General features: G+C 33.7%; 57 protein-coding genes, 1 CRISPR repeat array and 1 other annotated feature (1 of these 59 running past the window's edge). Of the genes, 3 read left to right on the forward strand and 54 right to left on the reverse strand.

Annotated features, from left to right (window positions below; translation table 11 throughout):
* Window positions 1-253: 253 nt before the first annotated feature.
* The 39 genes from EXD82_RS08735 to purR all read right to left on the reverse strand — a co-directional run bounded on the left by EXD82_RS08735 (window position 254) and on the right by purR (window position 40,949).
* The gene (locus EXD82_RS08735; RefSeq protein WP_142536537.1) at window positions 254-727 is read right to left on the reverse strand and encodes a CBS domain-containing protein; all 474 of its coding nucleotides are present in this window, start codon (window positions 725-727) and stop codon (window positions 254-256) included.
* 5 nt (window positions 728-732) lie between these two features.
* Entirely contained in the window at window positions 733-1,110 is a 378-nt protein-coding gene (acpS, locus tag EXD82_RS08740) for a holo-ACP synthase (protein WP_142536538.1), read from the reverse strand.
* A gap of 101 nt (window positions 1,111-1,211) precedes the next feature.
* A complete protein-coding gene (locus EXD82_RS08745) occupies window positions 1,212-1,484 on the reverse strand; it encodes a FoF1 ATP synthase subunit delta/epsilon (protein WP_174919213.1) in 273 nt (90 codons plus the stop codon).
* Window positions 1,485-1,512: 28 nt separating this feature from the next.
* Window positions 1,513-2,910 (reverse strand): F0F1 ATP synthase subunit beta, encoded by a 1,398-nt coding sequence (atpD, locus tag EXD82_RS08750; protein WP_142536540.1) that lies wholly within the window; start codon window positions 2,908-2,910, stop codon window positions 1,513-1,515.
* A gap of 15 nt (window positions 2,911-2,925) precedes the next feature.
* Window positions 2,926-3,804 carry an ATP synthase F1 subunit gamma gene (gene atpG, locus EXD82_RS08755; RefSeq protein ID WP_142536541.1) on the reverse strand — a complete coding sequence of 293 codons (879 nt, stop codon included), beginning with the start codon at window positions 3,802-3,804 and terminating at the stop codon, window positions 2,926-2,928.
* Window positions 3,805-5,298 carry a F0F1 ATP synthase subunit alpha gene (atpA, locus tag EXD82_RS08760; RefSeq protein ID WP_142536542.1) on the reverse strand — a complete coding sequence of 498 codons (1,494 nt, stop codon included), beginning with the start codon at window positions 5,296-5,298 and terminating at the stop codon, window positions 3,805-3,807.
* Window positions 5,299-5,316: 18 nt separating this feature from the next.
* Window positions 5,317-5,856 carry an ATP synthase F1 subunit delta gene (gene atpH / locus EXD82_RS08765; RefSeq protein WP_142536543.1) on the reverse strand — a complete coding sequence of 180 codons (540 nt, stop codon included), beginning with the start codon at window positions 5,854-5,856 and terminating at the stop codon, window positions 5,317-5,319.
* The gene (atpF, locus tag EXD82_RS08770; RefSeq protein ID WP_142536544.1) at window positions 5,853-6,353 is read right to left on the reverse strand and encodes a F0F1 ATP synthase subunit B; all 501 of its coding nucleotides are present in this window, start codon (window positions 6,351-6,353) and stop codon (window positions 5,853-5,855) included. Before atpF ends, atpH begins: the two co-directional genes overlap by 4 nt.
* Window positions 6,354-6,400: 47 nt before the next feature.
* Window positions 6,401-6,646, reverse strand: a complete 246-nt coding sequence (gene atpE, locus EXD82_RS08775; RefSeq protein WP_174919215.1) for an ATP synthase F0 subunit C — start codon at window positions 6,644-6,646, stop codon at window positions 6,401-6,403.
* A gap of 49 nt (window positions 6,647-6,695) precedes the next feature.
* Window positions 6,696-7,424 (reverse strand): F0F1 ATP synthase subunit A, encoded by a 729-nt coding sequence (gene atpB / locus EXD82_RS08780; RefSeq protein WP_142536546.1) that lies wholly within the window; start codon window positions 7,422-7,424, stop codon window positions 6,696-6,698.
* Window positions 7,425-7,427: 3 nt separating this feature from the next.
* Window positions 7,428-7,865, reverse strand: coding sequence for an ATP synthase subunit I (locus EXD82_RS08785; RefSeq protein ID WP_142536547.1), 438 nt, complete (start codon window positions 7,863-7,865; stop codon window positions 7,428-7,430).
* A 248-nt stretch (window positions 7,866-8,113) separates the two neighbouring features.
* Window positions 8,114-8,575 carry a deoxycytidylate deaminase gene (locus EXD82_RS08790; protein WP_142536548.1) on the reverse strand — a complete coding sequence of 154 codons (462 nt, stop codon included), beginning with the start codon at window positions 8,573-8,575 and terminating at the stop codon, window positions 8,114-8,116.
* A gap of 251 nt (window positions 8,576-8,826) precedes the next feature.
* Window positions 8,827-9,279 (reverse strand): ribose 5-phosphate isomerase B, encoded by a 453-nt coding sequence (gene rpiB, locus EXD82_RS08795; RefSeq protein ID WP_142536549.1) that lies wholly within the window; start codon window positions 9,277-9,279, stop codon window positions 8,827-8,829.
* A gap of 87 nt (window positions 9,280-9,366) precedes the next feature.
* Complete coding sequence (locus EXD82_RS08800) at window positions 9,367-10,413, reverse strand: L-threonylcarbamoyladenylate synthase (protein ID WP_142536550.1); 1,047 nt, start codon at window positions 10,411-10,413, stop codon at window positions 9,367-9,369.
* A 15-nt stretch (window positions 10,414-10,428) separates the two neighbouring features.
* Window positions 10,429-11,109 (reverse strand): ZIP family metal transporter, encoded by a 681-nt coding sequence (locus EXD82_RS08805; protein WP_142536551.1) that lies wholly within the window; start codon window positions 11,107-11,109, stop codon window positions 10,429-10,431.
* Window positions 11,110-11,187: 78 nt separating this feature from the next.
* On the reverse strand, window positions 11,188-12,252 hold the full coding sequence (gene prfA, locus EXD82_RS08810; RefSeq protein WP_142536552.1) for a peptide chain release factor 1: 1,065 nt from the start codon (window positions 12,250-12,252) through the stop codon (window positions 11,188-11,190).
* Window positions 12,253-12,305: 53 nt separating this feature from the next.
* Window positions 12,306-13,169 carry a peptide chain release factor N(5)-glutamine methyltransferase gene (gene prmC, locus EXD82_RS08815; RefSeq protein ID WP_142536553.1) on the reverse strand — a complete coding sequence of 288 codons (864 nt, stop codon included), beginning with the start codon at window positions 13,167-13,169 and terminating at the stop codon, window positions 12,306-12,308.
* 21 nt (window positions 13,170-13,190) lie between these two features.
* Window positions 13,191-14,087: a DUF1385 domain-containing protein gene (locus EXD82_RS08820; RefSeq protein WP_142536554.1), complete on the reverse strand. Its 897-nt coding sequence runs from the start codon at window positions 14,085-14,087 to the stop codon at window positions 13,191-13,193.
* Between the two features lie 176 nt (window positions 14,088-14,263).
* Window positions 14,264-14,464: a 50S ribosomal protein L31 gene (rpmE, locus tag EXD82_RS08825; protein WP_142536555.1), complete on the reverse strand. Its 201-nt coding sequence runs from the start codon at window positions 14,462-14,464 to the stop codon at window positions 14,264-14,266.
* A gap of 109 nt (window positions 14,465-14,573) precedes the next feature.
* Window positions 14,574-15,902 (reverse strand): transcription termination factor Rho, encoded by a 1,329-nt coding sequence (gene rho, locus EXD82_RS08830; RefSeq protein WP_246082040.1) that lies wholly within the window; start codon window positions 15,900-15,902, stop codon window positions 14,574-14,576.
* A 368-nt stretch (window positions 15,903-16,270) separates the two neighbouring features.
* Window positions 16,271-17,194: a UTP--glucose-1-phosphate uridylyltransferase GalU gene (gene galU, locus EXD82_RS08835; protein WP_142536556.1), complete on the reverse strand. Its 924-nt coding sequence runs from the start codon at window positions 17,192-17,194 to the stop codon at window positions 16,271-16,273.
* A 342-nt stretch (window positions 17,195-17,536) separates the two neighbouring features.
* On the reverse strand, window positions 17,537-18,451 hold the full coding sequence (locus EXD82_RS08840) for a Ppx/GppA phosphatase family protein (RefSeq protein ID WP_142536557.1): 915 nt from the start codon (window positions 18,449-18,451) through the stop codon (window positions 17,537-17,539).
* 168 nt (window positions 18,452-18,619) lie between these two features.
* Entirely contained in the window at window positions 18,620-18,859 is a 240-nt protein-coding gene (locus EXD82_RS08845) for an RNA-binding S4 domain-containing protein (protein WP_142536558.1), read from the reverse strand.
* A gap of 82 nt (window positions 18,860-18,941) precedes the next feature.
* On the reverse strand, window positions 18,942-19,220 hold the full coding sequence (locus EXD82_RS08850) for an HU family DNA-binding protein (protein ID WP_142536559.1): 279 nt from the start codon (window positions 19,218-19,220) through the stop codon (window positions 18,942-18,944).
* Between the two features lie 54 nt (window positions 19,221-19,274).
* The gene (gene yabN, locus EXD82_RS08855) at window positions 19,275-20,732 is read right to left on the reverse strand and encodes a bifunctional methyltransferase/pyrophosphohydrolase YabN (protein ID WP_142536560.1); all 1,458 of its coding nucleotides are present in this window, start codon (window positions 20,730-20,732) and stop codon (window positions 19,275-19,277) included.
* 104 nt (window positions 20,733-20,836) lie between these two features.
* Window positions 20,837-22,450 (reverse strand): putative polysaccharide biosynthesis protein, encoded by a 1,614-nt coding sequence (locus tag EXD82_RS08860; RefSeq protein WP_142536561.1) that lies wholly within the window; start codon window positions 22,448-22,450, stop codon window positions 20,837-20,839.
* Between the two features lie 144 nt (window positions 22,451-22,594).
* Window positions 22,595-23,819: direct repeats of the CRISPR family, unit length 36 nt; unit sequence GTTTTACACACATCTTAAATTACATCAATCTCAAAC.
* An 83-nt stretch (window positions 23,820-23,902) separates the two neighbouring features.
* The gene (gene csn2 / locus EXD82_RS08865) at window positions 23,903-24,586 is read right to left on the reverse strand and encodes a type II-A CRISPR-associated protein Csn2 (protein WP_142536562.1); all 684 of its coding nucleotides are present in this window, start codon (window positions 24,584-24,586) and stop codon (window positions 23,903-23,905) included.
* Window positions 24,583-24,888: a CRISPR-associated endonuclease Cas2 gene (gene cas2 / locus EXD82_RS08870; protein WP_142536563.1), complete on the reverse strand. Its 306-nt coding sequence runs from the start codon at window positions 24,886-24,888 to the stop codon at window positions 24,583-24,585. Before cas2 ends, csn2 begins: the two co-directional genes overlap by 4 nt.
* Window positions 24,889-24,892: 4 nt before the next feature.
* Window positions 24,893-25,765, reverse strand: coding sequence for a type II CRISPR-associated endonuclease Cas1 (cas1, locus tag EXD82_RS08875; RefSeq protein WP_142536564.1), 873 nt, complete (start codon window positions 25,763-25,765; stop codon window positions 24,893-24,895).
* Window positions 25,734-29,852 (reverse strand): type II CRISPR RNA-guided endonuclease Cas9, encoded by a 4,119-nt coding sequence (cas9, locus tag EXD82_RS08880; RefSeq protein ID WP_174919214.1) that lies wholly within the window; start codon window positions 29,850-29,852, stop codon window positions 25,734-25,736. Before cas9 ends, cas1 begins: the two co-directional genes overlap by 32 nt.
* A gap of 346 nt (window positions 29,853-30,198) precedes the next feature.
* On the reverse strand, window positions 30,199-31,209 hold the full coding sequence (locus EXD82_RS08885; protein WP_142536566.1) for a peptidylprolyl isomerase: 1,011 nt from the start codon (window positions 31,207-31,209) through the stop codon (window positions 30,199-30,201).
* A gap of 10 nt (window positions 31,210-31,219) precedes the next feature.
* Window positions 31,220-34,636: a transcription-repair coupling factor gene (gene mfd / locus EXD82_RS08890; RefSeq protein ID WP_142536567.1), complete on the reverse strand. Its 3,417-nt coding sequence runs from the start codon at window positions 34,634-34,636 to the stop codon at window positions 31,220-31,222.
* Between the two features lie 19 nt (window positions 34,637-34,655).
* A complete protein-coding gene (pth, locus tag EXD82_RS08895; protein WP_142536568.1) occupies window positions 34,656-35,216 on the reverse strand; it encodes an aminoacyl-tRNA hydrolase in 561 nt (186 codons plus the stop codon).
* A gap of 10 nt (window positions 35,217-35,226) precedes the next feature.
* The gene (locus EXD82_RS08900) at window positions 35,227-35,850 is read right to left on the reverse strand and encodes an A24 family peptidase (protein WP_142536569.1); all 624 of its coding nucleotides are present in this window, start codon (window positions 35,848-35,850) and stop codon (window positions 35,227-35,229) included.
* A complete protein-coding gene (locus EXD82_RS08905) occupies window positions 35,847-36,851 on the reverse strand; it encodes a type IV pilus twitching motility protein PilT (RefSeq protein ID WP_142536570.1) in 1,005 nt (334 codons plus the stop codon). Before EXD82_RS08905 ends, EXD82_RS08900 begins: the two co-directional genes overlap by 4 nt.
* Window positions 36,852-36,952: 101 nt before the next feature.
* Window positions 36,953-37,903: a ribose-phosphate diphosphokinase gene (locus tag EXD82_RS08910; protein WP_142536571.1), complete on the reverse strand. Its 951-nt coding sequence runs from the start codon at window positions 37,901-37,903 to the stop codon at window positions 36,953-36,955.
* Window positions 37,904-37,990: 87 nt separating this feature from the next.
* On the reverse strand, window positions 37,991-39,385 hold the full coding sequence (gene glmU / locus EXD82_RS08915; protein WP_142536572.1) for a bifunctional UDP-N-acetylglucosamine diphosphorylase/glucosamine-1-phosphate N-acetyltransferase GlmU: 1,395 nt from the start codon (window positions 39,383-39,385) through the stop codon (window positions 37,991-37,993).
* Window positions 39,386-39,604: 219 nt separating this feature from the next.
* Entirely contained in the window at window positions 39,605-39,904 is a 300-nt protein-coding gene (gene spoVG, locus EXD82_RS08920) for a septation regulator SpoVG (protein ID WP_142536573.1), read from the reverse strand.
* Between the two features lie 223 nt (window positions 39,905-40,127).
* Window positions 40,128-40,949, reverse strand: a complete 822-nt coding sequence (purR, locus tag EXD82_RS08925) for a pur operon repressor (protein ID WP_142536574.1) — start codon at window positions 40,947-40,949, stop codon at window positions 40,128-40,130.
* A 211-nt stretch (window positions 40,950-41,160) separates the two neighbouring features.
* On the opposite strand from purR, the gene murC reads away from it, so the two are divergent.
* Complete coding sequence (murC, locus tag EXD82_RS08930; RefSeq protein WP_142536575.1) at window positions 41,161-42,522, forward strand: UDP-N-acetylmuramate--L-alanine ligase; 1,362 nt, start codon at window positions 41,161-41,163, stop codon at window positions 42,520-42,522.
* Between the two features lie 53 nt (window positions 42,523-42,575).
* Here the strand turns inward: murC and EXD82_RS08935 are convergent, their stop codons facing one another.
* From EXD82_RS08935 to rnmV, 3 genes are read right to left on the reverse strand one after another with little or no spacing between them, the layout of a single operon-like run.
* Complete coding sequence (locus tag EXD82_RS08935; protein ID WP_142536576.1) at window positions 42,576-43,376, reverse strand: hypothetical protein; 801 nt, start codon at window positions 43,374-43,376, stop codon at window positions 42,576-42,578.
* A gap of 30 nt (window positions 43,377-43,406) precedes the next feature.
* Window positions 43,407-44,276: a 16S rRNA (adenine(1518)-N(6)/adenine(1519)-N(6))-dimethyltransferase RsmA gene (rsmA, locus tag EXD82_RS08940; protein WP_142536577.1), complete on the reverse strand. Its 870-nt coding sequence runs from the start codon at window positions 44,274-44,276 to the stop codon at window positions 43,407-43,409.
* Window positions 44,277-44,289: 13 nt separating this feature from the next.
* The gene (gene rnmV, locus EXD82_RS08945; RefSeq protein ID WP_142536578.1) at window positions 44,290-44,826 is read right to left on the reverse strand and encodes a ribonuclease M5; all 537 of its coding nucleotides are present in this window, start codon (window positions 44,824-44,826) and stop codon (window positions 44,290-44,292) included.
* Between the two features lie 156 nt (window positions 44,827-44,982).
* On the opposite strand from rnmV, the gene EXD82_RS08950 reads away from it, so the two are divergent.
* Complete coding sequence (locus EXD82_RS08950) at window positions 44,983-45,312, forward strand: hypothetical protein (RefSeq protein ID WP_142536579.1); 330 nt, start codon at window positions 44,983-44,985, stop codon at window positions 45,310-45,312.
* A gap of 57 nt (window positions 45,313-45,369) precedes the next feature.
* Here EXD82_RS08950 and EXD82_RS08955 read toward each other — a convergent pair whose 3' ends face one another.
* The 5 genes from EXD82_RS08955 to metG form a co-directional block, all read right to left on the reverse strand.
* Window positions 45,370-46,389 carry a Gfo/Idh/MocA family protein gene (locus EXD82_RS08955; protein ID WP_142536580.1) on the reverse strand — a complete coding sequence of 340 codons (1,020 nt, stop codon included), beginning with the start codon at window positions 46,387-46,389 and terminating at the stop codon, window positions 45,370-45,372.
* An 89-nt stretch (window positions 46,390-46,478) separates the two neighbouring features.
* Window positions 46,479-47,165 (reverse strand): HAD family hydrolase, encoded by a 687-nt coding sequence (locus tag EXD82_RS08960; protein WP_142536581.1) that lies wholly within the window; start codon window positions 47,163-47,165, stop codon window positions 46,479-46,481.
* A gap of 12 nt (window positions 47,166-47,177) precedes the next feature.
* Entirely contained in the window at window positions 47,178-48,143 is a 966-nt protein-coding gene (locus tag EXD82_RS08965; RefSeq protein WP_142536582.1) for a type I phosphomannose isomerase catalytic subunit, read from the reverse strand.
* 136 nt (window positions 48,144-48,279) lie between these two features.
* Window positions 48,280-49,050: a TatD family hydrolase gene (locus EXD82_RS08970; RefSeq protein WP_142536583.1), complete on the reverse strand. Its 771-nt coding sequence runs from the start codon at window positions 49,048-49,050 to the stop codon at window positions 48,280-48,282.
* Between the two features lie 16 nt (window positions 49,051-49,066).
* A complete protein-coding gene (gene metG, locus EXD82_RS08975) occupies window positions 49,067-50,998 on the reverse strand; it encodes a methionine--tRNA ligase (protein WP_142536584.1) in 1,932 nt (643 codons plus the stop codon).
* 85 nt (window positions 50,999-51,083) lie between these two features.
* Window positions 51,084-51,292: a binding site (T-box leader), on the reverse strand.
* A 565-nt stretch (window positions 51,293-51,857) separates the two neighbouring features.
* On the opposite strand from metG, the gene EXD82_RS08980 reads away from it, so the two are divergent.
* Window positions 51,858-52,310 (forward strand): Lrp/AsnC family transcriptional regulator, encoded by a 453-nt coding sequence (locus EXD82_RS08980; protein WP_142536585.1) that lies wholly within the window; start codon window positions 51,858-51,860, stop codon window positions 52,308-52,310.
* Between the two features lie 41 nt (window positions 52,311-52,351).
* Here EXD82_RS08980 and EXD82_RS08985 read toward each other — a convergent pair whose 3' ends face one another.
* From EXD82_RS08985 to EXD82_RS09015, 7 genes are all read right to left on the reverse strand, one after another.
* Window positions 52,352-53,053, reverse strand: a complete 702-nt coding sequence (locus EXD82_RS08985) for an HD domain-containing protein (RefSeq protein WP_142536586.1) — start codon at window positions 53,051-53,053, stop codon at window positions 52,352-52,354.
* 65 nt (window positions 53,054-53,118) lie between these two features.
* Window positions 53,119-53,952, reverse strand: coding sequence for a 16S rRNA (cytidine(1402)-2'-O)-methyltransferase (gene rsmI / locus EXD82_RS08990; protein ID WP_142536587.1), 834 nt, complete (start codon window positions 53,950-53,952; stop codon window positions 53,119-53,121).
* 17 nt (window positions 53,953-53,969) lie between these two features.
* Window positions 53,970-54,719, reverse strand: a complete 750-nt coding sequence (locus tag EXD82_RS08995; RefSeq protein ID WP_142536588.1) for a tRNA1(Val) (adenine(37)-N6)-methyltransferase — start codon at window positions 54,717-54,719, stop codon at window positions 53,970-53,972.
* A 117-nt stretch (window positions 54,720-54,836) separates the two neighbouring features.
* The gene (locus tag EXD82_RS09000) at window positions 54,837-55,712 is read right to left on the reverse strand and encodes a PSP1 domain-containing protein (protein ID WP_142536589.1); all 876 of its coding nucleotides are present in this window, start codon (window positions 55,710-55,712) and stop codon (window positions 54,837-54,839) included.
* A complete protein-coding gene (locus EXD82_RS09005; RefSeq protein WP_142536590.1) occupies window positions 55,709-56,650 on the reverse strand; it encodes a DNA polymerase III subunit in 942 nt (313 codons plus the stop codon). The genes EXD82_RS09000 and EXD82_RS09005 overlap by 4 nt, the downstream gene beginning before the upstream one ends.
* A 9-nt stretch (window positions 56,651-56,659) precedes the next feature.
* Window positions 56,660-57,334: a dTMP kinase gene (locus EXD82_RS09010; RefSeq protein ID WP_142536591.1), complete on the reverse strand. Its 675-nt coding sequence runs from the start codon at window positions 57,332-57,334 to the stop codon at window positions 56,660-56,662.
* A gap of 28 nt (window positions 57,335-57,362) precedes the next feature.
* Window positions 57,363-57,671, reverse strand: the 3' portion of a protein-coding gene (locus tag EXD82_RS09015) for an aminotransferase class I/II-fold pyridoxal phosphate-dependent enzyme (protein ID WP_142536592.1). It continues 1,173 nt past the right edge of the window; the window shows 309 of its 1,482 coding nt (coding positions 1,174-1,482); its start codon lies off the right edge, out of view; it ends in the stop codon at window positions 57,363-57,365.

Here is a 57,671-nt window from a genome sequence, read left to right on the forward strand (position 1 = left end):
TGTCTGTCTGTCTGTCTGTCTGTCTGTCTGTCTGTCTGTCTGTCTGTCTGTCTGTCTGTCTGTCTGTCTGTCTGTCTAGACATTATCACATTTTCATACATATCAGTCAACACCCTTTCAAAACTTAAAATCCTTATATATTTTGTATTTTATCATAAAAACCTAACTATTTCTATATTTTATTTTAATTTAAATTGTTTTTACTGTTTTAACACACAAAAGCCAGTATAAAAACTATACTGGCTTTTATCTATTATTCATTTTTATCATCATAAAGAGCTCTGATTATATCATATCTACATATAATACCCTTTATCACATCGTTCTCATCCACAACAGGAACCCTGTTTATAGACTTTTTAATCATAATATTAGCAACATCATCGAAGCTGTCTTCCTCATTTACCTTTACAATCTTTGTTGTCATCATATCTTCAACCTTGTATGCTGCAATATTTTTCAGATCCTTTTCAAGTCTCTTCATATCATCAAGAAGTATTATTCCCTGAAGAAGATTTATAGCAAGAGGAGGCTCGACGTACTTCTCTTTTTTAAGAATATCCGTTTCTGAGATGATTCCTATAACTCTGTTGTCGTCATCCACTACCGGAAGACCACCTATTTTGTCATGAATAAGCATTTTTGCTACATCTGCTATTGTCGCATCTTTTTTTACAACTTTGACATCTGTTGTCATTATATCTTTTGCTTTTAGACTGTTTTTCATATATATCACTCCCTGGTCAAGGCCATCGCATTTGCAACGGCATATTCTCTACTGTGAGATATGGAAACCTTGATTTCACAGATATTCATTTTTTCACAGAAATCCTTCAATCCTTTTTTCGGATTTACAAAAGGTCTTCCATTTTCATCTCTCAGAATTTCTATATCACAGAACGAAAACTCTCTTATTCCTGTACCTACAGATTTGCTTACAGCTTCCTTTGCTGCAAATGTACCTGCTATACTTTCTGCTTTCATATTTCTTTTTCTGAAATATTCTCTCTCCGCCTCTGTAAATATTTTTTCGAGAAATCTACCTTTTTCCGCTGCCTTTTTTATTCTGTCTATCTCTATTATATCTGTTCCTATTCCAAATATTTCCATACTATCTCCATTTCATACTGTTACAAAATAAGGGAATCGAAACTCCCATATTATATTATTCTATAATGGTGATTCGATTCCCTTTTTATATCTTAATTTTGCTATGCCTGTTCTGTTTCCCATGTAGCATAGTGAGTTACTATAGTTACACTTTTATATTCAGTGTTTATAAATCCGCCTGCAGTTGCAAGCTTCTTTTCTTTCCCGTCTATTTTTAATTTTACTATTCCGGGATTTATTTTTGAAGAGAAAGGTCTTCTGTTAAGAAGTATCTGTCTATCTCCTCCACCGGTTTTGACTGTTACAGACTCAGATTCTCCTTCAAAGAATATCCGATCCGGTGTCATTATTTTTACGTGCAGTGAATCCCGCATTATTTCACCGCCTTTCATAATCTATATGTTACTGTTCGTTTTTTACTCTTTCTACTACGTCATCTATTGTTCCGGCAAAAAGGAATGCAGATTCAGGTATATCGTCGTGTTTTCCGTCAAGTATTTCCTTGAATCCTCTTACTGTTTCTTTTACTGGAACGTATTTACCAGGTTTTCCTGTAAACTGCTCAGCAACTGTAAACGGCTGAGATAGGAATCTCTGTATTTTTCTTGCTCTTGATACTATAAGTTTATCCTCGTCTGATAACTCGTCCATACCAAGTATTGCTATTATATCCTGAAGTTCTCTATATCTCTGAAGTATAGACTGAACTCTTCTTGCTGTTTCGTAGTGTTCTTTTCCAACTATATCCGGGCTAAGTACTCTTGATGTAGATTCAAGAGGATCGACAGCAGGATATATACCAAGTGATGATATCTGTCTTGATAGGACAGTTTTTGCATCAAGGTGTGAGAATGTTGTAGCCGGAGCCGGGTCAGTAAGGTCGTCTGCCGGTACATATACTGCCTGAACAGATGTTATTGATCCGTTCTTTGTAGATGTTATTCTTTCCTGAAGTGTACCCATTTCAGTTGCAAGTGTAGGCTGGTAACCAACTGCTGAAGGCATACGTCCAAGAAGTGCTGAAACCTCTGAACCAGCCTGTGTAAATCTGAATATGTTATCTATGAAAAGAAGAACGTCCTGATGTTTTTCATCTCTGAAGTATTCAGCCATTGTAAGTCCTGTAAGAGCAACTCTCATTCTTGCTCCCGGCGGCTCGTTCATCTGTCCGAATACCATGGCAGTTTTTTCTATAACTCCTGACTCAGTCATCTCAGTATAAAGGTCGTTACCTTCTCTTGTTCTCTCTCCAACTCCTGAGAATACTGATATACCACCATGCTGTTTTGCTATATTGTTTATAAGTTCCTGTATAAGAACTGTCTTACCTACACCGGCACCTCCGAATAGACCGATTTTTCCACCTTTTAGATATGGTGCAAGAAGGTCTACTACTTTTATACCTGTTTCAAGTATTTCAGATTTTGTCTCAAGTTCATCAAAATCCGGAGACTGTCTATGTATTGGCATTTTCTGTACGTCTTTTATCTCTTCTTTTTTATCTACTGTATCTCCAAGTACATTGAATACTCTTCCAAGAGTTTCCTCACCTACAGGAACACTTATAGGAGCCCCTGTATCTATTGCTTCCATTCCTCTTACCATACCGTCTGTGGCATTCATAGAGATACATCTTACTGTATCATCTCCCATATGCTGAGTTACTTCTGCCACGACTCTTTTTCCGTCCGGCATATTTATCTCAACGGCGTTAAGAAGGTTTGGAAGTTCTTTTCCACTATTGAATTTTATGTCTATTACAGCACCTATTATCTGTACTACTTTTCCTTTATTTGACATTTATCAAAAACCTCCCTATTTCAGAGCCTCTGCTCCACCAGCAATTTCTGTTATTTCCCGGGTGATTGAAGCCTGTCTTGCTCTATTGAATTCAGAATCAAGTTTTGCAAGCATATCATCCGCACTGTCTGTTGCAGACTGCATTGCATTTCTTCTGGATGCCTGCTCTGATGCAAATGATTCCTTTATTCCATTGTATATCTGAGACGCTGTATACTCTGATATAAGTTCTCTGAAAACCTCTTCTGCTGACGGATAATACTGTCTTCTTGGAGATACCTTTTTCTCATCTCCTGACTTTTCCTTTCCGTAAGGTTTCATCATTTCAAGAGCTACAGGGAAGAGTGTTTTTACTCTTACCGTCTGTATTATAGCCGATCTGAACTTTGTATATATAAAAGTTACATCGTCGACCTCTTTGTTTTTATATTTTTCTGTTATAAGTTTGGTTATTCTGTCGATTTCATCATACTTGCATGTCTCGACGCTGTTTATTTCATCGACAACGTTGTATCCTCTTTTTCTGAAGAATTCGCATGATTTTTTACCTATTGGAATAACCATGTCGGTATCTTTGTTCATTAGAGATTCAGCTTCTCTGAATATGTTCATATTGTATCCACCGGCAAGACCTCTGTCACCTGCAACTACTATGAAACATCTTCTCTTTACTTCTCTCTTTTCGACAAATTCTCTGCACGCCTTTTTTACATCGGCAGCTGTTTCAAGAACCATGTCATATAGGAAATATGCATATGGTTTTGAAAGTTCTGCTGCTTCTCTCGCTCTTATAAGCTTTGAAGATGATACAAGGTTCATGGCGTTTGTTATCTGTCTTGTACTTTCGATACCGGCTTTTCTTCTTTTTATTTCCTTAACTCCTACGCCGGACATTTATCTCACCTCTTTTTTGAAGACTTCAGCTGCCTCTGTGAGTTCTTTTCCGTAATCCTCTCCTGCAAGAATCTTGTCGTATATTTCTGGTCTGTTCTTTTCTATATATCTGCAGAACTCTTTTTCAAATGAGTCTATTTCATTAAGTTCTACATCATCCAGAATTCCGTTAAGTACAGAGTAGATTATTACAACCTGCTCTTTTACATCCATAGGTTTATGTTCACCTTGCTTAAGAACCTCAACTATTCTTTCTCCCTGTGCAAGTCTTGCTTTTGTATCTGCATCAAGGTCTGAACCGAACTGAGCAAATGAAGCAAGCTCTCTGTACTGAGAGTATGCAAGTTTAAGGTCTGATGCAAGTCTCTTCATTGATTTTATCTGAGCTGAACCACCAACCCTTGATACTGATATACCAGGGTCTACTGCAGGTCTTATACCTGAGTGGAAAAGTTCAGGCTGAAGATATATCTGACCATCTGTTATAGATATTACGTTTGTAGGTATATATGAAGAAACGTCACCTTCCTGAGTTTCTATTACCGGTATTGCAGTCATAGATCCTCCGCCAAGCTCATCTGAAAGTTTTGCAGATCTTTCAAGAAGTCTTGAATGAAGATAGAATACGTCTCCAGGATATGCCTCACGTCCTGGCGGTCTTCTAAGTAATAGAGACATTTCTCTGTATGCAACCGCATGTTTACTTAAGTCATCGTATATTATAAGTACATCTTTACCCTGATACATGAACTCTTCACCCATTGCAGTACCGGCATATGGTGCTATGTACTGAAGTGGTGCAGTTTCAGATGCTGTAGCTGATACTACTATTGTGTAGTCCATTGCACCGTAATCCTGAAGTGTTCTTACAAGCTGTGCAACAGTAGATCTTTTCTGACCTATTGCAACATATATACATATTATATCCTTGCCCTTCTGGTTTATTATTGTATCGGCAAGTATTGATGTTTTACCTGTCTGTTTATCACCTATTACAAGCTCTCTCTGCCCTTTACCGATTGGAACCATTGCGTCTATAGCCTTTATTCCAGTCTGTAGAGGCTGATATACAGATCTTCTGTCCATTATTCCAGGAGCTTCTGTTTCTATAGGTCTTGTTTTTTCTGTTTCTATTTTTCCTCTTCCATCTATAGGATTTCCAAGAGCATCTACAACTCTTCCTATAAGGGCGTCCCCAACAGGAACCTCAACTATTTTTCCTGTTCTTTTTACTGTGTCGTCCTCTTTTATTCCTTCTTCATCTCCAAGCAGAACAGCACCTACTGTTTCCTTTTCAAGATTCAGAGCTATACCGTATACTTCACCAGGGAATTCAAGAAGTTCTCCGGCCATTACATTGTCTAGTCCATATATACTGGCTATATTGTCACCGACATTAAGTATAGTTCCTGTATCTGAAAGTTCTATTCTGTTTTCGTAGTCCTTTATCTGCTGTCTGATTATGGAGCTTATTTCTTCAGGTTTTAAACTCATAATCTCACCGCCGTTTCCTTATATCATTTTTGACAGTTCTTTTTTAAGACCTTTCATTCTGCCTTTTACTGTACCGTCAATTTCTCTGTTTCCAACTTTTACGAAGATTCCTCCTATTATGGATTCATCGACTTTGTTTTCTAGTTCAACTTTTCTGCTGAATTTCTTTGACAGTTTCTCTTCAAGGTTTCTTACCTCTTCATCTGTCAGTTTTACTGCACTTATTACTATTCCCTTTTCTATAATATTCTTTTCATCAACCATTTTTGCAAATCTGTTGTATATATCTCTAAGGGATCTTGTTTTCTTCTTATCTATAAGCAGTTTTATAAAATTTAAAAGGTATCGGTCTGATGTTTCTGAAAAAATCTTTTCGATTATTTCCTTCTTGTCAACATCCTTTATAAACGGTGTATACATTACTCCAGAAAGTTCTCTGTTTTTTTCTATTGTTTCCACAATTTCAGAAAACTGCTTTAGTACCTCGTTTGTTCTGCCCATCTCCTCTGAGACATCGAACATCGCCTTTGCATATACCGCTGCTGTTTCGTCTATCATACTGCGTCTCCTGTTCTATCTATGAAGTCTTTTATAAGCTCTCTGTGTTTTTCTTCATCGATTTCATCTTCAAGCACTTTTGATGCTGCAAGTATTACAAGATTTGACATTTCGCCTTTCATCTCGTTCATAGACCGTATCTTTTCTTCTTCTATTTCTCTCATAGCTCTCTGTGAAATAAGCTCTGCATCTTTTTTTGCATCGTCTATTATCATATCTGATTTTTCTTTTGCCCGGGCTACTGCTGTTTCAATAATTTTTCTTCCTTCTTCTTCAGCACCGCCGATTTTTTCTTCATATTCGGCTTTATAGGCAGCACCTTCTGCCTTCATTCTTTCACCTTCCCGGATTTCATTTGCTATATCTTCTTCTCTTTCCTTTATTATTTTTAATACAGGTTTGAATAGAAGGTATTTCAGTATCAGAAAGATGACTATTGTATTTACTATCTGAAAGAAGTATTCCCAGGTCAAACCTACAAGCGGTTTAAGTTCCATATTTATACCTCCATTCCGATAAACACCGTGATATTTTAAAATCTATTCTATAACCAAGGGTTTACGAATATAAGGATTATAGCTATTATAAGCCCGTATATAGCTGTTGATTCTGCTATGGCAGCACCAACTATAAATGAAGACATTATATCACTTTTTGCTTCAGGCTGGTTTGCTACGGCTTCTGCAAGCTTACCTGCTGCATAACCCTGTCCAAGACCTGCTCCACATCCTGTAAATACTGCTATTCCTGCTCCTATTGCTGTTCCTGCAACTGCTATTGCTGTAGACATATCCATAATTATTTCCTCCTCCACGTCAAACGTGTTTTACCAACTTATTTTATTTCTTTATTTTTTCTTCTTTGAATTCAACTGAATTTCCAATAAATACCATAGTAAGCATTATAAATATAAATGCCTGAATTAGACCGTCAAATATATCAAAGTACATATGAAGCGGTATTGGTATTATAAACTGTAAAAACGGTATACCTACTCCAGGTATAAGCTCTGAAATATAGGCCATCAGCTGATAGAATAATGTCATTATCAGCGTACCACCCATTATATTACCAAATGGACGGAATGCCATTGAAACCGGTCTTGCTATTTCTCCAACCAGATGTATTGGAAGAAGAAACGGAGTCGGTTCTGTCATTTCCTTGAAATAGTGTGCTCCACTGAATCTTATTGATATTGAATATATAAGCACCGCTGTTATTGTAGACAGTGCAAGCGTAGTATCAAGATCCACTGTAGGTGATCTAAGCCCTAATAATGGGGCAAGGTTTGAACATGCAAAGAAAACAAACAGACTCCCTATATATGGGACAATATTTGGAACTCTTTTTACAAGTTCTTTTCCCATTGTATCTTCTACAAGTCCATAAAGCTTAAGTACTATATACTCAAGAAATATCTGTCTCTTTGTTTCAGGCACTTTTTTCAGATTTCTTGTAAGAAGATATGATGCCACAGCAAGTACCGCCATTATAATCCAGCTTACTATTACTGTTTCACTAAGTTTGAAGTCTCCGATATACAGAAGCCATCTTGCCTGTGTATTCATAGCTTATTCCTCCTTTCCTGCGAAAATCGTAGCTGCTGCTTTCTGTACCATAAGAACTATCTGAGTACTCAGAAGTCCTAGTGCCGCAGTTAACATACTTACAGAGTCCACCTTCGCACCGATTAAAAGTACAACTGCACATAGGGCAAATCTCAGAAAATATCCTCCTGCAAACTGTACCCCGCTGCCTCCTGTTCTACTGTTAACCAGGTTCTCCGTTGCTGATGTAAGCATATAAAAATTAAATATCGCAACTATACTGCCCAGAAGTATTCCGGACACCGATGCAATATCAAATTTACCAAGTTCTGATATAAGTGGATTTGACCGCTGATCTGATACGACCTTTGATACTGCAAAAATCACTGCCATCACAACAATATCAAATACCGCTATTCCCTTTGCTACGGATTTTATCTGTTTTTTTAAACAGTTATCCATACTTATCTCCCTTTCCAAATTAAATTTAGTATTATTTTTCTTATATACTAATTTGTTACAAATGTATCAAATTTCCTTTTTTAAAACTCATTCAGTATATACCATTTATCCCAATCATTCAACAATAAAAATTTCTTTTTTTGATAAATTTTAATTATCTGTTATCCTCTGTATCCCATTTATTCCAATGGTTTCGTTTTCCTACAACTTCTTTTAAAAAAAGAGTTGTTTTCTATTTTTAGATAATATTATACAGTTGAATTTTTACCGCTCTCAAATTTCACCATTTTCACATTAGCTTCATTTAAAAGCTGTGTCGACATCTCATCCGGATAGTCTCCGCTATATACAATTTTTGTTATTCCCGCGTTTATGCACATCTTTGCACATAGTACACAAGGTCTTGTTGTTACATAAAGAGTCGCTCCTTTTATACTGACACCGTTATATGCCGCCTGTATTATTGCGTTCTGTTCCGCATGAAGAGCCCTGCAGAGTTCATGTCTTTCGCCTGATGGAACATTCATCTGCTCTCTTTTACAGCCTATATTCTGGCAGTGTTCAAGGTTTTTGGGAGCTCCATTATATCCTGTTGTAAGTATCTGCTTATCTTTTACTATTATCGCCCCTACCTGTCTTCTCACACAAGTTGATCTTTTTTTAACAACCTCTGCTATTTCCATGAAATATTCATCCCAAGATGGTCTCATATCAAAATCTCCTTTCAAAATCACATTCTTATTATACATCGTTTCTATCGACTTTAAATATTCGTATTTTTAATGGCTTTTATTTTTATTTTTAATGGTTAATATGAATAGAATTTTATATTTTATTCATATTCTACAATAATGAATAATCGATGTTTGAATTATTCATTTATACAATTTTTCTCCTGTATTTTAAAAAAATATCGCCCAAAAGGGCGATATCTTTCCTGGTCCTTAAATTTATCTCGACATTACTTTGAATGTTTCTTTTCTATTTCTGTAAGAAGGTCTATTCTCTTCTGATGTCTTCCACCTTCAAATTCTGTGTCAAGGTATGCATCAACTATGTCAAGTGCAAGTCCTTTTCCTACAACTCTTCCACCAAGAGCTATCATATTTGAGTTGTTATGTGCTTTTGTCATTCTAGCTGAGAATGTATCAGTAAGTACTGCACATCTTATTCCAGGTACTTTATTTGCAGCATATGATATTCCTATACCAGTTCCACATACTACTATTCCGCAGTCTGCTTCTCCTGAAACTACAGCATTTGCAGCTGCTTCTCCGTATTTTGGATAATCAACTGAATCAGTTCCGTTGTTAGTTCCAAGGTCAAGAACCTCTATTCCTCTCTCTTTAAGATGAGCTATTATATCCATCTTTAATTCGTATCCGCCGTGGTCACATGCTAATACTATTTTCATTATAAGTATCCTCCTGTATATTTTATTTATTCATACACTATAATTATATCACATTTTTCTATATTTAAATTCTATAATTTTGTATATTTATTCAGCCTCTATTACCTTGTATCCCGCTGATTTCATGAGTCTGTTCATTATTGCCTGACCTACTCCCTCTGTGGAAAATGCTTCCGCATAGACAATGTCTGCTCCCTTTTCATCCATCTGTATAAGAGAATCAAAAAGATTTGCAGCTACTTTTTCATATGTATCTCCAAGATCTATTATTTCATCAGTTTTTATTTTCCGAGCAATATCCGACATGCATATTACGCCTATTTTCTGATTTTCGTCGGATTTTTCTTCATATAGTTCATTTATTTTTCTGATTATACTTTCCTTTTCTCCTCTTATTATAAATACATCCGCTTTTGGAGAATAGTGAGTATATTTCATTCCAGGCGCCTTTGCCTTTATATTGTCTTCTTTTTTAAGAAGTGATGAATCCATATCCACATTTCCTACGATTTCTTCCATCATTTCCTTTGTTATACTTCCCGGTCTAAGTATCATAGGAGTTTCCCCTGTCAAGTCTACAACAGTGGATTCAAGACCAAAACAGCAGTCTCCACCCATTATTATTCCAGATACTCTTCCTGTCATTTCTTTTTTTACATGTTCCGCTCTTGTTGGAGACGGCCTTCCTGATATATTTGCAGATGGTGCAGCTATCGGTATTCCTGCAGCCTTTATAAGTGCATTTGCAATTTTATTTGACGGCATTCTTACCGCTACTGTTTCAAGTCCTCCACTTGTAACATCCGGAATTATATCCTTTTTAGGAAGTATTACTGTAAGAGGTCCCGGCCAGAATTCATTTATAAGTTTTTCCGCTTTTTCATTTACCGATTCAACAAGAGAATAAATTTCCTTCTTTTCTGCTATATGTACTATAAGAGGATTGTCACTTGGGCGTCCCTTTGCTTCATATATTTTCTTTGCAGCTTCTTCATCAAGTGCATTTGCTCCAAGTCCATAGACAGTTTCTGTCGGAAATATTACAGTTTTACCATCTCTCAGAAGTTTTGCCATCTCTTCTATTATTTCTGAATCTATGTTGTTTTCATCTATTTTTTTTATAAGTGTCTCCATATACACACTTCCTTTTTATATAAATTTTACTATAATCGTTCCTATAAGAATTCCAAATATGCTGTACATGCTTTTAGATGCAGGAAACAGTTCCTCTATTACAACATAAAGCATTGTTCCTGCTGCAATTGCAAGAAATATTCCTATAAGCGGTGTAAATGCAGCTCCGAAACAAGCTCCAAAAAAACTACCTATACCCATTGGAACTCCGGCTATCATTGTAAGAAAAAGTACTTTTCTCATACTCATTTTGTTACATACCATTCCCAATGCCATTGCAAGTCCCTCTGGTACATTGTGTATTCCTATTATTATTGCTATTGCTACCCCAAGTTCCTTTGCCGACATAAAAGATGAACCTATGGCAAGTCCCTCTGGAAGATTATGAAACAGTATACTTACAAATATAAGATATCCTGATGCCATGTTTCCTCTGAAATCGAGTTTATTTTTCATAAGCATGGTTATAAGTGCCCCCGCAAATGCGGCTATTACTGTTTCTATTGTTCCTATTTTTTCCATTGCTTCAGGCATAAGATCAAATACCACAACAGCAAGCATTACTCCTCCTGAAAGTCCCATAAAAAAGCTTATATATCTTTCAACACCTTTTTTGAATATAGAAGCCAGTAATCCTCCAAGTCCGGTACCTACAACACCTGCAAGCAATCCTATAAGTGTTATTTCCCAAATCATTTCTTATTACCTTTCATTAAAAAGTGCCCTATAAATGATAATTCATATATAAGGCACCTGTTTTTTGATTTTACTCTATTATATAGCTGTCATTTTTTCTGTCTGATCAACTGTAATCAGAGCATCTATCATTTCGTCTATATCTCCATCAAGGAATGAATCAAGTTTATAAAGAGTAAGGTTTATTCTGTGATCACTTATTCTTCCCTGTGGGAAATTGTATGTTCTTATTCTCTCAGATCTGTCCCCTGTACCTACCTGACTCTTTCTCTCTGCAGATATTTCTTTCTGCTGTTCAGCCAGTGCTCTGTCATAAAGTCTTGCCTTAAGTACCTTCATAGCTTTTTCCTTGTTCTTAAGCTGTGACTTTTCGTCCTGACATGATACCACTTCTCCTGTTGGTATATGAGTTATTCTTACCGCAGAGTCAGTAGTATTGACACACTGTCCACCGTTTCCAGAAGCTCTGAAAACGTCTATTCTTAAATCATTGTCATTTATTTCTACTTCAACATCCTCTACCTCTGGTAAAACCGCAACAGTTGCAGTAGATGTGTGTATTCTTCCGCCTGATTCAGTTGCAGGTATTCTCTGAACTCTGTGAACACCTGATTCATATTTAAGTCTTGAGTATGCACCCTTACCTTTTATCATGAAAGAAACTTCCTTGTATCCTCCAACACCAGTTTCGTTTGCACTAAGTATTGATACTTTCCATTTCATTCTTTCTGCATATCTTGAATACATTCTTAGAAGGTCTCCTGCAAATAGAGCTGCTTCGTCTCCACCTGCTCCACCTCTTATCTCTACTATAACGTTCTTATCATCGTTAGGGTCCTTTGGAACAAGAAGTAACTTAAGCTCTGTTTCAAGAGGCTCCACTTTTGCCTCCATATCAGAAAGTTCCATTTTTGCAAGCTCTCTAAGCTCTTCATCTGACTCTTCCTGAAGTATAGCTTTTGATTCTTCTATACTATCCATTACATTTTTATATTCTCTGTATTTCATTATTATAGGCTCAAGTTCAGCATGCTCTTTTACATACTTCTGCCATGTTTTCTGATCATTTATTATTTCTGGATCAGATATTTTTTCCGTTAAATCCTTGTATGTATCTTCTAATACACCCAGTTTCTTTAGCATATATTTCACCTCATTATTATTCTCGTTTCACATCAATTCAATTTATCATTATATCACAGTTTTGTTCCTATAACAACTCTATCAATGCCCTGTATATCCTTCTTTGTATATATTTTTCCGTATCCGTATCCCTTCATTATTTCCGATACATCCTCCGCCTGGTCATGTCCTACTTCATAGGCAAGTATTCCGCCGTCTTTTATGTAATCGATTGAATCCGCTGTTATTCTTCTATAGAAATCCAATCCATCCTCTCCACCTTCAAGCGCATTATAAGGCTCATAGTCCTTTACCTGTGTGTGAAGTGTTTCTATTACATCTTTTCTTATATATGGAGGATTTGAAACTATTATATCGAATTTTTTTCCGTCTTCTACAGATGAAAACAGATCAGATACAAGAAATTCCGTATTTTCAGATACTCCATTTGAATCCGCATTTTTCTTTCCTATTTCAGATGCATATTCAGATATATCACATGATGTTACAAAGCTGTTTTTTATATAGTAGGCAAGGCTGACTGTTATAGCCCCTGATCCGGTTCCTATATCTATTATATCTATAGTTTCTTTTTTTCTGTATTCATCGGCTGAGCATATATCTATTATCTCCTCTACAAGAGGCTCTGTATCCGGTCTTGGTATAAGTACACCTTCATGTACATAAAAATCAAGTCCCATAAATTCCCTGTTGCCAACTATATATGCAATCGGTCTTCCATTCAGTCTTTCCTCAGCCATTTTTTCAAATTTATTTATTGTCTCTTCATCGATTTCCTTATTCAGATTTATATGAAGATACAATCTGTTTTCTTCTCCAAGTGCAGATAAAAGCATTACTTCCGTATCAAGTCTTGGAGTGTCACTTATTTCAGCAAGTTTTTCAGTGTATTTTATTATAATATCTCTTATAGTCATACAATCATCCTTTTTCAAGTTTTATATAACAGCCTTTATTGAAGCTATTGCGACTTCCAGCTGATCATCATCAGGCTCTCTTGTTGTAAGATACTGAAGCATCATTCCCGGATATGCAACAGCTCTTGTAACAAAGTTATCGTATTTACCAAGAATTCTTATTATCTCATATGCAACTCCTGCCACAACCGGTATACATACTATTCTCATAAGTATTCTCATCACAGGATTCGGCCACCCCAAAAATGCAAACAGTATTATAGACGTGAACATAACTATAAAAAGAAAGTTTGTTCCACATCTTGGATGAAGTCTTGTATGTTTTCTCGCATTTTCAACTGTAAGTTCTTCACCACTTTCGTAACAGTGTATACTTTTGTGCTCTGCTCCATGATACTGATATACCCTATGTATATCCTTGTTTTTTGATATCAGAAGTATATATACAAACAGTATTGCTATTCTTATTAAGCCTTCTATAAGGTTCAGAATAACATTGTTTTCTGTAACCGCTGCAAAAAGACCTCCTGCATATGTAGGTATAAGTATAAAAAGACCTACAGACATTACAACCGCTATTATCATAGATACGGCAATCAGTGCTTCATTTGCCTTATCTCCGAAAATTCTTTTTATGAATCTGTCTATTGCATCCTCTTCCTCGTCTGCAGCATCCATAAACCGCTCAGATGAGTAATTAAGACATTTCATTCCCTCTATCATGGTTTCTATAAGTATGAACATTCCTCTAAGAAAAGGAACTTTGTCTATATGCTTATCTTTTACCCAGCTTTTTATATTTTTTACCTTTACATCTATATCTCCGTCTGTTTTTCTTATCGCAACTGCTCTTTTTTTATCAGACTGCATCATTACGCCTTCTATTACGGCCTGTCCGCCAACTGCTTTATATGACATGTCATCCCCCTTTTTATATTCAATATTTGTTTAATTATATATTATACCACACAATAATTAAAGGTGATGAACTTCATCATTTTTTCCAAAAACAAAGGCAGATGTATATATACTCTCAATTATAAATCGAAAATATATATACACCTGCCTTATAAACCTCTCGTACGATCGGCATCTTATTCCATGTTGAATCTTTTCTTGAATTTGTCGATTCTTCCACCTTTTTCTATGTTCTTCTGTTTTCCAGTGTAGAATGGGTGGCACTCTGAACATATCTCAACTCTTATTTCGTCCTTAGTTGATCCAGCTACGAAAGTGTTTCCGCATGCGCAACGAACTTCTACTGGAGCGTAGTTTGGCTGTATATCCTTTTTCATTTAATTCACCTCTTTCTTTATTTTATAAGTATGTAAACTAATCTTTTACAATATCAACTACATCATTATATCACAATATATGATACTGTTCAAGAAGTTTTTCAGCTAATTAAATCTGTTTTAATCTGTCTATAAATTCCCGGTTGTTCTTTGTTCTCTTAAGCAGTTCAAGCACTCTATCTGTCACTTCTGCAACAGATTCATTGCTCATCTGTCTTCTAAGTTTCCATAGCGCTGATTTTTCTTCATCGCTTAAAAGAAGATCCTCTCTTCTTGTTCCTGACTTGTATATATCAACTGCCGGGAATATTCTCTTTTCAGCAAGTTTTCTATCCAGATGAAGTTCCATATTTCCAGTTCCCTTAAACTCTTCATATATAACATCATCCATTCTTGAACCGGTTTCCACAAGCGCAGTTCCAAGGATAGTAAGCGAACCGCCCTGTCTTATATTTCTGGCCGCACCAAAGAATTTCTTCGGTCCGTGAAGAGCTCCTGGATCAAGACCTCCAGAAAGAGTTCTTCCCGTTGGGGAAATCGTCATATTATATGCTCTTGCAAGACGGGTTATACTATCTAATAATATCACAACATCCCTGCCCTGTTCAACAAGTCTTTGTGCTCTGCTTAAAACCATTTCTGCAACCTTTACATGATGCGATGAAACCTGATCAAATGTAGAGTATATTACATCTCCCTGAATTGATTCTTTTATATCTGTTACCTCTTCCGGTCTTTCATCTATAAGAAGTACTATAAGCTCGACTTCCGGATGATTGCCCTTTATACTGTTTGCTATATTTTTAAGAAGCATTGTTTTACCTGCCTTTGGCGGTGCAACTATAAGCCCTCTCTGACCTTTTCCTATAGGAGATATAAGATCTATCAGTCTCATTGCTATATTTGACTGCCTATTTTCAAGTGTAAGCCTTTCTTCCGGATATATAGGAGTAAGTGTTTCAAAACTGCTTCTCTTCTTTGACTCCATAGGATTTTCGTCATTTATTGCGCTTACATATTTAAGCGCTCTGAATCTTTCTCCGCTGTTTGGAAGTCTTGTTATTCCTGTTATTTTGTCTCCGGTCTTCATATTGAAAAGTCTTATCTGAGATGGCGCTACATATACGTCCTGTTCTGTCGAAAGATAGTTTTCTCCTCTCAGGAACCCGAATCCATCCGGAAGTATTTCAAGTATTCCATACCGCTTTTCTCCGGTTTTTATATCTACAGGATTCTTATCTGTCTGTTTCTGTGAATAGGTTCTTTCCGGTTTTTTATCTTCAGATTGCCTATTATTCTTTTGAGTTTCTTCTTTATTTAAATCTGATTTTTCATCATTTGAATTATTATTTTCTTCTATAGTATTTTCCTGCTCTGATTTTATTATAACTTCTATCAGTTCGCTTTTTTTATACTTTGTTATAGATTTTATATTCATGGATTTTGCAATTTCTCGAAGCTCGCTTAAATTTTTCGCTTCGAGTTTTTCCGTTGTATACAAAAAAATCCCCCCATTTATAAGCTTATTCAATAACTATCTGCAATCAGCTTATTTTTAATAGTACTTTATATAATATCATCAGCTTTATCTGTGGTCAACCACTGACACCGTAATTTATAAAGATATATTTTTCAACTCAAAATAAAGAGGGAGAATATCCCCCTCTTTTACATACTCGCTATAAGTGATAGAACTATTGTTATACTGGTAAGCACCATGACACCTGCAGCACCTATGGCTATAATTTTATTCATCATCTTTGTCTTTTTTCCTGCCAATCTGTTCACCTCACATTTTCGCGGAATCTATTTTTCTTTGTTTTCCGGATTTGCTTTTATCCCTGTCTTACATACATTTTCTCTTTCGCATACTTTTTTAAGATAGTCAAGGAATCCTTCTTTAAGATCATCTCTCTTAAGTGCAAAATCAACTGTAGCTTCAAGGAATCCAAGCTTGTCACCTACATCATATCTTCTTCCTTCAAACTCATATGCATACATTGCTTCTTTCTGAGAAAGAATTTTCAGTGCATCTGTAAGCTGTATTTCATTTCCTTTTCCTGGAGGAAGATCTGAAAGTACATCAAATATTTCCGGAGTTATTATATATCTTCCAAGTATAGCTATATTTGATGGAGCTTTATCGGCATCAGGTTTTTCAACAAGGTCTTTTACCTTATATACTCTGTCCTCTATGAATTTTCCATCAATTATACCGTATTTATCAGTATTTTCTCTTTCTACCTTCTGAACTCCAAGTATTGTTGTTCTGTATTCTTCATAGGCATCCATAAGCTGAAGAAGACATGGCTTTTTGTTTTCCACTATATCGTCTCCAAGCATAACCGCAAACGGCTCATCTCCTATGAAGTGTCTTGCACAGTATATTGCGTCGCCAAGTCCTCTTGGCTCTTTCTGTCTTATATAGTGTATGTTTATCATATTTGATATGTTCTGAACTATTTCAAGAAGCTCTGTTTTTCCCTTCTGCTCAAGTTCAAGTTCAAGCTCAACAGATTTGTCAAAGTGATCCTCTATTGATTTTTTATTTCTTCCTGTTATTATAAGTATCTCCTCTATACCAGACGCAACAGCCTCTTCTATTATGTACTGTAGAGTCGGTTTATCAACTATAGGAAGCATCTCCTTTGGCTGAGCTTTTGTTGCGGGAAGGAATCTTGTTCCAAGTCCCGCTGCAGGTATTACAGCTTTTCTTACTTTTCTCTGCATATCCTTACCTCCATAAAATTTATTTGAACATTACAATTTCCCCTGTTATCATATATATTCTACCATTTATGAATATGTTTTTCTATCCTAATTGAGTTATTTCAATTATTACAAATACTTATCCACATATTCGTCAACATATCCACACTATATATGCTATATTTTTATATTTTTTTCAAAAATAAACACTATATATAGTTTTACGGTCGTACATTCAATTTTATTATCAACATTTATTTTTACAGTATTAACAAACTATCAACATATTTATACACATATATGTTGATAAATAGTTGTATATCCACTATTTTTTACACTTTATTAACATATTATCAACAATAATTAATCGACATAAATCATTTCAGATACAAGACCTTCAAGATTGTCATATTCACTTACAACTACTCTATCTATATCAAGCGATTTTATTATCGTATCAAGTATTACTGCACCTGCAGTTATTATATCTGCTCTTTTCGGCTGAAGTCCTTTCATGGATTTTCTGTCTTCTTCTGTTGAATGTCTAAGCATTTCAGATATACTATCCGCATCCTCTGCTGTTATTACACTCTGATGCACTTTTTCCATTGAATATACTTCCAGTTTCTGATTTATTGCAGACATTGAAGTTATAGTTCCACCTATACCACACACTGTGGAAATTTCACACTCCCTAAGATATTCTATTATATCGTTTGTTTTTTCTTTTATAAAATTTATCATTTCTGAATAAAGTTCTGCATCTTTTTCAAATCCCCTGAACTTTTCTGTAAGTCTAAGCGCTCCAATATCTATACTTACACTTTTTATTATTCCATTGTTGTTTCCAAATATAAATTCAGTAGATCCTCCTCCTATATCCAGAATAAGAAGATTTCCTTCAGCAGATGCTCCCATAAGAACTCCTCTGAACCCAAGTTCAGCCTCCTTCTCTCCAGCTATTACCTCAACTTTTATACCTGATTTTTCTCTTGCCTTTTCTATAAATACATCTCTGTTTACAGCATCTCTCAGTGCTGATGTTCCCATACATCTTACTTTTTCACAACCTTTTTCTTTACACATCTGTGAAAATTCATACAGTGCAGTTATGTTTCTCTCCATAGCCTCATCTGTTATATATCCGTTTTCATCTACACCCTGACCTATTCTTGTAGTATTTATATACTTTTCCCTTGAAACCAGCTTTTTATCCTGCACATCTGCTACAAGAAGTCTCATGGAATTTGTTCCTATATCGATTGCTCCTAATTTCATAACTCTCTCCTTTTTATTAACATTTTATAAACATATATACACATATTATACACCGTTTATACAACGCTTATCGACAACTTTTCCACATTTTATCAACATATACACATTTTGGGAATTTTCTATAAATTATTTTTTATACAAAAGAAGACAGCTCTCAGGCTGTCTTTTTTAAAGCATTTCATAAAGTTCTTTTGCATCATTTTTAAGAACATGTTCTCTTATCTCTGTAACTTTGAACTTCATCAGCTTCTCACCAAACTGTATTTCTATTATATCTCCCGGTTTTACTTCTGCTGATGATTTTACAACTTTTCCATTTATTTTAACTATACCTTTGTCGCATGCATCCTTTGCTACGGTTCTTCTTTTTATTATTCTTGATACCTTAAGATATTTGTCTATTCTCATATTTTCACCCCCGGATAAAAAGAAAAAGTGCAGCAGGCGCTGCACTTTTCACTATTCAAAAATTATGCCTACGCTTTTTTAATTAAGCGTTAACTTTATCTTTTAGTCCTTTTCCTGCTTTGAATACAGGTGCTTTTGAAGCTGGTATATCTATTACCTGCTCAGGATCTCTTGGGTTTCTTCCCTGTCTTGCAGCTCTTGCTCTAGTTTCGAAAGTTCCGAATCCTACTAGCTGTACTTTTTCTCCTGATACTAAAGCTTCTTCAACAGACTCCATGAAAGAGTTTAACGCTAATTCAGCTTCCTTTTTAGTTAATCCACTTTTTTCTGCCATTTTTGATACTAATTCAGCCTTGTTCACAGTATCTACCTCCTAATATTTTTATCATGCCGGTTTTCCGGAAATTATGATATTTTAATTTTTTTCTTTATCTTTAGCCTGATTCCATAGTTTATCCATCTCTTCAAGATTGGATTCATTAAACGTCTTTCCTGACTTCACAAGTTCGTCTTCTACGAAACTGAACCTTCTTACGAATTTTTCTGTAGTCATATTCAATGCTTCTGTGGTATCAGCTTCAAGGAATCTTGCAAGATTGACTATTGAAAACAACAGGTCTCCCAGTTCTTCCTTTATGTATTGTATATTCCCTTTGCGGTATTCGTCAAGCAGTTCCGAGTATTCTTCCTCAACTTTTTTAAATACATCGTCTATATTATCCCAATCGAAACCAACAAGGGCTGCTTTATGCTGTACTTTTTCAGCTTTCATAAGTGCAGGAAGATAAACAGGTATTCTTCTTAGACCCTCTGATACGGTACTTTCACCTTTTTCCTTTTTCTTTATATCTTCCCATGTTTTTTCAAAATTTTCTCTGTCTATTTCAGCATCTCCGAATATATGCGGATGTCTTGTTATAAGCTTTTTACATATACCCTCAGACACCTCACCAATGTCAAACATACCCTCTTCTTTTCCTATCTGACACTGGAAAACAACCTGTAAAAGTACATCGCCAAGCTCTTCTATCATCTCGTCTATATCGTTATTTTCTATAGCATTGTATAACTCATATGCTTCTTCTATTATAGAATTTTTCAGAGATTCATGAGTCTGTTTTTTGTCCCAGTCACAACCGTCCTCTGATCTTAGTTTAGCCATTATAAGTTCAAGATCGTGAACCTTGTTGTAGCGCTTTTTATCGCTTCTTGGTATATAAAGACTTGTCAGATAATCAAAGCTGTTATCCTTCCAATCAAGCTCATAAAGCTTTATTTTCTTTTTGAACTCCTGTCCTTTTATACCCGCACTTCTGACAATATAAACATCCTGCTCATCTCCGTATACTTCCATAAGCTGAAGCTTTACATTTGATGCGATAAACTCATCATACACCTGAGTAACTATAAGAGCTGTATCTGAATCTATATATGATTCTTCAAGCTCAAACGCATCTATAAGTCTGAATCCTTCAGAAGGATCAAATCCCAGATAATCAAACATAGCATCCACAAAACTCATAGAAGGTGTTGTAACAACGTCTATGCCTTTTTCTGATGCAATTGACTCTATTATACCGACAGTTTTTTCAGCGACTCTAGGATGACCGGGAACAGCGTATACAAGGTCTCCCTCCTCTGCTTTTTCGACTACAAATTCCGCAATATTTCTATATACATGTTCGAAATCTTCATTTTCATCGTAAAATCTGTCCAGAGATTCAAATTTGATTGTCTTTCTAAGTTCATCAACCATCGGGTGCTTTTCGGTTCTTAGAAATATTCTATCTGATTTTTTTAGTTCATCCATAGCTCCCCGGCTTATAAGCGACATATCGCCTGGTCCAAGGCCTATAATATTAATTCTACTCATATTACCACCCTTGTCAACATTTTCATTAATATATTAACATTCATCAAACTTTTCAAAATAGATATTTTTTATTATGTACCTATTCTAATTAGTCCCTGTGTCTTTTATTTTACAAGTCTTAGCTTCTTTAGTAAAGAGTATATTTTTGATCCTTTAGGCATTGTAAGTATTTCCTCTTTTGTTATACCTCCAATTCCAAGAAGAACAACCGCATATACGAATGCTCCTGCAGCTATCGAAATTATAGTTGATATACTGTTACCTGTAACTGAAGATACAAGCATATATACAATCTTAACAGCTACAAACATTGATATAACTGTTACAAGAGGTTTTATTATAAAGTCTCTTATTGAGAATTTAACACCCATATATTTTTTAACACAGTATATATTTATAAGGGCTGCAACTGTATACGCCGTAACAGTACCAAGAGCCGATCCAAGTACATTTATTGAAGGTACTGCTGTTAGAGTATAACTTATTATTATTTTAAATGCCATACCTATCACAAGCGCAATTACAGGTATCATAGGTTTTCCCATACCCTGAAGTATTCCTGTAAGAGTCTGTATAAGACCAAGGAATATTACACAAGGAGTAAGTGTAAACAGTATTATACCTATAGATTCAGGCTGAGTAGGATATAAAAGTTTCATTATTGGAACTGCAAGTGATGCCATACCGAATGCACATGGAAGCACTATAAGAAGTGTTACCTTTACAGCATTAAGCGTATCTTTTCTTGCTTTGTCCCTGTCTCCTACAGCATATGCCTGAGAAATAGATGGCACAAGACTCATACTAAGCGCTGTTGTAATTACTGAAGGAAGATTTATTATCGGCATAGCCATACCTGTAAGCTGACCAAACATTGAGTTCGCCTCAGAATGAGTAAATCCAGCAACCATAAGTCTTCTTATAACTATACCATTGTCCACCATGTTTACAAGAGGCATTACAGATGCTCCTATTGTTATAGGAATTGCAACTACCAATAAGCTTTTTATTATTTTTGAAACGCCTTCTTCTTCAAATCCTTTACTCTTTGCTATTTTAGCTTTTCTGTCTTTTGCTGTTCTAAGATATGCAAATATAAGATATAAGATAGATGCAAAAGAACCTATTGCAGCTCCTGATATAGCTCCTGCTGCACCAAATTCAGGCCCTGAAGCCTTCATAAGAGCATATGCAAGTCCTAGTCCAAGAACAACTCTGAAAAGCTGTTCAACAACCTGTGATACTGCTATCTGAGTCATATCCTTCTGCCCCTGGAAATATCCTCTGTATGCAGACATAAGAGGAACTATTATAAGAGCCGGTGCTATTGCTTTCATACTATATATAGCTTCCGGATTTTTTATAAATACTGTTACTATCCATTCAGCACCAAAGAAGAATATACAGAATGAAACTATCCCAGTAAAGAAAAGAACTCTACTGGATACAGTAAATACTTTGTGAGCTCCCTTATCATCACCTATAGCTATTTTTTCCGATACAAGTTTTGCAACAGCTGTTGGAAATCCTGCTGTGGCAAGTGTAAGGAATAATGTATATACCGGGTATGCAGACTGATAATATCCCATACCTGTTGATCCTATTATGTTTCCTAGAGGTATTCTGAAGAATGCCCCGATTATTTTTACAGCAACCCCTGCTATACCAAGGATCAAGGCCCCTTTTAAAAAGGAGTCTTTGCTTTTATCTTTGCCCATGATTTTACCTCCGTTTATTTGATTAACAGAGTTTAATATATCACAGTTTCTGTGTGTTGTTCAAGTTTATGGGGTAAATTTCTTTGAAACTTCAATATCGGAGCGAAAAAGTTACAAAAAAAATAAACCTGTTTTACAGGTTTATTTTTACACGCAATTTAAATTACATCAATTTCAAACACTTTACTTGTATCAAAATTAGTTAAATCTGTTTTACAAATATCTTAAATTACATCAATCTCAAACTCTTTTTATACTGTGGCTTTTCCTGTTTTTGTTTTACACACATCTTAAATTACATCAATCTCAAACCGGAGATGGAGAGAATAATAACAGAGGCTTGTTTTACACACATCTTAAATTACATCAATCTCAAACATATGACAGATAATACTCGTTCAAGATATAGTTTTACACACATCTTAAATTACATCAATCTCAAACAAGAAAATATGGTTGATGGAATAGAGATTGGTTTTACACACATCTTAAATTACATCAATCTCAAACAAGTGCTTTCTTATCAAATATCCATACCTTGTTTTACACACATCTTAAATTACATCAATCTCAAACATAGGGCTAAAGATGAAACTTCATATAAAAGTTTTACACACATCTTAAATTACATCAATCTCAAACAAATCTTTTAAAATAGTTATCGCATCTTCTAGTTTTACACACATCTTAAATTACATCAATCTCAAACCACCCCAATCTTCATTCATTTCATCATACTGTTTTACACACATCTTAAATTACATCAATCTCAAACTCCATTGCAGATGTTGACTCTTTAGTGTATGTTTTACACACATCTTAAATTACATCAATCTCAAACTTAGTCTTTGATTTATCTATTTTTGTCGAAGTTTTACACACATCTTAAATTACATCAATCTCAAACGGTGTTATACTATCACCCGGTATACATCTCGTTTTACACACATCTTAAATTACATCAATCTCAAACTTAGTCTTTGATTTATCTATTTTTGTCGAAGTTTTACACACATCTTAAATTACATCAATCTCAAACGGTGTTATACTATCACCCGGTATACATCTCGTTTTACACACATCTTAAATTACATCAATCTCAAACTTAGTCTTTGATTTATCTATTTTTGTCGAAGTTTTACACACATCTTAAATTACATCAATCTCAAACGGTGTTATACTATCACCCGGTATACATCTCGTTTTACACACATCTTAAATTACATCAATCTCAAACAAAGAGTAAGCCATTTCTTCTTGCTAAGATGTTTTACACACATCTTAAATTACATCAATCTCAAACTAAGTTGATGGTTTATCTCCTTCTTTTTCCGTTTTACACACATCTTAAATTACATCAATCTCAAACCTCAAATTGAAATTATCATGCCCATCACAGCATGGTAACTAAGATATGTATATAATAAAATATACCATTTAAAACAAGTGTTTTCAATATATCTCACATAAATCACTATCAAGTACAAACACTTTTTCATAATCTTGAATAGTATAATCTATACTATTTTCAATCATTATCGCAAAAATTTTTTTATACGATAAATATCTATAAAATTCCTCTATTACATCTCTATCAAAGAAATTTCTCATATTTACAAATATAAATATTCTTTTGCCAAGAATTTGAGACGATACATTTACATATTCACATAATCTCTCTATTATTGTACTACTATAAGATTCAAACTTGACATCGGTTATCTTAAATAATTCTGATACATCAAATTCAACGGAATATTCAAGTGAATATTCCGCCTCATTTGTTACTAGATCAACATATCTTATTATTTCAGATACTATTTTTCCTGTTTCAATATATAGTTCATCCTGATTTGATAATTCTCTCAGATTGCTATAAAGTTTTGTAAGTATTTTTCTATTATTTATATCTAAATTATATATATCTACTATAATATCCGCCACTTTAGAAAGTTTTTGAATTTTACCTTTATCATCTGATAGTACAAATCCTCCCATTTCTTCAGATATATTACATTGATTGTATATTTCCTCTGTATACTTGAGAAATACTTTTTTATCTTCTAATATAATCAGATTGAATTTATTTTCTTCAAACTCTATTTTATATTCAAAATCCGGATGGACTAATTTCATAATATAACCAACCTTTCATCACTATCAAGTACATCGCTTTTCTTTTCACCAACAACAAATTCCATTTTTGAAAACTGTTTTTCTGTAACAGTCAACACCTGTACCAAACCTTCTTTAGGTCTGTTCTTCTTTATATTTTCTACAACTGCATTAACTGCTGTAGTATTCAGAAGAATTTTTGTATATACCGATTCCTGCATCATCATAAATCCACTTTTAATAAGAAACTTTCTAAACTTGTTATACTCCCTTATATTTTCTGAAGTTGTCATCGGAAGATCAAAAAATACTATAGTTCTCATAAATCTATAACTCATCTTTATAAAATTTAATCAATGAAATATCCTTTTCATTTATTGCATCAAATATACTCTTGCAATATGTTTTTATAGCATTATTTACTGTACTTGTTTTCCCTCCGATTTTTACTTCTTTGTTCATTATATTTACAAGTCTCATCTTATTCTCATTATCAAATTTTTCTGGATTCATAAAATAAACTTCCTTATCTACAAGAATTCTAAATGGTTCCATAAAATCAGAAGATAAATTAAACTGATTAAACATATTATCGTGCCATATTCCAATCTGTGTTACGTATCCATTTGACACTATTTCTCTATTAAATGCTGAAAGAATAATGCTATATCCATAATTCAATGCTGAATTTATTGAATTTTCTGCACTCCTTGTAAACTCCATTCCAAATAGAGCATTAAAATATACTTTTGATGCATGCCCCTCTCTATTGGTTATGTCTTTAAGTTCTACCTCTCTTGCATAATTTTCAAGCATCATATACTCATCAAGTTCAAGTTTTTCAAGAAATTCAGCCTGCTGATTTATTTTTTCTTTTACAATTTCAGTCCATACATAATCAGTTATATTTTTATCCCATACTGATTGCTTTCTTATTTTTGCACTTGTATCATGACTTCCATAATACGGAACAGCTTCAAAACAAGGATTTCTTTTTTCATCACAGAATATTACTTTTATCTTCCTTTTTGCAAGTTCGCATAAAAGACAAGATGTTATAGATACAGATGTTGTCTCGATTATCAGAGTAGAGAGTTCCCCAAGATATACTCTCCTGGTTTCCTCTCCTCTGACAACCATATAATTTAATTTTAAATCAAGTTTTGCTCTATTTCTTATTACAACTGTTCGCCAACTCATCTGATAATAAGTTTATTCTTCTTTCATATATTCCTGTTGGTGATTGACTTATTAAATTTATACTTTTGAGCTTATTTATATTTTTATTGATAGACATCTTTCCTGTTTCTTTCTTTCCTTTTATAGAAGATAAATTAGAGGTTAAGTTTTCACATTTAAATAAATTCAATATTTCATTTATTAAATCACATTGTTTTTCTATACTCAAATTATAGAACTCATCACCTTGACTTTCTATAGTTTTTATAACAGAATCTACTCCTGGTCTATTTATATATTTTGAATTGTTCAATCTCATTACTAGTTCTTCATATATATTTTTATTTTCTATATTTGATATACCATTTTTTTCTTCCATTTTATCTTTATTATATTTAATTATAGACTTTATATATTTTAATTTCTCATGTGATAATTTAAATTGTTCTGCATTTCTTACAGAAATTCTGTCATTAGTTCTTCCTGTAATATGTACTCTATATCCATTTACTTCCAATAGGCTATTTTTTCTTATTTTATTTACTATCACTTTTGGATTTTTTAATTTTAGGATATCGTTAATATATTTATCTATTGCTTCATCCTCTGTTTTTGACTGAAGAATTAGATATACAGGTATATGTTCAAGTGTTCTTATTCTATTTCCCTTTTTATCTGAATGTTCAACACATACAAAGAAAGAACCCTTTGCTTTGTTATATCCACCATATTTATTCGTAGGCATATCTTTACCACTCATTTTTATAGGAAGATATCCCTTACCTTTTTCACATGTATTCTTATCTACTATATTTTGATCAAATAACTGTCCTTTTTCACAGTATGCATATCTTGTAAATAAAATACTATTTTTATTAAGAGTGTTCATTACAGTTTTCTTTGTTCCATCATCTTCTGGAATCCAAGCAATTTCATCTTTTGATTTTATATCCTTAGAATATAGAACTTCATCTTTTAGAGAATACTCTTTTCCACTTTTTATAAACTTAAGAGCATTTCTTGTAAATTTAACATCATATACATTTCCAACTACTATAGCAAGATATGCATCATGTGCGTGATGATAGTCATTTACCTCTCTCACTTTTACAAAGTCTATTATCTCTTTTCTGAAATCTGATGTGTTTTCAGCCTTTGCGTATACTATCTGGCTGTTCTTCATTATTCTTTGAAGAATATTTGTTACTGCTTTTGTACTCTGTGCTGTAAATACAAGCTGTCTTTCTATGAAACTTGCAAGTTCATTTTCTGTAAGTTCATCTTTTCTCATAAGTCTATTGTATTTTTCATTTGATATAAGATCTTTATCTTTTAATATTTTCCAGAATGACGCCATCTTATTTTGTATAGATGGTGAAATAGGGTATTTATCACCTTTATCTTTATTAGATTGACTATTTGTAAGGACAAGGTTTTTAATTATACTATCATCCTTTGTTTTAGATCTTGGGTATATATGGTCTATATCATACTTATTATTGTTTTTGATTAGTTCAGAAAACTCTATCACTTCCCCTGTATATATATCTCTACCCATCTGAGTGTAGTATAGATATATCTTTTTACTTCTAAGTTGGCTCTCATCAAGACTTTCTAAGCTAGACATTTCTCTTGATTTAAACTCTTTTATATACTCATGCTCACTCTCTTTACATTTCTTAAGTTTATCTTCAATGTCTTTTTTTCTGGAAACAGTTCTTTTTTTCTCACCGTCTTTTCTAGTCATCTCTACAAATATTTTTTCAGGATCACATCCAAGTACTTCTTTTATTTCTTCTACTATAAGTACTGTCTGCCATATAGATCTTTTTACTGCAGGAGATACATATAAGTCCTCCATAATCCGTTCATAATCTATGTTTTCTATTTCTTTTGATTCATTTATTTTTCTATTTATAGATTCTATTTCTTCTTTATATGAAAATTCATTTGATAGAAGCTGCATAAGATTGTAATTTGTATTATACATAGCATCTATAATTCCAACATTTTCATTTCCATCTATATTTGATTTTATTTCAGTAAGTAATTTTCTTGAAAGTCGTCCCCAACCACTGAATTGTATATTAACTATATTGTTTATTTTATTCTCTGATAGACATGAGCCATATTCTTTTGAAATTTTCTTTTTAAGCATTTTCTTTTCGCTTCCAAGAACAGTTGACCATAGTATTATATTCTCAACCATATCCATGTTGTTATCTATGTCATCAATTATCTTAGATAGTTTTATGTACGAAGACATATTATTTTTAAAATCTCCATCTATTCCAGAGATTTTTACATCCTCTCCGTATTCTCTTTTGAAAAATGTTTTTATCTTCTTTTCTGTTATTTTTGTTTCTCTAAGGAATAGTTCTTTAAATATCTTCTTTTTAGTTTCTACTGGCGGCTTTACCCCATTTATTTTCAGGTTATTAAGTTCATTTAATACTTTAAATTTACTATACAGTATTGATTGATCCGGAAGTACATCTTCCCCTAGTAGATATGTACACTTATTTGTCATTCTCATTATAAATTTTTCAGCACTTGCTTCCTTATCGACAATCTCATCAAAATTCCATGGGTATATTTTTTCATTTGATTTTTTCTCTATCCAACAGAATCCACTTTCTTTATGTCTATCATTAAGTGGTCCTACATAGTACGGTATTCTAAATGTAAGTAGCTTTTCTATTTTTTCTCTTGTTACATATCCTTTACTATCCTTTTCATTTAGAAAATCATAGTGTTTAGATGCATTTTTGAGAATTTTTTCTAATTCAGCTAAATTTAACTGATATGGTATTACAGAATTTTTCTTTGATACCTGCTTAGGCATGAATGAATATTTATCCGATGAAATCTGCTCTTTTATTCTGCATAATACTTCATCATCGTTATTTTCTATATTTTTTAATTTCTTATTTAGATAATCACAGAATTCTTCCTGTGTGCATGAGTCTTTTACATATACTTTTCTTTTATTTTTTATACAGTATCCTGTATATGCTACATAATTTTCTTTTCCTGGAATATCAAAAATTTCTTTTTCAACTTCTGGTATATATTGTTTTACAATTTTTTTCAAATCTTTTAAATCACGTTTATGCTTTTCGTATATTTTTACTTTTGCATCTGATATATTTTCTTCTCCATCAAGTATATTAGCTAGAATAGACCAATCATAAACTCTCTTGAATTTATTTAATATACCTATTTTTTCGTCACTTAATATAGATTCATACTTTCCTATTTCTTCTTCGTATTTATCTCCATCGAATGTTATAGATATAGCTTTGTCTGATTCATCTATAATACTCTCATCATCAAATAGTTTTTTTAGATTTGCCTTTTGTCCTGTTATCAATTTTATTACTTCTTTGATTTTACCTTCATCAAGTTTCAAATCTATTTTATTTTCATACTTTATGCTAATAATGTTAAATATTTCAGCAGATTTATCCTTTTTAGTCATATTTTTAGTTTTTATTAGATTCTCTAATTTTTCTTCATCCAATATATTTACTGTTATCTCCAAATCATTTAATCCCGATTTAAAACTCTCTTTTGCCTCGTCGAAGTTTTTTACGGATTCTATATTCTTATCTCCAAAAAGAAAATGTCCTCTGTTTTTTATTATATGAGCTATAGCAAGATAGATAAGTCTTATATCGTGTTTTTCGTTACTCTCTATAAGTTTTTTTCTAAGATGATATATTGTTGGATATTTTTCATGATATTCTCTATCTGTAAATCCTTCATCATTGAAAAGCGAGAATATACATTCTTTATCTGTTTTATCTTCTTTTAAAAACTTGCTGTCTTTTAGCCTCTCAAAAAATGCTGGATCAACTTTGTATATTTCCTCAGCAAACATCTCTTGAAGAAGTTTTATTCTCTCTTTCTTTCTTGCATTCCTTCTTCTCGATGATCTGAATCCTCTTCTCTCTGCAGCAGTACTTGCTTCGTCAAAGAGTCTTACTCCCCATAAATCTTTTCCTTTAGCTCTTAAAAGATTGTAATTTTTATCGGTTACAGCCCAACCTACTGAGTTTGTTCCTATATCCAAACCAAGATAATATTTTATATCTTTTTTACTCATTATAAATACCCCCTCCATCTCCATTTGTAATAATACTTGACACATTTACAATCATAGGATTATAATTAATATAAATAAGATGATTTACACACATCTTAAATTACATCAAAAGTTCAAATAAAATTTTTTCAAATCGTTTGCCCGCATTGGCGGCACTAAAATAACTTGCTTCGGCAGGTTTATTTTTTTGTCTGAAATAAAAAATGCAAATCTTCTGAATACAAATACATTATAACTCATTTACTTTAAAATTTCTATTCTATTTTAAATATAAAAATACCGATTATATTTTTAAGAGTTAATTTCTTTTATATAATCGGTATTTCATAATATTTTATTAAATTAATTAGAATTCTGCTGAATCAATTATTTTTGTATCTTTTTCTATCTTGGCATCTTTCTGAAGTTCTTCTATCTTCTCACCATACATATTATTTAGAAGCTGAGTCTTGATTCCATCCTTCGCTTCCTCATAAGAAGTAGTTTTATTTATCTTATCTGTAACTTTTATTATATGGTATCCATAGTCTGTTTCTACAAGGTCTGATATTTCTCCAGGCTCCATAGAAAATGCTGCTTCTTCGAAAGGCTCTACCATCTGACCTTTTCCGAATGTTCCAAGAGAACCACCGTTTTCTGCACTTCCTGGATCCTCAGAATATTTCTTGGCAAGTTCCGCAAAGTCTCCGCCATTTTTTACTTCCTTAAGTATCTTTTCAGCTTTTGCCTTTGCTTTTTTCTTGTCTGCATCAGACATTGCATTTCCATCGTCATCTGTTATTTTTATAAGTATATGAGATGCTTCCACTTCATCTACTTTATAACTGTCTTTATTTTCTTCGTAGTATTTTTCCATTTCTGATTCTGAAACTTTTGTCTCTTCATTGAATTTATTCTGATATGCCTGTATAAGCAGATTTGTTTTTGCCTGTGATTTTAGAAACTCGTCTGTAACACCAAGCTCTTCTGCTGATTTTTTCAGATCTTCATCTGAGTTTATTGTTGTTCTAAGCTCATTGTATGATGATTCGACCTCTTTATCTGAAGGTTTAAGTCCATCTTTTTCTGCTGCCTGAGCTATAAGAGCAGTGTTTACCATCTGGTCTATCATAAGCTCTTTGAATTTATCTCTGTATGTTACTCCATCCTCTATTTCCTGCTCCCACATAGATTCATCAGTCATGGAAGCCTCCACTGAAGATTTATTCATTCTAAGCATAAATTCAAGCTGTCCAAGAGTTATTTCCTCTCCGTTTACAGTTGCTGCAACAGCGTTTGGATCTTTTGTTCCGCTGCATCCGGCAAGTGAAAATGCAAGTATTCCCGCAGTTACAAGCGCAAGTATTCTTTTTTTCATGTTTTCCTCCTTAGTTTCCTTTTTTCTGTTCTTCTTTTTTCTCTATGAATTTCTCCATGAGTGTCTGAAGTTCCTCTATTATTTTAAATCCTATTTTTTCTCTAGTTCTGTACTTTGTAAGTGGTTCCAGAATAATTTCATTTTTTACCTGTCTCACTTTTGATACCTTCATCTTTTTGCACATAGATTTTATATACGCTATTGAAAGAAGAGTCTGAACAGATCTAGGTATATCAGAAAATCTGTCCTCAAGCTCCTCCTGTATTTCGTACATATCCTCTTTGCTGTCTATTGACGCAATTTTTTTGTACATTTCTATTTTTGTCATTTCGTCTTCTATATATCTCGAAGGTATATATGCATCCACAGAAAGATCTATTTCAACATCAAATTCCTCTATTTCAGGTTCTCCTTTTATTTTTCTTATTGCCTCATTCAGCATTTTCACGTAAAGGTCGTATCCTATTACAGCCATATGTCCATGCTGCTGAGAACCCAAGACATCTCCAGCTCCCCTTATTTCGAGGTCTCTCATCGCAATCTTGAATCCAGAACCAAATTCTGTGAATTCCTTTATTGCCTTTAGCCTTTTTTCTGCTATTTCACTCAGGCTCTTGTTCTTTTCATACATCAGATAGGCATATCCCTGTCTTGTACTTCTTCCAACCCTACCTCTAAGCTGATAAAGCTGTGCAAGTCCCATGTTATCGGCATCGTATATTATCATTGTATTGGCATTTGAGATGTCCATTCCTGTTTCAATTATTGTCGTACACACAAGTACGTCGTATTCCTTTTGCATAAATGAAAGGATTATATCCTCCAGTGCCTTTGAGCTCATCTGTCCATGTGCAACCGCTATTCTCGCATCGGGTACAAGTTTTCCTATTTTGGCTGCTATTTCTTCTATTCCGTTTACTCTGTTGTATACGAAAAATACCTGCCCACCTCTGGCTATCTCTTTTTCTATTTCGTCCTGTATTATACTTTCTCTCGCCTCTGTAACGTATGTTATTACAGGATGTCTTTCCTGAGGCGGTTCTTCAAGCACAGTCATATCCCTTATTCCAGAAAGAGACATATGAAGAGTTCTCGGTATCGGTGTTGCCGATAAAGTCAGAACATCCACTGTGTTTTTTATCTGTTTTAATGTTTCCTTGTGCTTGACTCCAAAACGCTGTTCCTCGTCTATTACAACAAGTCCCAGATTTGGAAGATTTATATCCTTTGATATTATTCTGTGAGTACCTATAAGGATATCTACTAGACCTTTTTTTGCATCTTCTATTATCTGTTTCTGCTGTTTTGGTGTTTTGAATCTGCTTAGAACCTCGACTCTTATCGGATAATCTGCAAATCTCTCTTTGAAGTTGTTGTAATGCTGCTGTGCAAGTATTGTCGTAGGGACAAGTATTGCGACCTGTTTCTGATCCATACACGCCTTGAATGCAGCTCTTATTGCAACCTCTGTTTTTCCATATCCGACATCACCACATATAAGTCTGTCCATTACTTTTGAGGATTCCATGTCTTTCTTTGTCTCTTTTATTGCTCTTAGCTGATCGTCTGTTTCCTGATATGGGAATTTTTCCTCAAATTCAGACTGCCAAGGAGTATCTTTTGAGAATCTGTATCCCTTTATTTTTTCCCTTTTTGCATAAAGGTCTATAAGTTCCCGCGTCATATCCTCTATTTCTTTTCTTACCTTTGCCTTTGCCTTGTTCCATTCCTGTGTTCCAAGTCTGCTGAGTTTTACTTTATCCGCTTCAGCACCGATATATTTCTGAACTTTATCCATCTGATCTATCGGTACATACAGATTGTCTCCACCCCTGTAGACTATTTTCAGATAATCTTTTCTTGTGTTGTTTACACTTATCTGCTCTATTCCTGTGTATCTTCCTATTCCACTGCTCTCGTGTACTACATAGTCCCCTACATTCAGGTCAAGGAACGAATCTATCTTCTGAGCCTGTGTATCTTTTACTTTTTTCTTTCTTTTTGGTGATGTACTTCTCTGTACACCTATCATTTCATTGTCTGTTATTATATTGAATTTGATATCTCTGTACTGGAATCCCGAACTTATACCGGCTTCTACTATTATTATCTGTGAACTTTTTATCTCAAAATCTCTTTTTTTACATATTTCAGTAGCTATATCATATTCCATCAGAGCTTTTTTAAGTTTTTTAGCTCTTTCCGGCGAACCTGTAGCAAGTATTGTTTTATATCCGGCATATCTCATTCTGGAAAGTTCATCGGCAAGAACCTCCATTTTTCCATTGAACGAAGGAATTTCCCTGCTTTCAAAATTCAGTATTTCATTTACATTAAATCCCTTTACAGCCTTTGGAAGAAGTGAGTTTAATATTATATTTCTATCCTCAAGCATCCATTCAAGGTCTATATATGAAAATACCATTTTACCCTGACCTTTGAGTGCAGTTCCTCTTTCCAGATTCATTTTGTAGCTGTCTCTGAATTCATAAGAGAAATTCTCACATCTTTCCTTCATTCTTCCTGCATCACTTACAAATACAAGCGCGTCCTTTGCAAGATAGTCAAATATACTTTTTTCTTTTTCAGGATACAGATAATCTATAAAGTTTTCTGCACCGTCAAAATACTCTTTTCTGAAAATCTTATCAGATACCGCTGATATATCGTCGCTTGTAGATGAAGTCATTTCTTTTTTTATTCTATCTACTGCAGGCTTTGTATCGTCGGGATATATGAATTCTCTCGATGGAGATATTTCAAAGCTTTTCAGTTTTTCAACCGATTTCTGTGAAAATACATCAAATGTTCTTATAGAGTCTATTTCCTCGTCAAACAGCTCTATACGTATAGGATTTGTATATTCAAGAGAGAATATATCCACTATTCCACCTCTTATACTGAACTGACCGTATCCCTCTACCTTTGATACTCTTTCGTATCCGAGTTTTATAAGTTTTTCAGACAGTTTTTCAAGGTCTACTATATCTCCCACTTTATACTTTTTCATGTTGTCGAGAAGTATTTTCTTTGGCATATATTTTCTAAGAATTGAATCGGCAGACATTACTATCATTATTTTTTCGCCTGATGCAATTCTCATAAGTGCCTTTAGTTTTCCCGCCTCATGTTTTCTATCTCTTGCATCAAGATGATAGAATTTTATTTCATCAGATCTCAAATATTCGACCTTTGTCTTTGCATATATTTTTAGATCCTCATATATTTTTGATGCTTCAAGCTCACTTGAAGCTATTATAACAGTCTGTTTTGAAATATCCTTGAAGAGAGCGTATGCCGTATGGGCCTTTTGAGCCTGAAGTAGACCATTTACAAGGATACATCTTCCTTCTTTCTTTTGAACACTTTCTCTCAGCTTTTCGTATTCCCTTGAGTTTTCCAGGGGATAGGTAAATATATCTTTCATAAGAACACCCCCGTTTTATTTACCCATTGTATTTATTCATTGATTTGTCTATTCCTTCTCTTATAATTGCATCTACTGCATCAGATGCTTTTTCAAGTCCACTTTTCATATCCTCCTCAAGTTCTTTCGGAACTCTTGAAAGTACAAAATCCGCCAGATCCTGTCCTTTCTGCGGTTTTGATACTCCTACTCTTACTCTTGGGAAATCCTTGCTTCCCAGGCACTGAGTTATCGATTTCATTCCATTGTGAGTTCCCGGACTTCCTTTTTTTCTTATTCTTATTCTTCCTGCATCAAGGTCTATATCGTCATATACAACTACAATTCTATCAAGATCTGTTTTATAGAACTGATAAAGACTTATTACAGATTCTCCACTTAAATTCATATAAGTCTGAGGTTTCACGAGAATCACTTTTTCTGTTCCTACTCTTCCCTCTCCTATAAGAGCTTTGTGTTTTATTTTAGTTACACTTATTCCATATCTATCTGCAAGCATATCTATTACATCAAATCCGGCGTTGTGTCTTGTTCTTTCATATTTTGTTCCCGGATTTCCAAGTCCTATTATTATGTACATTTTTTCCTCCTCATAAAATATATTTTATTGTTTCCATATAGATTTCTATTATATCAGAGCCTATGAATTTTGCAAATGTTGCACCTAGTATAAATGGAGAAAATGCCAGTTGTTTTTCCCTGTAACCCAGAATATATACAACTACATATATAAGCGATGCAAGCATAAACGATTCCGGTATTATGATTATGGATCCATATCCTCCTATAAATGCTCCACACATCGCAAATATACCTATATCGCCATCTCCTATTCCATTTGATACTATTTTCATAGCCCACGACAAAATTCCACAGAAAACAGCTCCTGATATAGATGCTGATACATCTGTGGCACCACACGGTATATTAAGTATTATAAAAAATATAGTCGAGACTACCGATACTATATCATATATATAAAATGTCCATATATCCACAGATGATATAAACACCGCGAATAATATAAACAACATACCTCTGAATTTATCGTACATAGGTATATTAATATTATAAATCAAATAACTCATTATCAGCGAGGAAAAAAATATAAATAATGCCAGTTTTTTTCTGTTGAAATCTCTATCTTCTTCAATAATTTTACATGATGTTATATATACAACCAAAAATATTATAAATTCTCCACATAATATCATCTTAGTACTTCACTTTCCGCTCTGTATATTTCCTCGCTTATAATACCTTTTCGATATAATCTTTCTATATCTTCTCTGAAACTCTGCATTTTATATCTTTTTCCGGTTTTTATCGCATTTTCTATAGAAGATGTGTTTCCTTCTCTTATCATATTTTCTATAGCCGGAATGTTTTTCATTATTTCAAATACAGCACTTCTCCCATATGCACTTTTTATAAGTTTCTGTGATATAACTGCTCTCAGCTGCGATGCAATTGCATCTCTTATTCCTCTCATCCCCTCACATGAATCTACAATTCTTTCAACTGTTTTTGATGCATTTCCTGTATGAAGTGTAGAAAATACAAGATGCCCTGTTTCAGAAGCATATATTGCTGTTTTCATGGTTTCAGAATCTCTCATTTCACCTATCATTATAATATCCGGGTCCTGTCTGAGTGCACTTCTAAGACCTGATTTATAGTCTATGGTATCTTTTCCGATTTCTCTCTGAGTTATTATACTTCTTTTATTTTTGTGTATGTATTCTATAGGGTCTTCAAGTGTTATTATATGCTTTTTCATATTCGAGTTTATATAATCTATTATAGATGCAAGAGTTGTACTTTTCCCTGACCCAGTAGCTCCTGTAACAAGTATTATTCCATTTCTATATTCTGTAAGTTCGTATATTACATCCGGAATTCCCAGATGTTTTATATCTTTTATAGATGATGGAATTATTCTTATTGAAGCTGATATACCTATTCTCTGTCTGAACAGATTTATCCTCAGTCTTGTGTCTGAAATTCCTGCTCCTATATCCACTTCTCCTGTTTTTTCAAGTATTTCCTTTGAATTTTGATCTACAAAACTTTCTATTATAAATCCCAGAGCTTTCTCTTTATTCCATTCTGTTTTTTCAAGTTCTCCGTTTACTCTGAGATATACAAAATCAGAAATATGTATATCCGATGCTCCTTTTTTATATGCATATTCAACTATATTTCTGCCATCCACACAACCACCTCCTGTTATATAGATAGTCTTTACATTTATCCGGATTTTATAATAAAAACAAAAAAATACCGCAGTCTTATGACTGCGGTATATGTCTTTAATTAGAATAATTCACTTACTGCTTCGTTTGAGAATATTTTTTCTATAGCCTGAGCGAATATATCTGCTACTGATTTTATTTTTATCTTGTCTATCTGTTTTTCTTCTGGAAGCTGTATAGTATCAAGAACTACTAGCTCTTTCATTGAAGAATTAGCTATTCTTTCTATAGCTGGACCTGATAAAACTGCGTGTGTACAGCATGCGTATACATCTTTTGCTCCGAATTTCTTAAGAGCTTCAACAGCGTTTACTATTGTTCCTGCTGTATCTATCATATCGTCAAGAAGTATTACGTTTTTACCTTCTACATCACCTATAAGGTTCATAACTTCACATACGTTTGCTCTAGGTCTTCTCTTGTCTATTATTGCTATAGGCACTTCACCGTTTAATGTGTTTGCAAATTTTCTAGATCTTGTAACACTTCCAAGGTCAGGAGATACTACAACAAGATCTTCTATGTTCTTGTCATTGAAGTATTCTGCTAGAAGTGGTCCACCCATAAGGTGATCTAGTGGTATATCAAAGTATCCCTGTATCTGTGCTGCATGTAAGTCCATTGTAAGAACTCTGTCTGCTCCAGCTGCAACTATTAGGTTTGCAACTAATTTAGCTGTGATTGGATCTCTTGCCTTAGCTTTTCTGTCCTGTCTTGCATATCCATAGTATGGTATTACTGCTGTTATTCTTCCTGCAGATGCTCTCTTAAGTGCATCTATCATTATTAGAAGTTCCATAAGATTGTTGTTTACAGGACTGTTAGTTGACTGTACAACGAAAACGTCGCATCCTCTTACACTTTCGTTCATGTTTACACATATTTCACCGTCGCTGAAAGTTCCTACTTCACAGTCAAGAACTGATATTCCAAGTTTATTTGCTATTTCTTCAGCTAGGGCTTTTGATGCGTTACCTGCAAGTATTTTTATTTCGCTACCGCTAGTGTTCATTTAAGTAACCCTCCAAACTTTCTTTAACTTATTGTAACTGTTTTGGCTATATATCACTAATTAGACTTTTTAGTCTAAAAAGAAATCCTATTTATTTTTTTCTTTTGCTCTTTCTCTGTCTCTTTTTTCTTTTTTGTCCATCCAGTTCTCTTTTATAACCTGTCTTTCTCTGGCTATTGCAAGAGCTCTTCTCGGTACATCATCTGTTATTGTAGATCCTGTAGCTATATATCCCTGTTCTTCAACTGTAACAGGAGCAACAAGATTTGAGTTTGAGCCTATAAATGCATTATCTTTTACAACAGATCTGAATTTATTTACTCCATCGTAGTTTACAAATACAACTCCGCATCCTACATTTACATTCTTTCCTACTTCGGCATCACCTATATATGAAAGATGAGATGCTTTTGATCCATCACCGAATTTTGCATTTTTAACTTCTACAAAGTCTCCTATTTTACATCCATTACCTACATCTGCTTTTGGTCTAAGATATGCATAAGGACCAACTTTTGTATCAGTTCCAACTTTTGCATCAAGAAGAGTTGAAGATTTGATTTCTGTTCTATCTCCCACTATAGAATTTGTTATTGAACAGTTCATTCCTATTATACATTCTTCACCTATAACAGTATTTCCTATAAGCATTGCTCCCGGATATACTATTGTATCAGACCCTATCTCTACATCTGATTCTATATATGTATTTGAAGGATCTATTATTGTAACACCATTGTCCATGTGTTTTTCATTTATTCTTTTTCTCATAGCAGCTTCTGCCTGAGAAAGCTGAACTCTTGAGTTAACTCCCATAAGCTCTTCTATTGTCGAACCTGCAAAAGCACCTACTTTAAGTCCTTTTTCGTTCATTATTTTTATTGTATCCGGAAGATAGTATTCTCCCTGTGCATTGTCATTATTTATAAGTGCAAGAGATTCCTTTAGGCTCTTTCCATTGAAACAATATATTCCTGAATTTATCTCGCACACTGCTTTTTCTTCATCAGTAGCATCTTTCTGCTCTACTATTTTCAGAAGATCTCCGTTTTCATTTCTTATTATTCTTCCATATCCTGTAGGATCATCAACTACAGTTGTAAGAACTGTTGTATGACATTCGTTCTTTACATGGAAATCGAAAAGTTTTTTTAGAGTGTCCTCTTTTATAAGCGGAGTGTCTCCACATAAAACTACGATTGTATCGTCATCGTTTATATATTCTTCAGCCATTCTTACTGCATGAGCTGTTCCAAGCTGCTCAGTCTGCATAACAGTTGAAACTCCATCGTGAAGGACTTTCTCCACAGAATCCGCTCCGTGTCCAAGGACAACAACAACATCCTCAACACCAGCTTCTTTTGATGTATCTATAACATGATTTACCATTTCTTTACCGCATACTTTGTGTACAACTTTAGGATACTTTGATTTCATTCTAGTTCCTTTTCCCGCGGCAAGTATTATTGATTTAAATTTCATCTTACATCTCCTCATCAATCGTGTCAGGTCTTATAAAACCTTTGTTAAATCCACTTTAAAATATACATTATTACTATAAATATATCATTTTTTTTGTAAAATGTACATACATTTTAAACTCAAAGTTCTTTATTATACGTATTTATTACTAAAAAAGGGTACAGTATATATTATCTGTACCCCGCATATTTACACATCTTCATTATTTTTTATATAGTTTTAGGCCTCTGACTCTTCATCGTTATATCCGGAAGTTTCTGAACTTTCAACAGCCTTTTGATATGCCTCTATTATAGCGTCCTCTACAATTTTTCTCATCTCTGCATTTATAGGATGTGCTATATCTCTGAATACGCCTTCTTTAACCTTTCTGCTTGGCATGGCAATAAATAGACCGTTCTGCCCCTCTATAACCTTTATGTCGTGAACTACAAATAAATCGTCAAACGTTACTGAAACTATACATTTCATTTTTCCCTCATCAGCTATTTTTCGAACCTTTATGTCTGTTATTTTCATTTGCAATATCCCCCTTTATACGTCAAAGCAGATTCTAGTGAGTATGCTTCCCGCCAAGATTAATGTAGAGTATCCTTAAGGCAAAACACATATCATATCCTGGTTATAATGATTGATTTATATAAGAATAACTCTTTAAACAATTATTTCTATATAATAAAGTGAATATCCTTTTTTTTACGAATATTTTGTAAAAACATTTTCACAGACATATATCGATGTATTATTCTTCTGTTCCCTCAAGAATATCCCTGTTCGGTTTTACGATTATCTCATCTCCCTCTACATCAAGTTGTATCAGAGAAATATAATCCTCCACCATTTTCTTTTCAGGTTTCATCATTGATATAAATACACCAATACCCGCAACTTCGGCATTGAACTCTTTCATAAGGTCTATCATTCCTTTTATTGTTCCTCCGCCTCTCATAAAGTCGTCTATTATTATTACTTTGCTGTTTGGTTTTAATGCTCTTCTAGGAAGACTCATGCTTTCAAGCTTTCCATTGTTTCCACTCGCATATGTCATGCTAAGTGTAGGTCCTTCAGATACCTTTATATCCTTTCTTATTATTACAAGCGGAAGGTTCATAGCATTTGCAGTCATAAGAGCCATCGGTATTCCCTTTGTCTCCATTGTAACAACATAATCCGCATCTGAATAATCTATATTTGATGCAAATATCTTTCCTATTCTTGAAGCTATACCTGGATCATATATAAGATCTATGAGATATAGAAAACTTCCTGAAAGAAGTCTCTCACTGTCATTTATTCTATTGCATAAATCTATAAGAAACTCCGCATTCTCTTCCTTTGATGTCTTGGGTATATATTTTACTCCCCCTGCTGCACCTGATATTGTTATTACTTTACCAAGATGAAGCTTTTCAAATACGTTTTTAACAACCAGAAGATCCTCACTTATGGTAGACTTTGCTGCATTAAACTGTTCTGTAAAATAGCTAAGCGTATATATTTTGTTCGGATTATCTGATAGTATTTTTACGATCGCACCTATTCTTTCGGTCCTTTTAAATTTCATATAATACAGCCTCCTGCCAGAATTTTATCTTTATCTAAAACTGATGCACCTCATCTTTAATTGTGATATAATAATTAGATGAGTATCTTGAATTTTGTACATCGGAATTATATTTTTAATTCTATGTTTAAAAAATATCGTACATTAATTCATTATATCATAAAAATCGTTCAGATTGTATAACTTTAATATAAGAAAGGGTTGTTTTATTGTGAATATACATTTTATAGGTATTGGTGGAATAAGTATGAGTGCACTTGCCGAAATCTGTCTTAATAAAGGATACAATGTATCAGGTTCTGATTCACAGGAATCTCCTATGACAGAGAAACTTCGTTCTCAGGGTGCAAAAATATATATAGGTCAGAAAAAAGAAAATATTACAGATGATATAAATATGGTTGTATATACTGCAGCCATACATCCGGATAATGAGGAACTTGTAGCTGCAAGAAAAGCCAACAAGCTGATTGTAAATCGTGCCGCTTTTCTTGGACAGATAATGAGAGAATATAAAAACTCAATAGCTGTTTCAGGTACTCATGGAAAGACATCTACTACTTCTATGCTTTCTGCAATATTTGAATATGCAAATCTTGATCCTACAATACTTGTCGGTGGAAACCTTAGTATGATAGGAGGAAACGTAAAGATAGGTCATTCAGAAAACTTTATAACTGAAGCATGCGAATACGTAGACAGTTTCCTTAACTTTAACCCTAAGATATCTATTGTACTTAATATAGAAGAAGATCATCTTGATTATTTCTCAGGTATAGATGAAATAAAAGCTTCTTTCAATAAATTCGGTAAACTGCTTCCTTCAGATGGATACTTTATTATAAATGGCGATGATGAAAATACAGAGGACATACTTTATGATGTAAAAGCCACTATAATAAAATACGGAAGAGATAGCCATAATGATGCAATTATAAAAGATATAGAATTCTCAGAAGAGGGATTCGGAATATTCACTCTTGAATATAATGGTGAGGATTTAGGTAAATTTGAACTTTCTGTGCGGGGACTTCATAACATATATAATGCAGCCGCTGCAATAATAACATCTCTTATATCAGGAATTCCTGCCGATACAATAAGAGAAAATATAAAAAAATACCGTGGTGTCGGAAGAAGATTCGAGCTTAAAGGAAAATATAATGGAGCCACTGTTGTAGATGATTATGCACACCATCCAACAGAACTGAAAGCCACTCTTTCAACTGCCAAGAGAATAAAGAAAAATACATTATGGTGTGTATTCCAGCCACATACATATTCAAGAACAAAATCTCTTTTAAATGAATTCTCAGATGCGTTCTTTGCTGCAGATAAAGTTATTGTAACAGACATATATGCTGCCAGAGAAACAAATCCTGGAGATATACATTCAAAAGATCTTGTCAAAAAACTTTATCAGAATAATATAGATGCTCAGTACATAAAAGAATTCGACGATATAGTAGAATATCTTGCTGAAAATGTAAAACCTGATGATCTTGTTATTACTGCCGGAGCTGGTCCTGTTTTCAAAATAGCAGAAGCTCTAGTTAAAAAATACAATAATTAATCTAAAAAATAAAAGCTATCATGATAATTAAATTTATCGTGATAGCTTTTTTATTAACTGAAAATATCATCTGTCAAATAATTATAGAAATCTTCATATATCTCATAATATGCCACACAGTCATTAGATGTTATTTTTATATAATCCGGACCCATAGTTTCAACTTTTGCTTCAAATCCTTCGCCTTCTATAACCATGACATAATTGACATCTGTTCTTTCTTTCGCTTTTTCAGGCTGTATCTTACCTACAAGCCTTTTGTATCTTATTTTTTCGGATACTTCCTTGTATTTCCAGCCATGTATCGTTTTTACGTCTTCGCCTTTTGATATATATAATTTTTTCCAGTTTGCCTCGTTCATTACAAAGTCAAAAGATGTATATATAGCACCATTTACAATACCTTTGAATTCCTCTTTTTTACTTACAGGTATTTTATAATATTCTTCTTTTTCTACATTGTATATTCTAAGAAACTCAAAATCTGTAGAAAATTTTATTCCTGAAGATGTATGACCGCTTACCACTGGTTTATATGATTCAGCACCTCTTATTTTGACCATTTCATCAAAATAATATTCCATTTCTTCCCATCTTTCTTTTTCCAGCTTTATATCATCTCCACCTTCAGTTGATAGATATATATCAGAGCTGGATTCAAGTTTTGATAGAAGACTATACTCTTCATTTTGTGAATTATTTTCCTCAACCTGAATAGTATTATCTGTTTCATCTTCATCATTTTTATTCATTCTTCCACCGATTATAAAAAATCCTATCAGATACAATACTATAAATACTGTAAGACCGACGACAACATAGAACTTTGTATTAAAACTCGATTTTCCTGACATAAAAATCCCCCTTTTTTGTATTAAGGAAGCTTATTTTGCATTCAGTCTTTCATTTATTATATTTGAAAGATGAGCAAATTCTTCTATACTCAGAGTTTCTCCTCTTCTCTTTTCATCTATCCCTGCATCAGAAAGCACTTCTTTTACAGAAGCTTTATCAAGCATACCCATACTAGATAGTGAATTTAAAAGAGTCTTTCTTCTCTGACCAAATGCAGCCTTTACAGTTTTGAAGAATATATCCTCATTTTCTGCATTGTATTTTTTCTCTTCTCTTATGTGAAGTCCTATTACTGTAGAGTCTACATTCGGCTGAGGTATAAACATATGTCTCGGAGCCTTTGCAACTATTTCAGTGTCGCAGTAATACTGAACTGCAACAGAAAGTGCACCGTAATCCTTTGTAGAAGGTACGGCATTCATTCTGTCTGCAACCTCTTTCTGAACCATTACAACTATATCCGTTACCGGTATATCCTCTTCAAGAAATTTCATAACTATAGGAGTTGTTATATAGTATGGAAGGTTTGCTATAAGTTTTACAGGTCCTCCCGAAAGTTTCTCCTCTACAAGTTTTTCTATATCTACTTTTAGTATATCCTCGTTTACAACCTCCACATTATCAAAGTCGCTTAATGTTTCCTCAAGTATAGGTATAAGGTTTTTATCTATTTCTATCGCAGTCACCTTTTCAGCCTTTTTTGCCATTTCTCTAGTAAGTGTTCCTATTCCCGGACCTACTTCTATTATTTTATCTCCTTCAGATACTCTCGCGCCCTCAAGTATTCTATCTATTACGTTGTCATCTATTAAAAAGTTCTGTCCAAGCGATTTTGAAAATCTGAATCCGTGTTTCTGTACTATATCTTTCGTAGCCTTGTGTGAAGACAGTCTGTCCATAAATTTCCTCCTTTTATTTATCTATTTCATTTAGTGCATTTTCAAATTCTTCTCTTGTTACACCGTAGTTGTTTAATCTATTTAAAAACTGTTTCGCATTTCCGTATCCTATACCCATTATCTGTCCAAGTCTATCTCTTCTATCTGAAGCATTTCCACTTCCTATAAGTCCGTTTCTGACAAGGTCAGCCTGTGAAAACTCATTTCTCTTTTCCGTACTTTCAGTTCTCACTTTGTCAAGTGCTGCTCTTATACTTTCTGGAGATGCATTTTCTATTCCTATATCTCCATCTTTTTTAGCCTCTTCCCTAGGAAGAAATGCGTGTTTACATCCCGGTACCTCTGCAGTTATTGTCTTTCTTATTTTTTCTCCCGCAAAATCAGGATCTGTAAATATTATAACCCCTCTTCTTTTCTGGGCTTCTTTTATTCTCTCCATTACTCCTTTGGGAAATCCGAATCCGCCTGTTGTTATAAGTTCGGCATCTACAGCTCTTTTTACAGCTGTGACATCGTCTCTTCCCTCTACTACTATTATCTCTTTTATCATCAATTTTCCTCTTTCCATTTTTATATACTCATACTATTTTAAGTGTTTTTTGTGGATATTTCAAGGTATACAAAGAATAATTAAGATTCATCTGATGTTTATCTTAAGAAGATTTCTATACTATTTTTATATACTGTATTGAGAGGAGATGATTTTGTGAATAGAAACAGAATTTTTATTTTGTCGATTTTTGTGTTTTGGGCAGTATGTTTTATAAAATTTTATACGGGATTTTTTAATGTATTTATATTTGCAGCTTCTGTCGTGTTTTACTTTTTCCGGCTTGCAAAAGCTGACTACAGACCTCCCATGAAATTTTCAAACAAATTCATATTGTTACTTATAACTACAATAGCTATACTTATAATATTTAATATTTTTGAACCTCCATTTTTTGACGGAAAATTTAACTCTCTACTATTATCTCTATGCATATATTCATTCGTAGATGTTTTCTCATATCTAAAAAAATACGAACAGGAATAATATAAAAAGGCTGATTCAGATTCTTTCTGTCTCAGCCTCTTTTTTTAATTATTTATATTATTTTTCATCTGCAGGGAATACAAGACCTATCTGTCTTCTTATTTCGTCCATTATTTCCATAACAGCTATAGTATTCGCATGTGTGTTAAGAGATGATTCTTTCTTTCCTTCAAGCACAAGACCTACAAATTCCCTGGCAACACAGTATAGACTTTCTATCTCATATCTATCTGTTTCTCCTATATTTATAGGTATTTCAAGAGACTCACTATCTCCGTTTCTATATGCTATTTTTACACCGCTCATTCTACTTATTCCATCTATTATTATGCTTCCATCTTCTCCCTGTATCTCTGATGGTACATCTGATTTAGTTATTTTTGAATATCTTATATCGGCAAGTATTCCACTGTCATAGCTCATTATAGCTACTCCCTGTCCATCTACCCCTGTATGAAGTTTTGTAGCATCAGCATGTATTCTGTCTGGTTTTCCAAATAAAGCTACAAGAGGATGTATGCAGTAGACTCCTATATCCATAAGAGCTCCGTTTGAAAGCTCTGGTTTGAATGCATTTTCTATTATCCCTTTTTTGAAGTTATCGTATCTTGATGAATACTGACAGAAGTTTGCAGAGTATCTTCTTATAGTACCTATTTTATCAAGATTCTCTTTTATATTTCTGAAGTTTGGAGTACATGTAAGTCTCATCTCCTCCATAAGAAGAACGTCGTTTTTCTTTGCACACTCTATCATCTCTCTGGCTTCTTTTGCATTTGATGCAAATGCCTTTTCACATAGTACAGCCTTTTTGTTGTTCATACATGTTATAGCCTGTTCTTTGTGCATGAAGTTTGGAGATGCAATATAAACGGCATCTATATCAGCATCCGATGACATCTCTTCAAGGTTGTCGAAGAATTTCTTTGCTCCATGCTTTTTGGCAAACTGTTCTGCCTTTTCTATACTTCTAGAATAAACAGATACAAGTTCAAACTCCTCTACATTTTTTGCAGCCTGTAAAAACCACTCGGTTATTCCACTTGTTCCAACTACACCAAATCTGACTTTTTTCATAAAATCTCTCCCCTCTGTGTATATACTTATATTATATGACAAAGGGAAGAACCGTGTCACTTATAACATCGTAATTCTTCCCTCTTTTATTATCTTCTATTTATTTTTTCAAGATATTCAACAACTTTGTCCAATGACTCAAGTTCTGCATCGGCCATATGCTTCATATCGTCATCCGGTATTTTAAGGTCTGGAATATTTATGCACTTGAATCCACCTCTATATGCAGCGGTAACTCCCGCTTTTGAGTCTTCAAGTACAACACATTCCTCAGGTTTAAGTCCTATTCCTTCAGCTGCCTTTAAAAATATTTCCGGATCCGGTTTGCTGTTTTTTATGTCGCTTCCACATACGACAAAATCGAAATCCTCATCCAGTTTAAGAAACTTCATTCTCAATGCTACCTTATCTTTTACAGTAGCAGTGGCTATAGCTGTTTTATATCCATTATCGTCGAGATATTTTTTAAGTTCATAATATCCCTTTTTAACATCTGGAGCCTGTTTTTCCATATACTCAAGCATCGCTTCGTTTTTTTCTTCATATACTTTTTCTATGTCTACTCTATCCCCATATCTCTGATTCATACCGTCTATTATAGCCTTTTTGCTTGTTCCCATAAGAGATATTACGATATTTTTATCAAGTTCTATTCCATATTTTTTAAGAGTTTCTATCCAGAATCCCAAAGAAAGACTTTCAGTATCAAGAATAGTACCGTCCATATCGAATATTACTCCTTTTATTACAGGAAGATTACACTTTGTTTCGGGCATATTACTCACCTCTTATACTCTTGAAAGTATAAATTCACATTTTCCTTTTATTTCAAATTTTCCATCCTGTGCAGGTACAAATATACTGTTTCCTTTTATGAATTCAAGTACAGTATCTCCCATAGAAAGAGTTCCCTCACCTTCAGTTATTATTACTGAGTTGAATGATTTTGTATCAGATAAAACTTCACAGCTATCCTCTACATCATATCTGTAAGTTGTAAAGTACTGGCACTCACTTAAAAGAGTTTTTGTATATCCGTCAAATTTTTCAGGTGCACCCATAGGCTCTGCACTTTTTGCATTTGGTTTAAGGTTTGTTACATCTATTGCTTTTTCAACATGAAGTTCTCTAGGTTTTCCATCTGCTCCAAGTCTTCCAAAATCGTAAACTCTGTATGTAGTGTTTGAGTTCTGCTGTATTTCACATATTACAAGTCCTGCACCTATTGCATGTATAGTTCCTGACTCTATGAAGAATACATCTCCTTTTTTAACTTCCACTTTGTTTAAAACTTCAAGTATTGTATCGTTTTCTATTCTTTCAGCAAATTCTTCTTTGCTTATTTCTTTATTTACTCCATAGTAAAGATATGATCCCTCTTCAGCTTCAAGAACATACCACATTTCTGTTTTACCATATTCTTTTTCAACTCTTAAAGCATACTCGTCATCAGGATGAACCTGTATTGATAGAGATCCCTTTGCATCTATGAATTTTATAAGTATTGGGAAAAACTCGAATCTATCACAGTTTGTTCCAAGTCCTTCTGCTCCAAGTTTTTCTATATATTCACCGAATTTAAGGCCTTTGTATTCTCCAGAGTCGACTATACTCTGTCCATTTTTGTGGTTTGAAAGTTCCCAGCTTTCAGCTACTATATCAAGGTCGCTTACCTTGTTGTATTCCTCTTTAAGTTTTGTTCCACCCCATAAATAATCCTGATATGCAGGTTTTAATTTTACTGGTTTTAGCATTCCTTACATCTCCTTCATTCATTATATTTATATATCTATATGATAAATTATATATTAGTATAATTTTTTTTAAAAGACAAATCTTTTTACAAAAGAAGCTGCCAGAGAACAGTCTCTGACAGCTTTATTCTATCTGTTATTTTATGCCGAAAAATTTCTTTGCATTTTCAGAAGTAACTCTGCATACTTCCTCATAGCTTATTCCCTTTTCCTGAGCTATTTTCTCAGCGACATATCTTACAAGTGACGGATCATTTCTCTTTCCTCTGTGAGGAACAGGTGCCATATACGGCGAATCGGTCTCTATCATAAGATATTCAAGAGGTATAAGTCTTGCAACCTCTCTCGTTTTTCTATTGTTTTTAAATGTTATAGTTCCCGGAATAGATATATAGCATCCCATTTTTACATATTCTCTGGCAAGTTCTATCTCTCCACTATAGCAGTGAAGTAGACATCCAGTATGTTCTGCTTTTGTACTTTTTATTATATCCATAGTATCCCCGTGGGCATCTCTGTCGTGAACTATAAATGGAAGATTCAGTTCGTTTGCCAGTTCTATCTGTCTTTTGAACCATTTCTTCTGAAGGTCTCTTGGTGAGAAATCATAGTAATAGTCTAGACCTATTTCTCCTATTGCAACGATTTTGTCGTTGTTTTTTACCATTTCTCTGAGTTCTTCTATATCTTCTTCTGTCATGTTTTCAACATCGTGAGGATGAACTCCTACTGCCGGATATATGAAGTCGTATTTTTCTCCAAGTTCTACAGCTGTTCTTGAACTTTCCATATCAGCTCCAGGATTTACGACATATTCTATACCACTCTCTTTTAATGAGGCAATCAGTTCTTCTCTATCCTCATCGAATTTTTCGTCATTTAAATGTGCATGTGAATCAAAAAGCATCTAAATACCTCCGATACTAGCATACTTCGCATCCAGGTTTTGCATTTTCAGCAACCGGTATAACTAAATCGTCACCGTCATCTCCTGCTGCAAGTATCATACCCTGAGATTCAACCCCTCTTAATTTTACTGGTTTTAGGTTGCATACTACTATTACTTTTTTACCAACCATCTCTTCAGACTTGTACCATTTTGCTATTCCTGATACTATCTGTCTTGTTTCTGGTCCAAGATTTACCTGAGATACAAGAAGTTTGTCAGCCTTAGGATGTTTTTCACATTTAACTATTTCACCGACTCTAAGTTCACATTTATCAAAATCGTCTATAGTTATTTCTTCTTTGTGTTTTAGAGGCTCTACCGTATCTTTCTTTTCAGCGAAAAGTTCACAAAGTTCTTCAACTTCTTTTTCAACATCAAGTCTTGGGAATAGTGCTTCACCTTTCTTAACTTCTGTTCCTTCTTTTATAAGTCCGAAAGACTGTATACTTTCCCAAGTCATAATGTCTTTGTCCTCTATTCCAAGCTGTGCGTATATTTTGTTTGCAGTTTCATTCATTATTGGATTTATAAGAGTTGCAACTGTTCTTATAGACTCGCAAAGGTTGTATAGTACTGTATCAAGAACGTCTTTTTTCTCCTCGTCTTTTGCAAGTGCCCAAGGCATTGTTTCGTCTATATATTTGTTTGTTCTTCTTATAAGTTTCCATGCAGATTCTAATGCTTCATTGAACTGCATTCTGTTCATTCCATCTTCAAATCCTTCAACAGCCTCTTTTGCTGTATTTACAAGATCTTCATCAAACTCTGTAGCAGCTTTAGCTGAAGGTATTTTTCCTTCGTTGTATTTTTCAACCATTGATACAGTTCTGCTTACAAGGTTTCCAAGGTCGTTTGCAAGGTCAGAGTTAAGTCTTCCTACAAAGTTTCTATGAGTGTAGTTTCCATCCTGACCGAAAGCAAATTCTCTAAGAAGGAAATATTTAAGAGCGTCAACTCCGTATCTTTCTATCATCTGCTCAGGATATACTATATTTCCTTTTGATTTACTCATCTTGTCGTTGTCGAACATTATCCATCCATGTCCGTATACCTGTTTTGGTACTTCTAGACCTAATGCCATAAGTATTGCAGGCCATATTATAGTATGGAATCTTATTATTTCTTTTCCTACTATATGTACATCTGCCGGCCAGTATTTTTTGAATTCCTCATCGTGATCTGTCATATATCCTAAAGCTGTTATATAGTTGCAAAGTGCGTCAACCCATACATATATTACATGCTTTTCATCAAATGGAACTTTTATACCCCAGTCAAAAGATGTTCTTGTTACACATAAATCCTCAAGTCCTTTATCAAGGAAGTTTGCAACCATCTCATTTTTTCTGGCAACAGGGAAACAGAAATCAGGATCTGCAAAAAGTTCTTTTAATCTGTCTTCGTATTTTGATAGTCTGAAGAAATAAGCTTCTTCTTTAGCTTCATAAGTCTCTCTTCCACAGTCAGGACATCTATTTCCTTCAAGAAGCTGAGACTCAGTCCAGAAACTTTCACAAGGAGTACAGTATCTTCCTGTATAAGTTCCTTTGTATATATCTCCCTGCTCGTAAAGCTTAGTAAATATCTTCTGTATTATATCCTTGTGTCTGTCTTCTGTTGTTCTTATAAAGTCATCATAAGATATATCCATTGTTTTCCATAATTTCTTTATATCAGCTATCATTCCGTCAAGGTATTCCATTTCAGATATACCAGCTTCCTGAGCTTTCTTCTGTATTTTTTCTCCGTGTTCATCTGTTCCTGTAAGGAATTTTACATCGTATCCACAGAATCTTTTGAATCTTGCTATTGCATCAGCTGCAACAGTAGTATAAGTATGACCTATATGAAGGTTTCCACTTGGATAGTATATAGGTGTTGTTACATAAAATTTTGGTTTGCTCATTTAAGAATCCCTCCCAATCTATTAAACGGTATTTCCGTTCTTATCATTTATGAAAGACATAAAAAAAGCCACCTCCCATGCACTGCATAGGGGCGACATATCTCGCGGTACCACCCTAATTATTCCATAAAGGAATATCTCTTCAGCTTAACGCGCTGTATACGTCTTATCCTACTTCATTTTCAGATAAGAGGCTCAAAGTCCATCTTCAAAATACTGTAAACACCGATTCTCAGCATACATCGGCTCTCTTTTGAATACATGTATTCCTACTCTTCTCATCATTGCCTTTATTTATGTCTATCAATTTAATGATATAAAATAGTTGTCTGTTTGTCAATTATTTTATCCTATATAGCATACAATCTTTGTAAGATTATGATTTTTGAAATAATACATCTTGCATATTCACAACTTAATATCTTTAAGTTTTCTATATTTTTAAAATATATGCATTTATAATATATTCTTCATTTTATACTTATTTTTATTAGTATTTATCTGTATATTAGATATTACTTTTTCTTTTCTATTTTTGCTTATAAATATATATTATGAATGTTTTTTTATTTTTCATTCATTTTTCTCAATTATTGTATATATTAATATTATTTGCTATTTTTATTTTATTTTTCATTTTTTACTACATTTTTTTATTTTATATTTATTATATTAACATATATATTAGATTTTATTATCATGCAAACGTATTTATTTTTGCTATATTTTAATATATTTTTGATTTTTTTACTTTTTACCCTTGAAACTTTATTAATATTATGATTTATTATAGTTATAGGGTTTTTTGTTATTTTGGTATAGAATATTATTCTTTTAAAAAGAGAGGGGTGTTTTACGTATGGAAAATACAATAAAAAAGCTTGATGAAACAGATAGAAAAATAATCGAAATACTTCAGGAAGACGGTAGAATTTCTATGAAGGATCTTGGAAAACTTATAGGACTTACTTCTCCTGCTGTTTCTGAAAGAATAAAAAGACTTGAAAACTGTGGTATAATATCAGGATATAAAGCTATCATAAATCCTGATGCTCTTGGAAGAAATATAAAAGCTTTTATACATATATCTCTTGTAGGAAGCCAGAGCTATTCAGATTTTATAGAATCTGCTAAAAACGATCCTAGAATAGTTGAATGTCATCATATAACAGGAGACGACTGTTCTCTTCTAAAAGTTTTAGTAAAAGATATGCATGAACTTGAAAATGTAATAGACAGTATAAAGAAAATAGGTGCTACTAAGACATCTGTTATACTTTCTACTCCTATACAGGCAAAATCTATATTATAAAAAAATCAAAGGCAGCGATAAATTAAATCGCTGCCTTTTTATTATTCTTCTCCATATCTGTAATAATAGTTTGTAAGTACATACTCCATATAAACTCTTAGAACTCCATAATTTTCGTTCTCATATATAAGTCTCCTTGTACACACTATATCCGAATATCCGATAAGCATAACACCGGTTACATCATCTCCAAGATATTCAAAAATACCATATATTATATTTTTGCTCAAATCATTTGTTTTGTATAATATCAGAAGCTGCATATGATTTTTTACATAACTGTATATAAGATCCTCTGATGCTTTACAAAGTCCAAATCCGGATATAACTGAGTGAACCATGTTTGCCCCTACAGTTTCATGCCCTTTAAAATGTGCATTTCCATCCTTATCAAGCTTAAGGCTTGCAGGTTTTCCCATATCATGAAGAAATAAAGCAAATTTTAAAAGCTCCTCTTTCTTCATTCCGTCATCCAGAACAGTTTCCATATCGTCTTTTACAATCTCTCTTATATATTTTGGAAGGAAGTTGTCAGACCGCTTTATATATTCAAACTCCTTTAGAGCATTTATCGAGTGTGTAAAACTATCAACTGCATGAAATCTGCATTTTCCTATCTTTTTCATTTCCTTTATATGCGGAAATATCTTTTCAAGCTCCCCCAGCTTATCCATATCCATTATGCGCTCTGCTGTGTTTTCACATTTCAAAGCATCTATAAAATTTTTTCTGAGATTCTCCATAAAATCACCTCTAAAAGTTTTTTCAACCCTTCGTCTATAATATTAAATATACCCTTGATGCTATTTTATAAATCAAGAACCTGTTTATATACAATATCCTTTTTAAGTTTTCTATCCTTACATACAGCCTTTATAGCATCTTTTTTGCTCATTCCCTGATCCATAAGTTTGATTACATATTCTCTTTCATTTAGAGAGTCATATTCATTTTTCTGAGAGGTTTCTCCACTAAATCCCTCAACTACAAGTACAAACTCTCCTCTTATTTCTCTGTTTCCAAATATTTCTATAACAGTTTCTATATCTTCTCTTATGATTTCCTGATATTTCTTAGTAAGTTCTCTGTTTACGGCAATCTTTCTGTTCCCAAGGTATTTCAGCATATCCTTAAGAGTTTCTTTTAATCTGTGAGGAGATTCATAGAATATAAGAGTTCTTCTCTCTTCGCATATTTCCTCAAGTCTTCTTCTTCTAAGCTTTTTATCTCTATCAAGAAATCCTTCAAATACAAATTTGTTTGTATCAAGACCAGAACCAACAAGAGCCGTTGCAAAAGCTGTAGCTCCGGGAAGTACTTCTATTTCTATATTATTTTCTATCGCCTCTTTTACAATATCCGCTCCGGGATCTGATATACCAGGCATACCAGCATCACTTATAAGAGCTATTGTTTCACCTTCCAGAAGTTTTGATATAAGATATCCACCCTTTGAATCCTTATTGTGTTCATGGTAACTCGTAAGCGGCTTCGATATATCAAAATGATTCAGAAGCTGAAGACTGTGTCTTGTATCTTCCGCAGCTATTAAATCTGCCTCATTTAAAACTCTAAGAGTTCTATACGTTATATCTTCAAGATTCCCGATTGGCGTCGGGCATATATATAATTTTCCTGCCATAATCCCCTCCTGCAAATTTATCTTTCTATACTCTCATTTGAATAAATCTCGTTTATCTCCTCTGTATAACTTCCATCCTCGTTATAAACATAAAGTGGATCCATTATTTTAAGGTCAGGTTTTCCACCTTTTACAAATTCAACAAGAATCATATTTGGAGCTTTTCCGTATCTCGGATGTACAAATCTCATAACTTTAGGCTCCATTCTGTATTTCCTTCCAGCTGTTATTATATCTATAAGTCTAGTTGGTCTGTGAACCATATAGAATTTTCCTCTTTCCTGAAGAAGTAAAGACGCTGCTCTTACTACATCATCAAGGTTGCATTTTACTTCATGTCTCGAAATCATTTTTCTATCATCAGGATTTTTTACTCCGTCAGCATGCATATACGGCGGATTTGATGTTATAACCGAAAAACTGTTTTTACCAAGACTATCCTCAATATTCTTTATATCGGCATTTATTATCTTTACTCTGTCTGAAATCCCGTTCATTTCAACTGATCTGCATGCCATTTCATAGACTTCTTCCTGTATTTCAACCCCGTAGATGATTTCAGCTCTACTTTTGCCGGATATAAGTATGGGTATTATTCCCGTTCCAGTTCCAAGATCTGCAACTTTTGCTCCTCTTTTTACCGTTGCAAAGTTTGCAAGAAGTACTGCATCCATCCCAAAACAAAAGCCTTCTGTATTCTGTATTATTTTAAGACCTTTTAACTGAAGGTCATCTATTCTTTCGTTTTCTTTGAGTGTTATCTCCATTCTTTCCTCCACGCACTTTTTATGATTGTACTATATATTATACAATATATAGGCACAAATATCAGATTTTATTTGTATTTATACATTAAAAAGGAGCTGTAAAACAGCCCCTAACTTTTAGTCTTCAAGTTTTTTAAGTTCTCTCATGGTTTCGGCATCTATATATTCACCGTGCTTATCCTTTGCTCTTGCCTCTTTTAGAACTTTTACACTTTCTCCAGGATAGACTTTTATAGTTTTATCGTTAAACTCAACTCTTATCTGTTCAAGAATAGCATTTACCTCTATAACTTTTCCTTTTCCATCCTCTGTAAGTACAAGTGAACCTACACCCGGCATTTTTTCAATTGCTGCAGCATATACCTCATGTTCATACTTCAGACAGCAGAAAAGTCTACCGCATATTCCGGAAATTTTTGTAGGGTTTAGAGATAGACTCTGATCTTTTGCCATTTTTATAGATACAGGCCGGAAATCACCAAGCCATGAAGAACAGCAAAGTTTTCTTCCACAAGTTCCAAGTCCTCCAATCGCTTTTGCCTCATCCCTTACACCTATCTGTCTAAGCTCTATTCTTGTTTTGAATATAGAAGCAAGATCCTTCACAAGATCTCTGAAGTCTATTCTTCCTTCTGCTGTAAAATAAAATATCAGTTTATTTCTGTCAAATGTATATTCACAATCTATAAGAAACATCGATAATCCATGTTCTTTTATCTTCTCCTGACATATAGCAAATGTTTCTTTTGCTTTTTCCTTGTTATCGTCGTATTTTTTTCTGTCATTTTCATCAGCTATTCTTATTATTGGCTTAAGTGGCGATACAAGTTCTGATTCATCAACTTCCTTTACACCTATCACAACTTTCCCAAATTCAAGTCCTCTTGCTGTTTCGACGATTACATCGTCACCTTTTTCTATATTGAAATCAAGCGGATTAAAATAATATATCTTGCCCGCTTTTTTAAATCTGACTCCTACTATTTTTATCATTTAATCACCTCATATATATTTAAGAACATAACCTGTATACTCATTTTAAAGCTGCAATATCCTCTTAGCTTTTCCTTGGTATCCTCTATTATATCAATAATAGACGCTATCTGTGAACAGCTTATTTTTCTGCTCATATTTTCTATAAATGTTATTCGGTCTATATTGGTAATAAGGTCTGTATCAAGCTTTTCTTTTATTATTATTATATCTCTTAAATAGTTTATCATAATATCGAGAAGATTTATAATTTCTTTTTCATATTTTTCTATTCCATCTGCAAGGAATTCTATCTTCATTCTGTTTCTATCAGATATTACAGATATACAGTTCTGAATATCCTCCCTCATCTCTCTGAAATCAGAATCATTCATAAGTTCTTCCGCTCTGGATATACTTCCTCCTGAGAAGGCAGAATATACAAGAGCCGATTTATCGTCAAGACTGTATTTATCAGTCAGATACAGTTTTATTTCTTCCCTTTTCAGCGGTGTAAATCTGACTATATCACATCTGGATCTTATTGTAGGAAGTAGGGACTCAAGATTTTCTGTAATAAATATAAATATTGCATATGATGGCGGTTCTTCTATTGTCTTCAGAATAGCATTCTGAGCCTCTTCACTCATTAGATGTGCATCTTTTATAATATATATCTTATAATCAGAAATCGGCTTTTCATATACACCGGATTTCATATTTCTTATCTGCTCTATTTTTATTCTATGGGATTTATCTTCTTTTTCTATAACAATAAAATCCGGACTATTTTCCGGTGTAATACCAATCAGAGTATTAGCAAGTTCCTTTGCAAAGCTCATCTTTCCTATACCTTTTATCCCCTCAAAAATATAGGCATTATTAAGCATATTCTTTGTTAGAGCATTTGTTATATACCTTTTTGCAAATACCTGACCTATTATATTTTCAAAATACATACTTTCCACCTACAAAACTTCATGTACTATCTTATATATTTCATTGTTTATATCATCTATACTTCTCAGTTCACCATCTTTTATACATTCAACTATTTTCCATCCGTATTTATCAGCTATATAAAGCGAATTTCTGTATGTTCTTTCAAGATACTCAGCGTCTCTTTCATGAATATCCTTTTCTTTTTCACCGGTAAACTTGTTCATTCTGTCTGCCATTAATTTTCTGCTGAACTCCACAGGCACGTTCAGAAATATTACGACATCAGGTCTTGGCATTTTAAACATTCCATATTCATAATCATCAAGCCAATCGAGATATTTATCTCTGTCTTCCACTGCCATTTTTGATGCCTGATGCACCATATTTGATGTTGTATATCTATCCGCTATTACAACACCGCCCTCTTTATAGAAATCTTCCCACTCTGTTTTGTATGATGCGTATCTGTCCGCAGTAAAAAAAGTAGATGCTATATATGCATCGACGTCATCCGCATTTTTTCCAAAATCTCCTCTTAGATACATCTTGACAAGTGTAGATGATTCAGACTCGTAGTTTGGATACTGTACTTTCCTTACCTTTACTCCTTCATTCTTCAGTTTTTCATATATAAGTTCAGACTGTGTAGCTTTTCCGCTGGCATCAGAACCACTTTCTATTATTATAAGTTTTCCAGACATAATAACTCTCCTATCTGTATTTTACAGATTATACTATAACCTGTATATATTCTGCATTATCATCCTTCATTCCTGAAATATTCATTCCTTTATCTCTGCATTTGATGAGATATTCTATACATTCTCTGTTTATCTCCTCGCCGGCTGCTATTAGGCATATTCCCGGTGGATATGGAACTATATTTTCTGCACAGACTCTTCCTATGCTGTCAGTAAGTTTTACACTTTCCATATCTGAATAAAATGCATCTCTTGGATTCAGAACAATTTTATTTTCAGTTTTCGGATAATCTATACTATTAATTATATCGTTATTTTGGTTTTCAAGATATATTTT

Source organism: Peptacetobacter hominis, from assembly GCF_006861675.1.
In the GTDB taxonomy this organism is placed as follows: domain Bacteria; phylum Bacillota; class Clostridia; order Peptostreptococcales; family Peptostreptococcaceae; genus Peptacetobacter; species Peptacetobacter hominis.

What these genes read in the sequence shown, in the direction of transcription:
- EXD82_RS08735 (WP_142536537.1), bottom strand. Translation starts at nt 727, where the DNA reads ATGAAAAACAGTCTAAAAGCAAAAGATATAATGACAACAGATGTCAAA.
- acpS (WP_142536538.1), bottom strand. Translation starts at nt 1,110, where the DNA reads ATGGAAATATTTGGAATAGGAACAGATATAATAGAGATAGACAGAATA.
- EXD82_RS08745 (WP_174919213.1), bottom strand. Translation starts at nt 1,484, where the DNA reads ATGCGGGATTCACTGCACGTAAAAATAATGACACCGGATCGGATATTC.
- atpD (WP_142536540.1), bottom strand. Translation starts at nt 2,910, where the DNA reads ATGTCAAATAAAGGAAAAGTAGTACAGATAATAGGTGCTGTAATAGAC.
- atpG (WP_142536541.1), bottom strand. Translation starts at nt 3,804, where the DNA reads ATGTCCGGCGTAGGAGTTAAGGAAATAAAAAGAAGAAAAGCCGGTATC.
- atpA (WP_142536542.1), bottom strand. Translation starts at nt 5,298, where the DNA reads ATGAGTTTAAAACCTGAAGAAATAAGCTCCATAATCAGACAGCAGATA.
- atpH (WP_142536543.1), bottom strand. Translation starts at nt 5,856, where the DNA reads ATGATAGACGAAACAGCAGCGGTATATGCAAAGGCGATGTTCGATGTC.
- atpF (WP_142536544.1), bottom strand. Translation starts at nt 6,353, where the DNA reads ATGGAACTTAAACCGCTTGTAGGTTTGACCTGGGAATACTTCTTTCAG.
- atpE (WP_174919215.1), bottom strand. Translation starts at nt 6,646, where the DNA reads ATGTCTACAGCAATAGCAGTTGCAGGAACAGCAATAGGAGCAGGAATA.
- atpB (WP_142536546.1), bottom strand. Translation starts at nt 7,424, where the DNA reads ATGAATACACAGGCAAGATGGCTTCTGTATATCGGAGACTTCAAACTT.
- EXD82_RS08785 (WP_142536547.1), bottom strand. Translation starts at nt 7,865, where the DNA reads ATGGATAACTGTTTAAAAAAACAGATAAAATCCGTAGCAAAGGGAATA.
- EXD82_RS08790 (WP_142536548.1), bottom strand. Translation starts at nt 8,575, where the DNA reads ATGAGACCATCTTGGGATGAATATTTCATGGAAATAGCAGAGGTTGTT.
- rpiB (WP_142536549.1), bottom strand. Translation starts at nt 9,279, where the DNA reads ATGAAAATAGTATTAGCATGTGACCACGGCGGATACGAATTAAAGATG.
- EXD82_RS08800 (WP_142536550.1), bottom strand. Translation starts at nt 10,413, where the DNA reads ATGGAGACACTTATAAAAAAAATAGATGAAAACAACATAGATTCAGAA.
- EXD82_RS08805 (WP_142536551.1), bottom strand. Translation starts at nt 11,109, where the DNA reads ATGATTTGGGAAATAACACTTATAGGATTGCTTGCAGGTGTTGTAGGT.
- prfA (WP_142536552.1), bottom strand. Translation starts at nt 12,252, where the DNA reads ATGCTAAAGAAACTGGGTGTATTAGAAGATACATACAAGGATTTAACG.
- prmC (WP_142536553.1), bottom strand. Translation starts at nt 13,169, where the DNA reads ATGACTATAAGAGATATTATAATAAAATACACTGAAAAACTTGCTGAA.
- EXD82_RS08820 (WP_142536554.1), bottom strand. Translation starts at nt 14,087, where the DNA reads ATGTCATATAAAGCAGTTGGCGGACAGGCCGTAATAGAAGGCGTAATG.
- rpmE (WP_142536555.1), bottom strand. Translation starts at nt 14,464, where the DNA reads ATGAAAAAGGATATACAGCCAAACTACGCTCCAGTAGAAGTTCGTTGC.
- rho (WP_246082040.1), bottom strand. Translation starts at nt 15,902, where the DNA reads ATGAATATAAAATCTATAACAAAGTATAAAAAAAGCGAACTGATAGAA.
- galU (WP_142536556.1), bottom strand. Translation starts at nt 17,194, where the DNA reads ATGCAGAGAAAAGTAAGAAAAGCTGTAATACCTGCAGCGGGACTTGGA.
- EXD82_RS08840 (WP_142536557.1), bottom strand. Translation starts at nt 18,451, where the DNA reads ATGAAATTAGGAGCAATCGATATAGGAACAAATTCCATGAGACTTCTT.
- EXD82_RS08845 (WP_142536558.1), bottom strand. Translation starts at nt 18,859, where the DNA reads ATGAGAATAGACAAATATCTTAAGGTATCAAGAATAATAAAAAGAAGA.
- yabN (WP_142536560.1), bottom strand. Translation starts at nt 20,732, where the DNA reads ATGAGTAGAATTAATATTATAGGCCTTGGACCAGGCGATATGTCGCTT.
- EXD82_RS08860 (WP_142536561.1), bottom strand. Translation starts at nt 22,450, where the DNA reads ATGGGCAAAGATAAAAGCAAAGACTCCTTTTTAAAAGGGGCCTTGATC.
- csn2 (WP_142536562.1), bottom strand. Translation starts at nt 24,586, where the DNA reads ATGAAATTAGTCCATCCGGATTTTGAATATAAAATAGAGTTTGAAGAA.
- cas2 (WP_142536563.1), bottom strand. Translation starts at nt 24,888, where the DNA reads ATGAGAACTATAGTATTTTTTGATCTTCCGATGACAACTTCAGAAAAT.
- cas1 (WP_142536564.1), bottom strand. Translation starts at nt 25,765, where the DNA reads ATGAGTTGGCGAACAGTTGTAATAAGAAATAGAGCAAAACTTGATTTA.
- cas9 (WP_174919214.1), bottom strand. Translation starts at nt 29,852, where the DNA reads ATGAGTAAAAAAGATATAAAATATTATCTTGGTTTGGATATAGGAACA.
- EXD82_RS08885 (WP_142536566.1), bottom strand. Translation starts at nt 31,209, where the DNA reads ATGAAAAAAAGAATACTTGCGCTTGTAACTGCGGGAATACTTGCATTT.
- mfd (WP_142536567.1), bottom strand. Translation starts at nt 34,636, where the DNA reads ATGAAAGATATATTTACCTATCCCCTGGAAAACTCAAGGGAATACGAA.
- pth (WP_142536568.1), bottom strand. Translation starts at nt 35,216, where the DNA reads ATGTACATAATAATAGGACTTGGAAATCCGGGAACAAAATATGAAAGA.
- EXD82_RS08900 (WP_142536569.1), bottom strand. Translation starts at nt 35,850, where the DNA reads ATGATATTATGTGGAGAATTTATAATATTTTTGGTTGTATATATAACA.
- EXD82_RS08910 (WP_142536571.1), bottom strand. Translation starts at nt 37,903, where the DNA reads ATGAACACTAGCGGTAGCGAAATAAAAATACTTGCAGGTAACGCATCA.
- glmU (WP_142536572.1), bottom strand. Translation starts at nt 39,385, where the DNA reads ATGAAATTTAAATCAATAATACTTGCCGCGGGAAAAGGAACTAGAATG.
- spoVG (WP_142536573.1), bottom strand. Translation starts at nt 39,904, where the DNA reads ATGAAAATAACAGACATAAAGGTTCGAAAAATAGCTGATGAGGGAAAA.
- purR (WP_142536574.1), bottom strand. Translation starts at nt 40,949, where the DNA reads ATGAAATTTAAAAGGACCGAAAGAATAGGTGCGATCGTAAAAATACTA.
- EXD82_RS08935 (WP_142536576.1), bottom strand. Translation starts at nt 43,376, where the DNA reads ATGTCAGGAAAATCGAGTTTTAATACAAAGTTCTATGTTGTCGTCGGT.
- rsmA (WP_142536577.1), bottom strand. Translation starts at nt 44,276, where the DNA reads ATGGACAGACTGTCTTCACACAAGGCTACGAAAGATATAGTACAGAAA.
- rnmV (WP_142536578.1), bottom strand. Translation starts at nt 44,826, where the DNA reads ATGATAAAAGAGATAATAGTAGTAGAGGGAAGAGACGATGTCACAGCT.
- EXD82_RS08955 (WP_142536580.1), bottom strand. Translation starts at nt 46,389, where the DNA reads ATGAAAAAAGTCAGATTTGGTGTAGTTGGAACAAGTGGAATAACCGAG.
- EXD82_RS08960 (WP_142536581.1), bottom strand. Translation starts at nt 47,165, where the DNA reads ATGCCCGAAACAAAGTGTAATCTTCCTGTAATAAAAGGAGTAATATTC.
- EXD82_RS08965 (WP_142536582.1), bottom strand. Translation starts at nt 48,143, where the DNA reads ATGCTAAAACCAGTAAAATTAAAACCTGCATATCAGGATTATTTATGG.
- EXD82_RS08970 (WP_142536583.1), bottom strand. Translation starts at nt 49,050, where the DNA reads ATGCTTTTTGATTCACATGCACATTTAAATGACGAAAAATTCGATGAG.
- metG (WP_142536584.1), bottom strand. Translation starts at nt 50,998, where the DNA reads ATGAGCAAACCAAAATTTTATGTAACAACACCTATATACTATCCAAGT.
- EXD82_RS08980 (WP_142536585.1), top strand. Translation starts at nt 51,858, where the DNA reads ATGGAAAATACAATAAAAAAGCTTGATGAAACAGATAGAAAAATAATC.
- EXD82_RS08985 (WP_142536586.1), bottom strand. Translation starts at nt 53,053, where the DNA reads ATGGAGAATCTCAGAAAAAATTTTATAGATGCTTTGAAATGTGAAAAC.
- rsmI (WP_142536587.1), bottom strand. Translation starts at nt 53,952, where the DNA reads ATGGCAGGAAAATTATATATATGCCCGACGCCAATCGGGAATCTTGAA.
- EXD82_RS08995 (WP_142536588.1), bottom strand. Translation starts at nt 54,719, where the DNA reads ATGGAGATAACACTCAAAGAAAACGAAAGAATAGATGACCTTCAGTTA.
- EXD82_RS09000 (WP_142536589.1), bottom strand. Translation starts at nt 55,712, where the DNA reads ATGATAAAAATAGTAGGAGTCAGATTTAAAAAAGCGGGCAAGATATAT.
- EXD82_RS09005 (WP_142536590.1), bottom strand. Translation starts at nt 56,650, where the DNA reads ATGTATTTTGAAAATATAATAGGTCAGGTATTTGCAAAAAGGTATATA.
- EXD82_RS09010 (WP_142536591.1), bottom strand. Translation starts at nt 57,334, where the DNA reads ATGTCTGGAAAACTTATAATAATAGAAAGTGGTTCTGATGCCAGCGGA.